Genomic DNA, 42,823 nt, shown 5'->3' on the forward strand with positions numbered 1-42,823 from the left:
GCGTCTTGGGTTGCTTGGTGGAATGCTGGTCGGTTGCATCAGGGTCTTGGTTATCGGACTCCGCAGGAGGTGGTTGATGGTGCTTTAGTGGTCTTATAATTGTCGGAACTAAAGCCAGTACATATCAGAACTCGCGTATACAGGTATGCGCCACCAGCGGCACCACCGCTGAGGTACAGGTAGCACTGGACACCAGTACACCAGAAATAAGAACCACCATGTCCGCCATCAACCTTTACACCACTCCAAACTGCCATCAATGCAGACTCACCCAGCGCAAGCTCAATGACCATGCCCTCCCCTACCGGCTTATCAGCTTAGAGAACGAACCGACCATAGCCGCACACCTCAAAGCCCGCGGCCTACTACAAGCCCCCATCGTCGAAATACCCGGCAATGAAGCATCCCTCAGGCAACCAGCTTCACAGGTGACACACAACACTGTTTGAGATAATGAACATATGCACAAAATACCTATGCCCAACAACGGCCGCGACATGGCCCGTCTCCTCAAAGCCAACGGATTCACAGTACGCCTAGGCAACAGAGGCCACTACAAAGCCACCCACCCTGATTACCCGGATAAGCCAGCTATCAGATTCTCATCCACCCCGTCTGAGGGACGCTGGGCGTCTAATACCTTGGCCTGGATCAAAAGAACTTATCAGCTGACCCTGACCAGAAAATAATCCGTACCAATGAAAACAGGCCCGCCACGCTAAAGAACCCTACTAATAACCACTAAATAATGGGGCTAGAGCACGAGTGTGCTCTAGCCCCATTCCTCTCCCCAGATAAGTACAGAACCCAGGGGCCAGCATAGACTCCCCCACTTCTTTCTCATTCATCAGATTATCGAGAAAGAAGCAAATTATGCTGACCACCCCTTGGGCTGACGCCCTGACCGATTTCGCACAATGGCTCCAAGCAGCCGGACGTACAGAGCGCACCATCGAAACACGATTACGATGGCTCAGTACCCTAGCACAGGCCGTTTCTTCTGCGCCTACAGAGGTAAGTAGCTCAGAAATCGCCTGCTGGCTAGCAAACCCACGATGGAAGCCCAATTCCCGCCGAAGCGCTCTGGCCTCCGCGCGCCGTTTCTTCCATTACCTCAAGGTCACAGGTCGCCGTCCTGATAACCCTACAGAGATTCTTCTGCCTATCCGTGTTCCCAGGGCAAAAGCTCGTCCTTTGCCAACGGAAGTGCTCAACGCAGCCCTAGATACAGCTCAGACTACAGAGCAGTCGATGATGGTTCTGCTAGGTGCTTTAGCTGGACTGCGACGCACTGAGATTGCCTCGCTACATACAGATAATTATTCTCCAGGATGGCTCACCGTAACGGGTAAGGGAGGCGATATGCGCCGTATCCCTGTACACCCACAGCTAGAGCCATTTTTACAGCTAAAGCGCGAGGGCTACTACTTTCCAGGCAGGTTCACTGGGCATCGTAGTCACGACAATGTTGCTAAAACGATTGGCCGGCTCTTAGGCAAGGGGTACAGCTGCCACAGCTTACGCCATTGGTTTGCGACAACTGCTTATGCTCAGTCTCAAGATATCAGGGCCGTCCAGGAACTATTGGGGCATGCCGATATTGCTACGACTCAACAGTACATCGGGATTGCCGAAACATCCCTCGAGTCTGTAGTACAGGGACTACCAGGATTGGAAGTGTAGCAACTTTTCTGCTTGCTAACCCACCGTTTTAGCAAGCAGGTTGCATATATCTAAGTGAAGGGGCCTGTTCAGTTTCTGTAAGCATCAAAATCCGTGAGGACTTTGTGACGGCTTGCATCACTGGGCAGGCTCCACTCACAAACTACCTCACTGACTTACCCACAGCCCCCACAACCACCAAGAACCACTGAAAACAAGCACAAAACCCAAAGGAGACCACCTACCATGGCCATCCCCACCGTATTCGTCATCAAACACAAGTGCGGCCACACCGAAGAACGCGACCTCTCAGACCGCCCAGCCGGTAAGCGTAAAGGATTTGCCTCCTGGCTCTCAGCCCAAATCTGCTCCCGCTGCTACCGCAAGGAAGGAGCTGAGGAATACAAGAAAATGCTCTACCAAGCAGCCCTTGAAAACCAACAACAGCTTGACCTACCTGCACTGGAAGGCACCGAGAAACAAGTCCCTTGGGCTACGACCGCGCGCAATGAGCTACTGATGAACGCTTTTGAGCAACTAGTTCGCGGAGCGGACGCCCAGATGGATGAAGACCAGTTCGAGGCAACCTACCTGGCTCCTGCCCGACTCATCACCTCAGCCCGCTGGTGGATTGACTACAAGGACACCGAGGTAGAAGACCTCCTTGAGTGCCTTACCACCGCAGTCGATGAGAGTGAAGACATCAACGAAAACCCTTTCTAAGGACAAAGCTAGGCACCATGCCCTCCACGTAGTGCCCCGGTGCGAGCAACAGACTCACACCGGGGCATCTGCCTTAGAAACAACCAACGAAGAAAGCAAAACCAGTGGAATCAAACCGCCAAACGCAGATCATCTTAGCCCCTAACCGGCTGAGCCTGCGTAGCGACCAGACCGACGTTACGGTGAGCACCTGGGGCCGCGTCAACACTGTCACTGCCCAGCAGGTCACCATTCACCAGAGCCCCTATATCCTCACCTGCCTTGACGCCAACTCATCTGAAATTCTCGGCACCTATCTCTACGAGCAAGGCGCAACCGAGCCCAAGGTCTTAACCGACCCCACTGAGGCACCCCCAACCGCCCGCCACAGCACCCTCTTCTTTCATGGCTGGCTCCTATCGGTATCCGAAGACCACGCCCCTACCTACTTCCGTTCCCTCAAAGACTTCACGACCCACGCCCAGCGTGTCGCCGACTCAACCGGCACAGCCTTTGAGGTGACCGTTAAAGACCAGTCCCCCGAAGACGACGCTCTTCTCACCTTTACCCCCGAGACAGAATCACAAGAGCTGGAAGAAGAAACATTCCAGAGCCGACTAGCTGCGGCCCCTGTGATGACCGAAGAGGTAGAGCCCAAGGTAGTTCAAGCCGCGCCTATCCAAGCTGATACTTCCGAGTCTGAGCCCGAAGAACCCGAGGAACCTGTAGCACCAACTGTTCAAAATGGAACAGTTGAAGAAGGCCTCTCTATTGAGCCAGACCTGCCTGCCAGCGCCCTCTCCCCTGCCGAAGCTCCTGCTCCCAAAGAACCCGCGACTGCCCCTGAGCAGACCCAAGAGCAGGCCGAAGAAGAGCGCCCCCAGATGATTCGATATTCCACTCTGGAAGAGATGTTCTCAGGCCAGCAAGAGACAGATGAAGATGAGGACGACGAGAAACCAACCCCACGCCGTAAACGGCTACTGCTCACGACCCTTGGGGTTTTAGCTGCCTGCTCTGTCCTTGGAGCCAGCGCATTCGCCGGCATCTCTCTCTACCAAGCCAACACCGAAGCCTCGACCCTGCCGACCGCAACCGCTATCAGCCAAACCGTAGTAGACCTGCCGGTGGGCTACACCCAACAACCTGCCTGGACGCTCCCCATCCCTGATGGTGCCCGTGTCCATTCATCACAGGCCGCAACTGCCATCATCGACGGCAAGACTATTACTCTTTACTCCAACACCACTGGCAAGGAAATAAGAAGCATCACCGGCGAGACAGAAATCGCAGTTATCGACGAAACCACCATCGACGGCAAACCCGGCATCGTATGGCTCAACGCCGATAAGACCAAGCTCACCGCTTGGAGCGCTGATGAATCTAACACAGAGGGCAAACTCATTACCGCCGACCTACCCTCAGGAGCAACCGTCACCCGCCCATCAGCTGAAATCATCATCAAAGACCCACAGGCCAACGTTTTCAGGTTCACCCAGGAGGGTCTAAAGCAATACCAGTCACCGCAGGGCCTTTCTCCATGGGCATTTACCGATAGGGGCCTTGTCTCTCTTGGGTATGACGTGCCATCAGAAGTTACTGACCCTGCTGGTCAGGCCGTTGCCGCCATTGACCTAGTTGCCCCTGAGGCCGGTTACTCTATGCTCCAGTGGGTCAGCATCGGCAACGATTATGCCGCCAGCATTTGGGCGCAAAACCTCAACTCAGTTACCGACCAAAGCCAGGTCAAACTCGTTATCCATTCATTGAGTTCAGGCCAGCCCGTAGAAGTTATTGACGGCCCGTTGCAATCTTTAGAACCCACCATCGATAGCACTGAGCGTTCCTGGGTTATCGGCCAGGGAAATGACCTAGCAACCTATGGGCCCTACATTTTTTCTCTTCGTACCGGAAAACTTCAGACAGTCCTGCCAAATGGCACCACAGGGCTCCCGGCCAAGGGAACATTTGGTCTAGCCTCAGCCCCCAATGGAGCAACCTACATCTTCCAAGGCATTGAGGCTGGCTACGCCCTCTCGAACAAAATCATTCTGGCCCAGTCCGGCTCAACTCTTATCACCCAAGCAGGAAACCGAATTGTGGCCTACCCCGCCACCCTTTCCTAACACACCCTTCTTTCTCGAAAGGAACCTCTTGTGAAAAAGTCACAGACCCTAGCTACTGCTCTGTTGGTAGCTCCAACCCTTGCTCTACCGTTGGCTACAGCGTCCGCTGAATCTCTACCTGCACCGGACACCACCGACCAGGCAATTTTCGCACCGGCCTCAGCTGCAACTCTTGCGGCCTCCGAACCGCTTGCCACTGCTGAACCAACTGCCACAACAGAGCCCATTACAGAACCGGCAGTAGAGCCCTCAGCCACAGCCACAGCTGAACCCACCGCTACCACTGCTCCTGCACCCTTTGAATCGGCAACCCCAATTCCTCATGAGACAGCCCTACCAACAGCAGAAGCCACCACAACACCGTCAGAGGCCCCATCACCTGAGCCCAGCGAAACCTCCACGGCGTCCCCTACTCCCTCACCTGAGGAAACTGTTACCCCCACAGAACCAGAACCTACTAGCACTCCTACCGACTCCCCCGTTGAGCCAGTAGAGCCTGAGAACCCGGCACCTACTGACCCAGTGGAGCCCGAGACACCTGTGGAGCCTGTAGACCCTGAGGTGCCCGTTGAACCTACCCCCACTCCCGAAGAGCCAGCGCCTGAAGAACCGGCCCCAGCATTTGCAGAAGAAGAGCAGACCCTCATTGTGGGCGACGTCCACGACTTTCAAGTTACAGGCGTTCCCACCGCGGATGCAGAGGTCAAATTTACCCTCACTGATTCAGCTAACGTGGTCATTGAACTGCGTGATGCAGATGGCGAGCTGAAGGCCTATATCATTCGCACTGCGGACGAGAACGGCGAAGTAATCCTGACTCTCGATACTCAGGGCCTAGCTCCGGGTGAGTACACTCTGACGGCAACCGTTGGTGATAAGGAGGTGACGACGAAGATTATCGTCTCGCCCTCAGAACCAGAGCCTACTGACCCGGTTGACCCCGTTGTGCCTGAGCAGCCTCTGGAGCCGGTAGACCCCGTAGTTCCAGTAGAGCCGGTGGAGCCTGTTGAACCTGTTCAGCCGGTAGACCCCGTTGTGCCTGAGCAACCAGTAGAGCCTGTTGAACCGGCAGATCCCGTAGTTCCTACCGAGCCGATTCAGCCTGAAGTTCCAGCTGAACCAGCTCCAGCTGACCCTGCCCTACCAGAAAGCCCAGCACCGACTGAGCCCGCAGAACCAACCAACCCGGCAAACCCTGCTATCGAGAACCTCCCTGTGACCGAAGAACACCAGCTCGAAGCAACAGATCTGGATACAGCAGAGCCCACCAACATCATCGAAGCCCTCCGCGAGCCTGCGGCAACCCGCATCCCTGACACCCTTTCAAGCGCAACGGCAACGCCCCAGCGAGAAACAGCCTCTCGCGAGTTCAGCGAAACCCTCGAAGCTCTCATTCCCGGCGCCCGTGAGAACAGCACCTTAGAATCACGCGAGTTTACCAGCAATCTTCAGGCCGGTGCCGCACCGGGCCGTCAAGCTAACGCACAAGACCTACAGAACGGCGATACGGCTTCGCCTGCGCCAGCACGCACCGAGCAAGGTTCCCAAGACTCCACGAGTTCACAGGCCGATGCTGATACTGAGCGAGCAGTATCGGGCACCTTTGACTGGTTCAAAGCCCTGTTTGCCGTACTGGGTGCTAGCTTTATCGGGCTTACAGCCTGGCTTGTCTTCGGCGGACGACGCAAAGATAAGAACAAGAAGGAGCTCTAAACCGCTCTATCATCTAGTGACGCAGATACGGTGGGAGTCTTACTTGATAAGTAAGACTCCCACCTTTAATTCGTAGCCCATCATCTCAGCACTCAAACGCTGTGTGAAATAGTTTCAGCGCTAAGCAGGAGATTATCTATGCTTCACCTTGCGAGTTTCCATGTTTCTGCTCCCGCGTAGTAACCCACACCACCCACAAAAACATTATACTTAAAGGTATCCACCATGCCTCGACAAGCTCCCAATAAGCCCTTCCTGTAACCCAACTACTAGCGCCGATGATGCTAGCCATAACAGCCATGTAGATTCCGACTGTAAGAATTACTTTTTTCATCTTAGCCCAGGACCCCAGCTAAGGCCGGGGAGCTTTTTGCAGCGGAGCAAGCTGTGCAGCAGTCAAACCCATTGCGCTTAATATAGCAATGACTTTCTGACGATGGTCCCAGATAAGCCTAGATACCTTAAGAGTTATAAATGCCCCGCCAGGAATACCGATACACGACATAATGACATCAGTAATCTGACTCATCACACGATGCTCGTCTGTACCGTCCCTAAAAATCCACCATGCGGAGCCAGCGCAACTAAGAATTGCGAAGGGACCTGGCAGGGGCACAGCACGACGTACGTGAACCGTTTGCTGCAACTCATGAACCGCAACAGATATCTCTCGGTCACTCATTTGATCTAGATGCTCAAACTGCCTTTGTAATTCCCGATAGGCTCTCTCTTCCTCAGGAGTAAGAGACTCCGAGGCGAAAACTTTTGTTTGAGGCATCATTGCCAACGCAAAGCCTGCGCAAAGAACCTTAGTTGCTGTACGTCGAGAAGTAGACATCGTTGTTCCATCTCCTTGAAAGGTGTTAATACCAAAAATCTATAGTGACTTAAGACACTTTAAAGCGTAGCGTCTGTTAAAAGTTGTCACAAGAGATTACGCCATTGTTTCCATAGACTCAGTACAAAGGTACTACCACTGGAGCATGCATTCCTTTCAGGGCAGCCAGGAGAGCATCCATAAAGTAGGCTCATGAAATCCACAAAGCCCCAAAAACAAATCCTCTGATCCCCAGAGATGCACAATATCATCAAAAACCCGCCCCCTAACACCTCCTGCTGCTGCCACAGCTCTTAGAGCTCTTCACCTCCAGATATTCCTACTACTGCGACATAGCTTCCCATGGCACGAAGCATTACGGGGGCTACCACCGCCCCCGCGCAAGCGCCGCGCTTGACCGACTGCCGCGCAAAACCCCCGCCCTCTTTGACGCGCAGAGCGCGACAGAGAGCGGGGTTTTTGCTTGCCCTAGGAGTTCGTGAGCTAGGAAGTGCCAGTGAGGTATGCAGGCCAGCTTGTTCAGATATGGCAGGTTATGTGCGGAATGGGTTCAGGGTTAGGGCTAATTGAGCTTCTGCGGTGTAGACATCCAGGCTCTCCAAGGAAGTGGCTTCATTCTTAGGCAGTGCTGATTCCCCAAAAGTTCCCACCCATATCTAGCCAGACACTCGACAAAACACCTCTAATTTATGTGCAACACAATTATTTATGTGACACAATAATACTATGAAGTTCATCTTCCTGCCCTCAGCAGCAAAGCACGGGTACACAGAAACTGACGCGCTCAATGCAATCAAGAACTACCATCGCCATAAACCACGGTTTGAGCAATCGAGAATCCCCAACTTACCCGACCCCGACCTCTACATCGGCCCTTCCCTCAAGGGTGATTTACTAGAAGTTATGGTCTACGAAGTTACACCAGATATTGTTATCTTCCACTGCATGAAACTCCGCGGCAAGACCTACACAAAAACCCTTCAATAGAAAGAAAAACCATGTCACAGCTTGATAACCTCAAAGATATCGACTTCAACAACCTCACCCTAGCCGATCACGAAAAAATTGGTGAAGCCCTCTCCCAGTGGGCAGAGTCTGATGAATTTTTTGAAGCTCTAGACAAAGCGACCATCCTACCTAGAACCCCTGAAGGTGTTGCCCGCGCTGAAAAAATCGTCGCAGCTGCCACCCGAGGACGCCCAGCCCTTGCTGAAACCGTCAACGGCCACTCCCCCAGCATCAACGCCCGAGTAACCCCCGACATCAAAGACCGCCTTACCCGCTATACCCAAGAACAGGGCGTGAGCACATCTGAGGTCATTCGAGAGGCCCTTGACAGATTCCTCCCTCAAGCAGCTTAGAAGGCCACAGCCACTGCAAGAGAGTTTAGTCAAAGGGCAAATAATTCCACCCCACACTTGAAACCCAATTCAAGTGTGGGGTGGAATTATAGCGTGACCAAGAAACACAGCCTCATCAAAAACATCAACCAAGCCGCGCGAGAAAGAGGTCTAGAGTTCACCCAACACAGAAGCGGAGGGAATCATGACATCTACACACTAGATGGACAACGCATATCGATCCCCCGGCACACCGAAATCAACGAACTCACAGCCAAGGGCATCTACAAACAGGCAGCGGAGTCATGAGGAAAGGACTGGTGGAAGTAATGAAGACCTACAAGACTACAGCTATCAAGAGCGGAAAATACTGGCACCTGGACATCGAGGGCTTTATCCAGGGCACCCAAGTTAGATCTCTTGCAGAAGCCGAAGAAATGGCCAAAGACTTCATCAGCGGTATGAATGATGAGGCCCTGGAAGAAATCACTATCGCCTTGAAAATCCAACTGCCTGAGGATATTGCAGAGGTCAGAGCAGAAGCAGAGCATCTATTCATGCAGGCCAAGCTCTCAAACTCTTTAGCTGCTGAGAAGTCCCGGCAGGCAGCTAAGATGCTCAAGCAGCAGGGGCTAACTCTTAAGGATATTGGTCAGGTTCTTGATATCTCATATCAGCGGGCGCCCCGGCTAGTTGCCTAAACAACTAGCCGGCCCCGGCACAACTCTTGCGGTGTCGGGGTTTCCTCAAAGTGACGTAAACAAGCTAGAGTCACGGCGTTGATCTTAGATGCGATGCAGAGCATCTTGTCTAAGATCAACGCCTTTCTTGTACCTACAGCTCTTCGGCTAGGGGATCCTATTGCGTCGCAAGCTCCTTATAGGATCTCCTAATCTCAGTTACCGTTTACCTATCGTGTGGGCCCTGCTGGCATTCGAGGCTAGGGGCTTGGACCTAGCCTCGAATGCCAGCAGGGACGGGACAGCTACCAGCCAGATAGCCATCCTGCCGGAGCAAGTGAAAGGAACACAAGTAATGAGGAGCCAGCAGGGATATGTTTACGACTGGGGTAATGCAGTAGTCGAAGAGGCAGAGTCACCTCATAAGCTGGAGTACCTGGAATGGGATAAGAGCCTGAAAAATTTTGTCACACGGGGCTATAGTCTTCAGCGCATCTATCTTCATCCCTCTAACCGCTGCGAGGTACATGAGGACGAACTGGAATACTGCGCGCTTAACCCCTACGATGCAAACTTCAACGGAGCAGAATGGCGGATAGATTCAGAAACTGGTGAGTGCATGAACGCCGGATGGATGTATGAGATGGGCGAGGCCTACATAGCGGATGAGACCAGAGCAGAGGCACTCTGTCAGCGGCTATGGGGTCAGAGCATAGAAGAAGCCTACAAGGATAGCGAAGAGAAGCACGAAGGGGAAGTATTCTTCTACACCGAATGGGACTAAATCAACGGTGGGCTGCCGAACTGATACCGGCAGTTCACTTCTCTACGCATAACCCAAACGGCATATGTATCTACTGCCCTGGAAACCAGAACCGGAATCCTCCACCTTCTGCGAAATCGGAAATGGCAAAACGGAAATCCGCAATCGGAAACGCAACGCCCTAGCAAGACATTCGAAACGAAAACACAATGCTTAGCGACGGCAGCTCATAGCCGGCAGTGGAAAACGGAAACAGAAATCCGCAACCGGCAAATCGCAACAGCTGCATTGCGAAGAAGCAAAGAAAAATGCCACTACCTTCCTAGCAGTAGCTACCGCAGCCAAAACATCAAAGCAGTCAGAGCCCACCAGAAGAAGCAACACAAGGCACCCAAGAGAAGATAGAAGCAAACCAGAAGAAAACAAGGAAGAGCAAGAAGAGAACCACAAGAGAGAAAAGAACAGCAGAACATGAGAGAAGAAAGTAAGAAGAATACACCTAATAAGAACAGAACAGCAACCATAAAGAACAGGAACAGCAAAAATCACAAAATACAAAGAAAAATGCAACACACGTGTGGCATTGAAATGCACTTAGGGGTTACATCGTAACCCCTACGACTTACCCGTTGAGGCCAGCATGACAAGTAAGGAGTATGAAACCTATCCAGCCGCTGTGCCCAGTCTGCCAAGGTCCTTTGCCGCCTACGAGTTCCTCGCGACGTATCTACTGTTCAGCTAAATGCCGCTCCAAAGCGAAGAGTAGGCGTCACCGTCATCAAGAGATCTTTGATGCTGAGGTGCTACGTTCCTCTGAGTTGAAAGCTCAGCTTCAAGAGCAGGAAAGACGCATTGCTCGTCTTGAAGCTCTGGTGAAACGGCAACGGCAACTCAACGCAAAGAATCGCAGCAGGGCATTAGAAGCGCAATCGGCAGTCGCAACGGCTCGCAATCGGCAACGGAAATCGGAAATAAGGGTAGCAGCTGCCTATAAGAAGCTCATTTCCGATTACACAGAACGTATCGAAGAGCTGGAAGCGCAGAATTTCGTTTTGCGCCACCAGGCAGAAGAAGCGCAACAGAAACATGCGGAAGCGCAAGTAGCTGCCGAGTACCTCTTGGGGCAGTCGCAGCACTTCAAAAAGGAATCGGAAGGCACCCGAAGGGTCATTGCCAAACTGCAGGCTGCTGCTTCCGCTCCGGCCTCACTCTTTGTGGACTATCAGTACTTTGCCCGCTGGTATTTCCGCAAGAAGCCAGGAAGAGAGTGGGATGGCCACGACAGGAACCGGCATATGCGATTCAAGGCTTTCATTTCATACCATGCACCTGCTCAAGAAGTCCCCAAGTCTAAGAAACCCAATACGGTCATGCACCGGAAGAAGGCTCGAATCCAAGCGCTCAAGAATCAAACGTCCAATCAGCAGTCACGCTAGAAGAAAGAAGAACAGTCATGACAGTCTCTATATCCCGGATGGATATCCGCTACTATCTCTCAACTATCGCCTCAGCAGATGATGCTTCCAGCCGTGGGCAGCTCACCGGGTACTACACTGGCTCGGGGGATCCCAGCGGACGCTGGTATGGAAAAGGTATTGCCGCCCTTGGTTTCGAGGATGAAGCACTTGTATCAGAGTATGCCGCAATCGCTATATACGAAGAGGCGAAGAACCCCAACAACGGAAAACGGCTTGGAAAAGCGCCCATCAAAGAAACCGAAGCACCCGAAGGAGCGAAAACCGCATCAGGACGCCCCACCTCCAAGAAACGGAAACCCGTTGCCGGTTTCGACTTGACCTTTTCCGCACCCAAGTCAGTTTCCGTTCTTTGGGCTGTTGCCGATAATTCCACCCAGGCCCGCATTCATGCCGCTCACCAAGAAGCTGTCCGCAAGACCCTTTCCTGGGCAGAGGAAAACATCATTCAGACACGCGCAGGCGACGGCGGTGTAGTTCGAGTGGCAGCGAATGGCATCATTGCGTCTTTGTTCGACCACTTCGACTCACGTGCCGGCGACCCGCAACTCCATACTCATGCTGTTATCGCTAATCGTCTCCAGCGCGCAAGTGACGGTGCCTGGGTTACTCTTGATTCCTACGGTCTGCATAAGGCAGTTGTGACTATCTCTGAAATGTATAACAATATTCTCTTTGATGAGCTGGCTCAACGGGTTCAGGCTGAGGCTGAGCAACGGGACCCCTTAATGCAGGTATTGCGAAATAAAGAAGTTCCTGAGCGTAACCGCCGCATGGAGCTTGCTGACGTACCTGATGAGCTCATCGCGGAGTTTTCACAACGCACTATGAGCATTGAAACTCTCAAAGACGGCATGGTTCTTCAATGGGAAAAGACTCATGGTAGGCAAGCTCCTGAAGAAGTGGTTCTAGAATTTAGGAGAGCGGCAACGCTACAATCTCGTGAAGATAAGCCGGCCCTCAAGCTCCCCCTCGCCCAACGAATGAGCCAATGGCGAATCCGCACCCTCAAAGCCGGTTATCACCCTGAAGAAATCATCAGCCGAGCAACAGGCCACAACATCACCTACTACAACAAGGCAACTTTTACAGATAAAGCCATTACTGAAATTGCCGGCGAAGTCCTAGAACGTACTATCGCTAAGCACCCCACCTTTACCCGGTACAATCTTCTAGCCTCTGCCCACCGACTCACAGCCGATATCCGATTTAGCTCCCTTGAAGAACGTGAGCACTTTGCCAACGAGCTTGTAGACCGAGCCCTCAACGCTGCCGTTGAGCTTACCCCTGACCGATATAATCTCCCCGGCCTTTCACAAGAAGGTCTTAGCCTACGAGGAACCAGTGTCTTTGACCGAGATGAGGAAAAAGAGTACACCACTGTTGAAGTCCTAGAGCGCGAAGCTGACCTCATGGCCGGTGTTACATCCGATACGACACGCACCTACGCTAAAAACGTTGAGAAAGCGATGCATGACTTGCAGATGCATACTAGCGATGCTGGCCACCATCTAGCGCCTGACCAATTAGCCGCGGCTCACGCTGTTATTACCAGTGACAAATCCATTAGCGCTATTATCGGCCCGGCAGGAACCGGCAAAACCTCAACACTAGCTGGTCTTCGCACTGCCTGGGAAGCTCAACAAGGTAAGGACTCTATTATTGGTTTGGCCCCATCAGCTGCTGCGGCAGCTGTGCTTGGCAAAGAACTGGGAATCAGCACCGAGAATACCGCGAAATGGATTTATGAATCAGTAGGCGAAGGCGCTATGCACCGAGCAGAACAGTATATGAAGCTCAAAAAGAAAATTACGCGCCTTGAACTTCGTCTTGCGCAGAACCCCAAGCATACCCCTACTCTCACCGCGCTAGACTCTGCCCGTACCAGGCTTACCACTCTTATTAGCGCCCAAACAAAATTCACCATTAAACCTGGCCAGCTGCTCATCGTTGATGAAGCCTCGATGTCTTCAACCGAAGACCTCTACAAGCTTCACCAGCAGGTCAAATCCGTTGGCGCGAAGATGCTACTGGTAGGCGACCCGCGACAGCTAGATGCCGTGGACGCCGGTGGTTTTCTCGGGTGGGTTGAGAATAAAGGCTACGCTCAGCACCTGACGAGTGTGTGGCGTTTCAAAGCGGACTGGGAGAAGGCAGCGTCATTGCGTCTACGTCTTGGCGACACTGATGTTCTCAAAGAGTACCTTGATAAGGGGCGAATTAGCGTTGCAGATAATGCTCTTGATTCGGCCTACGAGGCCTGGCGTGAGGATAAGCAAGAGGGAAAGAGCACTGTTCTCATTGCTGGTTCTAACGCAAGCGTCCTGGAGCTCAATCAGCGGGCCCAAGAAGATTTGATTGCTACCGGTCAGGTCGATTCAAACTTTCCAGTTTCTATTAGCACCGGTAAAGCTTATCTAGGTGATACTCTTCTTGCGCGTTTGAACGACCGCCAGCTTATTGACGATACAGGTGACTTCATTAAAAACGGAACTCGCCTGAAACTCACGCACGTTGGGCCGAGCATTATCACTACAACCCGTGAAGATACAGGGGCGACGCTTTCTATCCCCCGCTGGTATGCTCGCGAAGCTATCGAGCTAGGGTACGCCTGCACAATTCACCGTTCTCAAGGTCTTACCGTGGACACCTGCCACGTAGCAATCAGCACCGAATACAACCGTGAGCAGCTCTATGTAGCTATGACCCGCGGCAAGCAGAACAACCAAATTCATATCGAAGCCCCGGCCTCAGCACAGGAAGACGGCCCAGACCAGTGGGGCATAATGCGCCGTATCGAAGCTGATACTGTGCTGGGTGTGTTAGCTGGCATTATGGATAAATCCGATGTCGATAAGACAGCCCACGAAGTCCGCGACGCTGAACATGGCTGGGCCAACGATTTAGGCCGTTCCCTATCCGAGCTGGATTATCTGGCAGATCTTTCAGCAACACGCCGTGTGCACACTTGGCTACAGAAAACAGGCCGTTCACCTGAAGACTATGTTCAGACCCCTGAATACAAGGCCCTGGTGTTAGCAGCCAAAGAGGCAATGATTGACCTCACAGATATACCTGAAACTATCGATTCTCTCGAAGACACAATTGCTTATCTTCAGGAACACGCGGAGTCCATGCCCACTGAGCTCATCCCTCACCTACGATTCGCGTCAGAAGATGAGGCAACAGTAGAGGAAGCTATCAGGGCAAAAATCAGTCAACGAGTAGACAGTATCTTGTACCAGAATCAGGCAGAGCCCTGGGTAGCTCAGCTCAAAGAAAACTACCCGCTCATTCCTGATATTCACCATCAGGTAGTTCTCTTGCGGGCCCTATCCCACCAGGAAGACGCCCCTACCTACTTAGGTAAGACACCTAGCTCCAGTTCGAAGCGGCTCTATGCTTACTATGAGCGTCTTAGCTCTGTTATCAGCAATTTGAACCTTGAGCACCTCAAAGCAACGACCTGGAATGTTGAGACCGATAGCATCAAACTACCGGCTGAGATACAAGAATTTGTAGATCTGTGGGATGAGATGGAAGCTGATCCGGTCATGATTGAGGCAGAGCAATGGTTAGAGGCAATGGAGGCTGAAGAACCAGGGGCTGAATGGGAAATGTCGTAGCTCCTTTATCCACCGGTTGGTGTCCAACTGTTCATTTTGGAACAGTTGGATAGTTAGCCTATTTCGGGAACTGGACTCAGCTACCACCGAATAACGGCGTCATCATCAAAGTGCGCAGAATCCCTGCAAGACCAATCTATGGTGCACCTTACATTAGCTTCCCTGTTGCCGGGCGCCTATACCGCTTCATCACCCGTAATAATTGTGACCCACATCTACTTTCTGATAGTTTTCTAGACAGATAGGAGGTGATTCGATGAAAACCGCACAGTACCCTAAGCCCAAGCCCCCTACCGTTATGTAGAACGCAGGAGGCTTCCCAAGGAGACCTGCTCAAAGGTGGTATGGGTAAAACAGAGGCAAGAGCTTCATCCAACCCGCAACAGTTTCGTTGCAGACAGACCATACACATCATTCCTTTGAGCAGGTCTTCTCTCGGAGACAACTTATTAGCACCACACCCAACACACCTCTGCACCTCACATCCCTGGAAACCCCATTCAATCACACACACCCTGCATACGAGTTAATAAACTACAAGGAAGTTTGGCATATATGGATAAATTCTTTGGCCCCTTTTCTTGGATAGCAGATAGCAATAAAAATTTACAGCACGAGGGACATTATGGACCAACCATGTCTCATTTCATGAAAGACACTTCATGGAACCAAGAATGGGACATCAAAGCATTAAGCGAGAGTATTACAACAATCCCTGAATCAAAAATACTGGATATTGGGTGTGGAGACGGCAGAATAGCCTACAGACTTCAACAAAACGGAGCCCAAGGCACCTTCTACGGAATCGACCTATCCGAAGCCGCTTATAAAAATTATCAATCCAGAGCCAGCGAATTTAAGATATTTGAAGAATACATACAAGGCGATATTTTTTCCCACCCTTTTAGCACAGATTTTGATGTGGCCTATATAGGGTCTGTTTCCATTAATTGCTTTACCGACATCAACTCAGTTTTTGAACTGATACGCAAGGCAAAAGAAATCACTTGCCCCACAGGTGTCTTAGTTGTATCAGCTTTTACAAGCGAATCAGAAAAGAAAATCCGAAACATTTCAGGAACCATATCTGCGGAGAACTACATAGGGGAAACCGGGAAAGAGCAGCTCATGTGGAGAGGTTTTCATTATGACCCTCCCTTTATACGACATAACTCATACGTGGATGACGACCGTGCTGACGGTGTTGTTGCGACTTTGATGAGCTCAGTAGAGAGGCTGTGGATTGATAAAGATATAGTTGACATTGCAAAAATAGCAGGCTGGAATCTCCGCAGCACTATCCCATGCTACGTAGGGGACGGAGGAGCAGAAGGACTAGAAGTGTCAACCCTAACTTTTCATAAATGATAAAGGATAGGTGAAACATCAATGCTCTCCCCGACCAGTAAAATCTATCTAAAAATAGTTCTCGCCGCAGTATTTATCGAATCCCTAGCACACGCTTCAGTATATTTTCTACTCATCTTTAAACTATCTTCAACAGCAAACAGCTGGTCTCTAACCGCAATTGCGCTTACATCAGCACTCACAGGGGTCATTCTAGCCGCCCCGCTTGGCAATTTAGTAGACCGTATGAGTCTCAGGCCCCTCTGGCTGGGATCAATCATAGTCTCGATACTCAGTGTTTTTCTCCTGAGCATCAGCGAATCCCTCATTCTATGGATTCTACTTGTAGTAATATACTCCGCTGCTGGAGTTATCAGCGGATCAGTAGTATTCAAAGCCTTACCACGTATAGAAGGAATCACCCCAGAAAAAGCAAGCTCTTTCCTCGTGAGCACAGGCGCACTCGTAGGCATTCTCTCTCCCCTGCTCGCCTCACTTCTCTACGCACTAGCCCCTAACCATTCATTTATCCCACTCATAATTTTACTCGCAGCCTGCTTTCTTATTATTTTCAAAGCAGCCCCTCAAGGAGCCCCTCCAGAACTGGATAGTATTTCCTGGAAAGATGCGCTACTTGGCATCAAGGTAATCTCAAACAATCACCACATCATTTATTACCTTCCCATCATGCTTTTAGTGGTACTTTCCACCAGCGTGGAAGACCTCTCAGGAGTTGTCTACTTGCAGGATATTGGCGGAAACTTCATCTCCCCCCTTTTCCCCAGCTTCCCCGGAGACCCCGGAGCAATCGCATACTCAGCACTAGTCGCATCCTGGTCGGTAGGGACGCTAATGGGCGCTCATTTGACGGAACAAAAACTCTTTAAACTATCGCCTGCTGCGTCTCTTAAGATAGGTGGCTTCATCATCTCACTGGCTATTTTTGCAGAAGGCTTCTTTCCCAGCCCTGTACTCATCACACTATTTTTCTTCCTTGGTGGAGCAGGAAATGCAGTCCACAATGTTGGAATAAGGAATCTTGTCTATACTGAGGTCGCTGAACAGAACCAGGGGCAGGCTTGGGCTATGATTGGTGCAACGTTTACAGTGTTTTCAAGCATTGGGCAGTTCCTCGGTACACCTTATCTACTTGGTGAACCTCAACAGGTGATTATGTATAGCGGGCTTTTCCCTATGGTTATCATCGCTTTGTTCACTCTGGGTATGGTGTATCTACGGCGTAATAAAATCAACCGCTAGGCCCAAGAGATGATATGGCTACCCACTCATAAATTTGAGTAGGTAACCATATCTACTGTCGTCTTGTCTTTAGAACGACATTTCTGTCCCGTGGTCAATACTAAGTCCCTGACAAAGCTCAGGGCTATAGCCGGGACTCTTCATCCGAGCATCCGCCGCAGAACGAGCCTGGGCCACCTCAGCCCCATGATGATTCTCCAACAAGGGAGCAGAGTAACCCCGCGGGAAGTCCCAAGAGCGCGTCTTAGACACCGGCCCATCGAGCTGCTGATAATGTACACGGATAAGACCCGTATCAGGCATTTCAGCAACACCCAGAACTACACCACGACGGTTAGAGTTCCCATACAGAGAAATGACATTCCCAACCTCAAGGTTCTGCACCGGAACGCTGACCTGTGCCCCGCCGGGTATACCGTCCCGAGGCTCTTCACACAGCGGAGCTTTTAGCTTAACCAGGTCACGCGGCTGAAGAGGGAAGTCATCGCGCACACCACCGGGGCCTTGCACATCAGCGACCAGCATTCCCATGGCATTTTGCCGAACGTCTAAGACCTTGAGCGTCAAAGCCTTGTTAGAGCTATCGAAGACATTCAGCAGATCACCGGGCCGCACGCGAGTTGCCTCCACCTGCTCCCATAGTTTGCCGTAGAACGGTGCAGCAGGATAGGGGTCAGCGCTAATAGTGGTGGCCGCTGGCATGGTGGTAGTGAACATCTGGTTCGCTCCCCTAAAGGCCAGTTCCACATCACCGTCAGGCTTGATAGTGCTCTTATACACCGAGTACCAGTTACCAGTGCCATCAGTAATGCGGTCACCGGCCCGCACCTGCCCATAGGTCAAGGTAGTAGCTACCTGCCCAGACTCTGTAGGTACATCAGGCGCCGTCAAGTCCTCAACCCCAACGTACCCGATATTCTCATCCAATCGTGCTGGGCGACTCTGAGGTTCAGTATCAGGGGCGACGTCGGCTGCTGGCTCACTACCGGCAGGCTGTTCAAGCACCTGCTTTACCTCAACGACAGTGATTTCCTCACCAGCGGCATCTTCAACTTGAACCGTTGCCTCGTGCAGGGGCGTACCGGCATCAACGAATGTTACCTCACCGCTAACCTGAACAGGCTCCCCATCCAAAGATGTGCCAACCACCGTTACAGTCTGCCCGGTATCGACCTCTTCCACCGATACAGGTAAGAACTTGGCATTAATCCATTCCTGATGCTCACGGGTAGCAATATCGGCCCATTCATCGGTTGTAGCGCGCTTCAAGTACACAGCGTTGTACCATGATGCTTCAACCTCCAGAACGTCGCCCGTATCTGGTGCTTGAAGAGCCAAGTACACGAGCTCTTCATCTTCTGCCTCTAGAACATCAAGCACCAGGAAGTCATGCCCTGAAACTTGGTCATAGTTAGCGCAGTTCTTTACACCGGCGAAGGAAACCCTATCCCCCACAATCAAGGTAGCAGGGGAAACGCTACCGTAGTTCCGCAAGATACTATCGCGGTTCACATGCTCACCGACATAGGTATGCTCCAGAGCGTAGGCCGGATCTGAAAGTACCGGCAGTTCCCGAACAGGGTAAACAGTGTTCAAGGTGAACTGGTAGGTTGAGCCTCGTGAATCTGTAGCCTCAAAGACATGGCTATTCCAATCATCTGTTTTGCCCCTGGCCGCCAGATAAGCAACCAGGACATCTTCCTCAGCAAAGAACTCCCCAGCTTCTTGTGAGGTCAGCTCGATACCGTATTCAGCGGCAGGGGCGATGGCAGTAACGCTCGGGCGAATCACTACATAGTCACCGACCACCAGATCATTGAGGGGCCGTAGCTGCTCGCCGTTATCAACGAGCTCAGTATCGTGAACATCCTGCTCATAGCCGGCAGCTTTCAGAGCCGCGCGGGCAACGCCAACGGCTAGCGAGCTCTCAGCATCCAGGCCCTTGGTAACAATCTGCCCCTGGCTATCCACGGTGCTGATACCCTCGGTAGCTTCTTCAACATCGTGTCGAACCTGCTCCAGGTCTTCAGCAACAACTTTCACCTCAGCCTGGCCAGAGCCCTCAGCAACGACCGCCTGAATATCCTCGGCCACATCGGCTTCTTGCTCAGTTTCAGTGTCGGCTTCATACTGGTGAGTTACGAGCACCTGGAGGCTAGGCACCTCCACCACATCATCATTAGGAACGAAAACCTCAGAGGGCACAAGTACCTCCGCCTCGGAACCCTCAGCCTCCTCACCCGTGACAGCTTCTGCTTCTAGCGCAGGTTCAGGCTCCACATCAACGGGCTGGGCAATGAACTCAGGAACAGAGGATACAGCTTCAACAGGCTCTTCACCTGATACCTCAGACGCTGCTTCATCAGCACGAGTAAACTCACGCACAGTCCCAAAATCAGGAACCCGGAACCCACGCAGACCCTCAAAGCCAGCACCGCGAGCAGACCCAAGCCCATCAACTCCCAGCAGCATCCCGCGCCAGTCAATATCAGAGGGAGTCCCCTGAATGTACAAAGTAGGCTGGCCATTCCAGCTGTTCACAGTAAAGGTCTGACGCTGGCCGTCAATTTCCAGAACAGCCTCAGCTGTACTCGATGAGCTAGCAGAGCGTTTCCAGTTCCGCAGAATACCGAAATGGCGCATAGGCTTTTCTGAGTGCGAGTCAGAGACAACAGACACCCACGACCCATAGACCTCTTCGGGGATACTATCAAAGGTTAGTTGCCGCGTCTCAACCTCAGAAAGGATAGCCTTTTCCGCTGGAGTCAGTACCCCAAAGCGTCGCTCGGTGATAGCACCCACCTTGCTAGAGGACATACGATTCACGACCTGTGTTTCCGCCCAGATAGGGTCAGATACCTTCCGGTAGGACAGGGTGAGCTTAGAACCCCAACCAGAGACGCCAAGAATACGAACGGGCTCAGTGATACCGGCCTTCGGGGCTAGCTTTTGACCGTCAACAACATCGCCCTCCCGCAAATCACCAATCGTCGCACTACTTAAAACAGAGTCAAATGCCATCAGCATCTCAGAAGCATCAAGAATACGGCCAGGAGCAATATCATCCCAAGTCAATAGCCCTGCATCGTAGGCCTTCTCAGGGGTGAAACCTGGCTCTCGAACAGACTCAAGAGTTTGGGGGTCAACAAAGCCAGTACCAACCCACTGATCCCCAGCCCTGCCAATACCTTCCACATCCTTCAGTAGCATATCGCCACGAAGTAGCCTAGTAGAGCTCACCTTTTTCTGGTTAGCTAATTCAGCTTCAATTGCGGCCTTCTCAGCAGCCGCCGCAGCTTCTAAATCAATACCATCTCGGTGGATAAAGTCACCCGGTGCCCCACGAGTAACCATAGCCACGTGCTCCTGTCCAGCAGTGTCCAAGAACGTGACATCGTAGCCTGGCCACCCGGCAGGAGCAACTCCCTGAATGACGCCGTCAATCGGCAGGATAGTTTGCTGGCTCCCCTCACCCATAACCCTGGTGAACCATGTGACTTTAGAACCAGGTTCCAAGGACTTAACGTAGTCAAAAGTCTTCTCTTTATGCAGGGGAGAGGGAACCCAATCCGTTTCTGAACGCTCAAGAATCAACTTATCTCGCTCATCTAATGCCGAATAGAGGCGGGAGGCAAGCTCAAAATCAGTCGCTGGCCACAACACAGGCAGCTCAGTGCCCGCATCAAAATCCACCACTTCGTCTTCGTACACGAACACACCATAGTGGGGCTTTTGACCCGTGACAGGGTGCTGGGAATAGACCCGGTATAGGCCACGGTCAAGGCTCTGACCCGACCCAATTTCGATAACATCCCCATCACGCAGTGCATTCACGTCGCTGACCTGCCCGTAGAGTAGCTCAACTTCATCATCATTGAGCACAGCTTCAGAGTCATCTACTCGGGTATCAACCTCGCCCCGGTCAAAGTCCTCAGTCTCCAAGGAGTCGATACCCAAATCAGCAGATAGCTGTTCAAGCCTCATCAGCTTCTCATCCAGCTCATCTTGCTTGGCAAAGCCCACGCGAGCCTCAGACAGCCTAGAGCGCAGAGAAATCATCTCGTCCCCCAGCATCTGGTGGCGCTGTTGCAGGGCTTCAAGCTGTGCATCTAGCGTCGATGCCGCCCTCACCAAACGGGCCAGCTGACCTACACCTGACACCTGACCGGCAGCAATCTTGTTAGGTTCAACGCTATGACCAGACCCAGGGAGCACCTGCCCGGACACAGGGTCAACCAGCCTCAGGTTCAAGAAACCAGTAATTGCATCCAGCTGACCAACAAACGGAATATTGCCAATCTGCCCCAGCTGATAGAACGTATCAGGGGACTTCGCACCAGCAAGGTTCAACAAGGCAAGACCACGCAGGAGCTGCTCACCTGCTTCTTTAGTACGCCCATCAAAGACCTTATCTCCCAGGAAGAACTGAACCCCAAGAAAAGCCTGGTGAGCAATGGCAGCCTCATAGAGTTTCATCGTACTCTCAAGCCCGCTCATACGAGCTTCAGTCGTGCTAATTTCAAACTCCAAGTCCTTAGCACTGGAAGACTCGGCGTTCTTCTCCATCAACAGACGCTGAACCTCAACGGTAAGAGTCAGCTGTTCCATCAAGGCAGGGTTATCTGTAAGCCAGGCAATCATCATCTGCGGGTCACCATCACCGCTCAAAGACTCCATGGAATCGAGCCCTTCGCCAGCCTTCCACTGGTTCAGAGCCTTGAGCTTACGAGCGATAACCTGCCAGCTATACGCATCAAAAGTACCTTTGGTGCCGTAGGAGAGAATCTCAATCTCATCATTCTGATTACCCTGACGAATACCGCGCCCCTCACGCTGTTCAAGATCAGCAGGACGCCACGGAATATCAACATGGTGAATAGCGGTCAAACGCTGCTGAACGTTCATACCCGTACCCATCTTTTGGGTTGAGCCAATCAGAACAGAAACCTCACCACTACGGCAACGGCTAAAGAGCTCTGCACGCTCCGCATCATCACCGGCATCATGAATGTAGGCGACCTTCTCCACCGGCATACCGGCAGCAACGAGCTCTTCCTTCATCGCATCGTACATGTTGAACTCAGCACTTGTTCCAGGGGCCCCTTGGTCACAGAAAATGACCTGCAAGCCACCGGGCAGGACGGTAGGAGCACCATCAGCCCCAAGGTACTCAGTATCTTGGTACTGCCGGTGAATACGCATAACCTCGTTAGCAACCAGACGCGGACGCCCGCCATCCTCATCAGCCTCCAGACCAACCAAACGCGGATCAAGGGCGACACGACGAGCACGCCCCAGAACCTCAATCAGATAGTCCTCCGGCCCAGGGTTTTCAATCGTTTTGACGACATCATCCATGTAGCTTTTCACATGCTCAGAGGCATCACGATTGATGTTCTTCATGGTTCCGCCCACGATAGACGGGAGCTTCTGAGGAATCTGATCACGGGTAACCGTTGAGGTAAAAAGGGAGTTGAGCTGTTTAAGCTGCTCCAGGTTCTCGTACTCAGTAATTTTATTGACGATACGGAACCCCAGACCCGAAGGCTGAACCTCCATCGCAGGCTCAGCGCGAGTAAAGACACGAGCCCATGAGTCAATCGAAGAGATACCCAAATCTTCCAGCACATCCGGCCGCAGGTAATGCATCATCACCCACAGCTCCGACAAGCTATTAGCAATCGGGGTGCCGGTAGCAAAGGTAGCAACGGCAGGGGCACGGTTCAGCCCACCCGAGGCCTGAATTTTATCCTCACGAAGAGCACGCAAGATGAAATCCAGATCAGCCGCCCGCATAGAACCAGCACATGAAAGCTCCTGGTAGTCAGAGACACGCCCCAGGTTCTTGAAGTCATGAGCCTCATCAACAAACAGGTAATCGCAGCCCAGCTCTTCAAAGGTCACGCCCTCATCTTTACGGGCAAAGAGCTCTTCCATGCGAGTCTCTTTGCGCTTGATGAGCTTCTCAATGGCCTTGACCGTCATATCATCGCCTGAGGTCTGCTTCTGAGCAATCAGCGCTTCAATATCTTCCCGTAAAAACTGAGACTGACGACCTGCTGAAAGACCAACCCGGTTGAAAATGGACTGGGGCATAATCACTGCGTCCCAGTCTCCGGCAAGTGCTTTTGCTGCATACACCTTACGCTCAGTAGCAGAAATGCCGGTGGGAATCATCAGCACCTGGGACGTCGGGGCCCACTGAGAGAACTCACGGGTAATCTGCTCTACCAGGTGATTAGGCACCACGAACAGGGGCTTTTGGGCAATGCCACGGTTACGCAGCTCCAACGCACCCATAATCATGGAGCCGGTCTTACCAGCACCCACGACGTGGTCAAGCAAAACGCTTGGTTCATTGACGATACGAGCTACAGCCTCACGCTGATAAGGGTGAGGTGTAAAGTCCGGTGAGATGTCCTTCAGTGCAAGGTGCTGGCCGAGCACACTGTAATCAGGTGCTACATAGGAGTTGAAACGGCGGTTGAATTCACGCTCTACCTGGGCAACGCGAGCAGGAGAGGAACTAATCCACTTTTTGAAGGTGTACTCAATCTTGGCAGCTTTCAGGCGTGCTTCTTTGGTTTCTTTCTCATTGAGCACATACTTTTCTTTGCCAGTATGGAGGTCTTTGACCTTATCAGAGACTTTTGGTTGCCGGTTGTTCATGACCGCATCGAGCAAATCAGCAGGGCCACGGCGCTTAGTGCCATAGGTCAAACGCACAGAGGGCTTCATATCTGCGTTCCGGTGCGGAACTTCCCACCCAGTGCCATCAGGTGACTTGGTGATGGTCAGGGGCACCCCGAACGTCTCAAGAGCAAACTGCCGGTACTGCTCTTGGGTCATAAACGAGGCACCTACCTGGAGGTGAATCTTCTCAATACCGGCCCAGGGCGGAAGGACATCTTTCAGGGCCTCCACATTCTGCAGATACGAGCTATCCAGAGCGGCAGCTTCCTCAGCTACCTCCAGCTTCTCGCGCACATTACCTGAGAGATACCCCACCGCAGGAACATACTGCCCATCAGCAGGGTCTTTGAACACAAGGTCACCGAGCTGCTCGACAGCCTCATCTTCGCTAACACCCAGCAGCTCACCAATACGCTCTAGATCAACGCTACGGGTTTCGTCCAAAGAGATAGAAAGAGCCTCAGCAGGCGTTTCAGCACGGCTAGGAGCTGTTTTCGTCCGTAGGTGCTGACCTCAAAAAGACGGGACTTTTTGCCGACCTGCTCTTCATCGTCGAAGTCCTCCAAAGCAATGAGCTTACCGAAATCAGAGTCTGTCTTCAGAAAAGTCAGATGGTTTTGCACCTTGCGGAATGAATCAGGGGCGTTAGCTTCAGCCTCCCACTGAGCAAGGGTCTGTTCATCGGGCTCCAAAGCACGAATCTCAGCCTTCTTGGGCTTGAGCCCCTGAACCAGAGTAAAGCGGTTGATAAACCCGTACTTCTGAACGTAACGGTCATAGGAATCATTCAGAACCAACAGGTGCTCACGGCGCTCATCATCGCTCTCAGCATCAAGTACACGCCGAGTTTGCTCTTTCAAGGACAGCAAAGAACGCATCTCAGCTTCAGACACACCGTTATGGCCACCAGTCTTTACCGCTTCCCACTGGCCCAGCAAAGCGTCAAAACGCTCAACTTTTCCCGTGCCCTGATTGAAACGGACGGTGCCTTCAATAGCGGTATCCATCTGATCAAGAGTGACCACCCCACCAGGGGCAAAGCTCTCAAGTTTCGTTGAGGCAGTAGGCACCAGCTGAGGGTCAAACCCTAGCCCCGCCTCCCCTGCCTTTCGAAGCTGTTCGCCCAGCCCCTCACGTACCTTAGCAGCCAGAACCGCCATAGTATCGGGAGAAGTAACACCAAACTGGGGCTGACCATACTGGTTGGTTCGTAGTTCACGCTGACCGAGCACAAAATCAGGGTTTTGAGCGAAGAACCGGGAAGTGATGACCGTTTCCCCAGTTTCAGTAGTCTCTTCATACCCATTGACCCACTCCTGAGCCTGTTTCGCCCGGTCTGGAGCCTCATCATCAGCACGACGGCGGAAGACCAAAATATCGGTAACAACCTTGGTGCCTGCCACCTCAGCAAAAGCATGGTCAGGAAGACGAACAGCCGCCACCAAATCAGAATGTTCCGCGATAGCAGCACGCGCCTTAGATGTCTTAGCATCCATCGTGAACGCAGAAGTAATAAAGGCCCCATAACCACCAGGTGCTAGACGCTTCATGCTCTTATTGATGAAGTAGTTATGGATAGACAGGGCTTCACTGTTATCGACCCTATCGACAATACGGTAATCGCCAAAGGGCACGTTGCCCACAGCAGCGCTGAGAGTCTGCTCAGGTAGCCGGATATTTTCAAAGCCCTCTGCGTAAATAGTTGCGCTCGGGTACAGGTAGTGAGCAATTTGTGCAGAGATACCATCGAGCTCAGCACCAATCATTTGAGCAGAAGCCGGGGCCGCGCCAATAAAATTACCCGAACCGCACCCAGGCTCTACAACAGCCCCACCGTTGAAACCAGCACGCTCCAGTGACTGCCACATCGACTGCACAATCGCAGGGTCCGTAAAGTGAGCATTTAAAGAAGCCTCACGGGCCTGAGCGATTTCTTCATCGCTGAGCACCTGAGCTATTCGCTCACGCACATCAGCATAGGCCTCGTTCTTCTCATCAAAGACAGCAGCTGCTGCACCCCATGATGAGAACTTCGCCAACACTGCCTGCTCTTTGGCGGTAGCGTAACGGTTCTCAGCATTGAGCTTCTTGACCAGCTCAATAGCATCAAGGTTCGCTACCACGCGAGCTTTAGCCCCAGAAGGGACCAGAACCTCGCCACTTGGCTCAAAATCAACTGGCTCTCCAGCTACAGGAGTCTTAGCAACTCCTTGTCTTCCTCCTCCAGCTCCAGCTGACGAATCAGAAACAGCCCCTGCTCCAAGAACTCCTCCAGCTCCGTCCGCTCCTGCGAGCTCAGCTCCTCGAGCGTATAAGGGTTCTTCGGTGTCTGCTGAGGGTTGTCCTCCAGCTGCTCCAGCCAGTACCTCATCAGCAGGCTCTCCTCCCATTCGGGTAGATTCTTCAGCAGGGGAAGAGCCGGCAAATCCCCGTGCTCGCGCAGGAAGTAATCGTGCATCCGGATCAAGTCCCCCCACTCCCACTCTAGATTCGCCCAGCGCCCCGGAGCCGACTCCCACTTGCGCTCCTGCTCTATTTTGATCTGCTCCATCATCTCCTGCACGAACTGCGGGTCGCGCCACTCGTCGTTGAGGTCGAACATCATCTGTCCCTACACTTTCAAGGTCGAAAAGATTATCTTCGTGAAAACCGCTGTTTTCTACTGCCATTATAAGAAACCTAACCCTCACAGATATAAGACGGCTCACGCCCGGTACCGCCCATGGTGTACTTCCGAAAACTTCAAGAGGCAGCACCTCACCCGGATACCGGATAAGATGCCACCTCCCCCGCTAAACGCAGTTGTTACATGCCCATGCCGGGGCTACCCATGGAATCTGTATTGCCGAACTCAGGAGTCAGGGCCGGAATCTGCTGCTGATTCTGAGCCGGTGCAAAGTTACGCTCTGCCTCAGCAGCCATATCAAGGTCAGCGGCGAAGTCACGAGAGGGCTTGGGATTAGGTGTAACCTCAACCGAAGCAAACTTCATCGAAGCTGCCACATCGGTTGCCCAAATACGGTGGTTGATACCCAGGTTTCCGTTCTTGTCCTGGTAAGGGCTTGCCTGGTAGTTGCCCTGAACCGTGACCATATCGCCCTTATGCAGTGAGGCCGAGACGTTCGAGGGCAGATTCCCCAGGGAACGGTCACGTGAGTCCAGGCCCACGTTGTAGTAAACGGGGTCTGCCTCGACCCACTGCTGGGTGTCGTTATCGAAAGTACGGCGGTTCTCAGCTACAGCCAGAACCACCAGGTATGAGCCGTCCTCGCGTTCAATGACGCGGGGGTCTGCCACCAGGTTGCCGGTGACAGCGAAGTTATCAATCTTGGGGCGAGATGCCATGATATTCCTCCATGAAAAGTGATTTCGGTGGTGCAGGTATCGACGCGGTGGCGACCATACTGCTTCAACCCAGGCCCACCCTTTGCAGGTGTCCCCTTGGCTTCTACACAGACTTGGCCCTTGGAGACTAAAGGGTAGGTGACTTACGCATTAGCCCAAGACATAGAGAACATGGACAAGCTCACCATCTACTGAAAAAGAAGTACAATGGACTCTGATAGCTAGGGATGAGGCTTACAGTCCAATAAGTCCCAGAGCACCAACCGTAGAAGCCTGCGTATACACGCAGGCTTCTGTCGTTAAAATAAAATCACCAGCAGGCTACTAGCTTATTAACTCAGACGTTAGATAACACCACCCCACCCACCAAAAATACCCAGTTGACTAGGGAATAAATAAGACTACATAAGACATATATACAGCTCAGCCCTAGTTATATGTAGACTAAACGCATGATACGCACACGCAACCCCTTCAAAGCATCACTCGGCGCAACCCCACCGGCTCTCGTCGGAAGAGCTGATGCCATTGAAGCCATCGACTTCGCCCTAGATAACGGCCCAGGAACCCACGAACGCATCACCGTAGTAACCGGCCCGCGTGGTATCGGAAAAACGGCCTTCCTCAACGCAGCAGAAGACCTAGCCAAAAGCAAAAGCTGGTGGATATTTTCAGAAACAGCAACCCAAGGCTTCGTCAACAGACTAAGAGACCAGGTTTACAGGTCGCTAGAAACACTCATCACACAGCACAAAACGCACCTCGCCGCACTCACACTAGGAGGCTTTGGAATTGAGCTAGGACGTACAGAAGCTCACCAACCGCAGCTCACGTTACGCAACGCCCTCACTGCTTTACTCCAAGCTCAAGCTGAACTCGACAGAGCCCTGAATCAAGAACCAGTAGGGGTTCTCATCAGCATCGATGAACTCCATCACCTGAATAAGCAAGAAGTAATAGACTTCAGCGCCACAGTCCAACACCTGGTACGAGAAGAACACGAAATTGCAGTGCTCATGGCAGGTATTCCCTCAGCTATCAAACCTCTCCTGGCAGCTGAAAAAGGAGCCAACCCCATTACTTTTCTCCGTAGAGCCAACCGCATAGAACTCGGAAAAGTACAAGACCACGACGTCCGGCTAGGGCTAGAACAACCAGTCACTGAATCAGGTATGAAATGGGAGACTGAAGCTCTTCAGCAAGCAGTTGCCGCATGTAACGGCTACCCTTTCCAAATTCAGCTCGTTGGACAATGGAGCTTCCATGCTGCTACCCGTCAAAATTCCATACTCATTACACAGGCAGACGCCCAGGAGGGAATAGGAAAAGCACTGAGAAAACTAGGCCAGTTAGTCCATGAACCTGCCCTCGCAGACCTCTCAGACGTAGACCGAACATTTTTAGCAGCCATGGCCCAGGACGATGGACCTTCTAACATCAACGACATTGCACAACGGATGAAAGTATCTCCCCAATATGCAGGGAACTATCGTCGTAGATTACTGAACGCTGAGATGATCGAAGTTCCTTCTAACGCCCACGTTGATTTCGCGCTCCCTTATCTTTAAGCGCCGTCAAACCGTCATAAAGCGTCACCATCTACGCGCCCTACAAGCTGCCTAGACATCATCACTTAGTATGATTTTGAAACACTTTATGAAGACATGCCCGCCGTAAGCCTATGGATCCAGTACCAGAAGGCTGCTAACCTCGCAGAAAGAACCATCAAGGCACGCGCAGAACTTATGCGCACCCTAGAACAATGGACGGAAAAACCAGCCCTCGAAGTCACCCAGCTAGACCTCGTGAGATTCATGGCCCGTGACGTCAGTCCTGCAACCCGCAGCACCTACGCCACCATCTTCCGCGTCTTCTACAAATTCGCCACAGACCAAGGCTTTATCGAAAAGTCACCCATGGACGGCGCACCCGTACCTAAGCGTCCCAAATATGCACCCCGGCCAGTCGAAAACGTCCAGCTGCACCGCGTCCTAGCAACAGCTAGCAGGCGTACTACAAGGGCCATGATTCTTCTTGCTGCACTAGCTGGCTTGCGAGTCCACGAGATAGCAAAAATACGAGGGGACGACTTCGATTTAGACCGGGCCACGGTCACAGTCGTGGGCAAGGGCAATAAGCGCTCTGTGATTCCGCTGCACCCCGTTCTTATCGAGCTAGCCCGTGAGATGCCGGATATTGGCTACTGGTTTACGCACTGGGAACGCCCGGACGAACCCATCAACGCGAAAAGCTGCGGCCAGGCAATTAACCGAGCCATGCAGCGGGCCGGGGTGGACGCCACAGCCCACCAGCTGCGCCACTGGTACGGAACAGCACTACTGGAAAATGGCGCTGACCTTAGAACCGTCCAGGAACTTATGAGGCATGAGTCCCTAGCGACTACCCAAATTTACACGCGGGTGACGTCGGAACGGCGCCGTGACGCTATCCATGCTTTGCAGCTCCCGGTTTAAACCTTTAACTGAGCCTTAAATCTAAACTGCCCTCAACCTTTAATTAAAGGTTGAGGGCAGTTGAATAAATGAATAGGGGGCGGGGTGGGGGAGCTACCCCCACCCCTTGTTTCCTAGTCGTCTTCTTCCCAGCTACGGACTGTATCCACAATATCTACGATATGCTTCACAATCGCTACAACGGTAGCTAGAATGAGAACTAGGGTTAGCACGTCTTGCGGTGACATGCCAACACCTCCTATTCATTTATAATGCGTACCCGGTGGCCACCGGGTACGCATTTTATATTAACAGGTTTCAGGCCATGTTAAAAGCCTTTCCTACCCTGTAAAAACCCTAAAAATCGGGTCAAGAACAGCCAGAACCAGCGCCCCGATAGCGGTACGCTGCAACCACTTCTGAGCATCCTGTAAGTCCTGAACATTGCGTTCAAGAGCGGCCAATTCTGCTCGGTGGATGCTATCGCGCCGCATTTCGGCAAGGTCTTTCTCGATACGCTGCATACCCCTGTAGACCTCCGCTAGGGTAACTTCAGTTTCCATTGGCTTCACCTCCTACAGGCGATAGGGGAATGGTGGGGAAGTTGCCATGGCCGGGGGCAAGATAGCCACCAAGTATGCCCCCGGCGATACCTAGCAGGCCAGAGAGCGCCTGCACACCAGTCTCATCCAGCCAGCGGGTGAGCGCAAAAAATTGCACTAGCAAGATGGCTGCATAGGTGCCAGCAGCTACGCCGGTGGCAGAGCCTACCGTCACCGGCCCTACGGTGCGGGTGCTCATAGCTGCCCCTCGATAGCATTAGCTGATTCGCGAATCTCTGCTAACTCAGCCCGGATAGCGGCAACCCGGTCTACAGTGGCAGGCGCGGGAGCGTGAGCCTCTCCGCTAGTGCCCTGAAGCAAGTTCACGCGGTTCACGATTTCATCGCGCATATTGGCGTATCGACCAGGGCAAGCGGTAGCTGACCATTCCCGATGAACCCAAATCTCCTGCGGGCCGTACATGTCTTCTAGCCATTCAATCAGGGCCACCACCTCGGTAATATCACCCTCGCTCATTTCAGGGCGGCACTCGATACCGATTGAGGTTGCGTTGCCCTCGGCGCTGCCTGAGTGCCAAGCCGCGTGCTTAGGCTCCACCAGACAGGCCACGCGGCCAGCTTCAACGACGAAATGCGCGGAGCTGGTGCCGCCCTTACGACACAGGTAGTCAGCTACACCGTTGAAACTTTGCCCGTCACTGCCCCAGTGGTGAATTGTGATTCGGCTAGTGGTGCGGGGACGTCCGAAGACAGCTGGGACGGACGCCGCCGGGGTGAAGTTAGGGGAGTTCCAGGTAGTTTCATCGATAATAGTTCCGGTCTTGAGAGTAGTCATAGTTAACTTCCTTTCTAATTGATAGGGATAGGGCTCTTGCCACGAGTAGGTTGACTACCATCGGGGCAGTAATAGGAAAAATAAGCGCTAACACCGGCACTCCAAGCGGCAGAAGCCGGATTAGAAACGTGCAAGGTTCCGGTTTTACAGTTGAGGATAAAGCCAGCATCTACCGGCTCACTGTCCCGGGCACCAGCAATAGACCGCGAGACCTCATAGGAGCGTGAGGGGCGGTAACCCGTACCAAGAATCGCCAGAGGAACGGCGGTGTCGAAGCTTGCGCCAGCTTTAAGAGCAATATTGAGGCGAACATGAACCACCTCACCGACCCGGCGGATATGAAAAAAGCTAGAGGCAGTAAGTACAGATTCTTGCCCCAGAGGATGAACAGACCAGGCGTAATCCTGACTATGTTTCTCGGCATAATACATCTTCGAAGCTATCTGAGAAAACTGCTGGGCTTGTTGGCCTATCTGCTCGTAGGCTCCCTCTACCATCTGTATAAGTTCAGCAAATCGAGAGCCCAGCAGCCGAATCATCCTCGCCCCATCCTCAAGAGGCTCACCGTCGGTCGGCAGAGTCAGACCGTAGGTATCTCTTATCAGTGCTAAATCATCGGGAGAGACATCAGGCTCGCCTTGATCATTTTTATACATAGAAATTCCCTTTCTTGCTTAGTTGGGTGCCCCATAGGCAATGACCGGTTCCATCAGATGAAAACGCATAGTCCACCGATTATGTGCCAAAGTTTCAGTGAACCCCAGAATGTACTTCTTTCCCACGAATTGCCGGGAGATAGAAGAATCAAGAACCATAAAATCACCCTCGTTATACGCAAGAAGCTGATTCAATAACCTTTCTTCTGCTGCATCAAAAGAGAGAAGGTCGAATTCAATCGAAGCAGCAGCCCAGAAGGTGCCTGTCTTGGTAGCCATATGCATGCGGGTAGGGTAGACCCACTGGCCTGAATGGTAGACAATATCCTCTGAGATATCGATGTCTTCTCGAATATCAGGGCGCGGATTATTCCGGTGATAGATATTTTCTGTATGTGTCTTTACCCCCGTACCTGTCCTGTAGGTAACACTTACTCCTGATTCAATAAAGGCTTGAGGCTGTTCTACCTGCACCCCGTCTGTTACGTGGTCAGCGGTAATTTTGATGTGTCTATCCCACATGGGGTTATTTGCGTGTGACTGGTGAGCATAACCGGGTGAAAAGACAATCTCACCGCTACGATGGTGATCTACTGAGACAGCATTACGCGCCAGAGCAGCCCACACATCAGAGGGGTTGATAAAGGTCAAGCCCGTAGGGATATAGAAGCGGTCTTGGGCGTTGAAATTAGCGCTGAGTTTAATGCTGTTGCCTGCTGGCACGGCTAGGCGTAGGCGGTTAAGGCCGTCGGCTATGGTCTTGGTGGGGTCAAGCAGGGCAGGAAATTTTGATTTAGCTAGCCATACTGAGATGGAAGTGCACATAAGCCGGGTGACCGGTTGGCCATGCGCGTTATGAGTGATGATTTGGGCTCCTACGATGCCACGGAACCGGATAGCATCCCCAAGAGCGGCGTAAGTGATGGTTGTCTTGATTTCAACAGTTTCATTCGAGGCGATACGGTGCTCCCCGGCTAAATCAATGGTGGCCGTGGGAACGGTAAAACCTGCATTTCCGGTGGTTTTCCCATAGCTGGTGGAATAAGAGATAATTTCATCATCTTCATAGACACTTGCTCCTACAGTGATAGTAACCATCGAAGAATCCAGGAGCCGGAACTTTCTGATAGCTGCTTGCCCCAGGCTACTGCGCTGATTCTCGGGAATGTTCCATACTGAGCTAGGCATGAGGCTAGGCTACTTTCGTGAGCTGGTTAAGACGGTCAAGCAAGGACTGAACTTCACGGGCAACAGCCAGAGGGTCGGTCACCAGGTTATTGAAGTTGTTTTCCACAGTGTAGTTGTTGTTGATAATGGTCTGAGAAGACTCAGGACGTGCAAAGATAGCTTCAAGCGGATTCGATGCAGCATGAACGGTAAAGGGCAGGGTAGGATGTCCGGTCTCATAAAAAATAGGGGAAGAGACGAGAGCACCATGTGAACCTAGGAAACGAGAAGCCCAGGCAGGCATACGGACACCAGAGAACATATCTCGAAAGTTCCGGGCTACACCGTTTACCCAGTCACCGATAGAGCGGAAAACTGAGATAACGTTATTCCCGAATGTGCCGAACCATCGCGACCAGGCATTGACCGTATCAAGGAAGAACTGCGATAGCTGATTCCAAGCGGTAGCGACCCAAGCAATAGCCTTATCTACGCCTTGTCTGAACCAGTCAACGTTGTTATAAGCCCACACAAAAGCAGCTACCAGGGCACCTACAGCGGTAATAATAAGGCCGATAGGGTTCGCCCGTAGAGCAAGGTTCAAAAGCCGCTGGGCAGCTGTCCAAGCGATTGTCGCCACACGGACAGCAACAGCAGCTGCACGAGCAATAAGCCAGCGCGCACTGGCTGCTGCTGCCGCTACACCAGAACGAGCCAGAGCAGCGGTTTTAGCAGCTAGAGCTATTGTTACTTCCCGGATTCTAGCTAGGAACATAGCAGCACGAGCGCCAGCCGAACCGGCTGCCCCAGCATGAGCTACCTGGGCAGCGGTAGCTAGTGACAGGCCAGCGCGGTAGGCTTGCACAGCAGCGGTAGCGCCACGAAAAAAGTTCACTATACCTACAGTGGTAGTGATTGCTGTTAGTGCGGCTTTCATACCAAAGACTGTGACCACTGCGCTCCCTAGAACTGCTGCCCAGGTGGTGACGGTAGAAGAGTTCTCAGAGACCCACCTGGCCATATCAGCTAGAGCACGGGAACCCTCAACAATATAGGGCAGTAGCGCCTCACCCAGCTGAGCTTTAGCGTTTTCGAACTCGGCGCTAGCTCTTTGCTGGGCACCGGCTGCCGTGTCAGCTTCCCTTGCGAAGTTCCCTTGATAAGTGGCAGCTTGAGCCATAATCTCATTGACAATAGCCTGTTTTTTGGCCTGCTCGAATGCTGCACCTTCAAGCTCTGCTGTGCCTTCAGCTGCCATGCGGGCACTGACCGCGTTCATGGACATAAAGACACCAAAGCGTTCTAGCGGGTCAAATTCCCCACGTAGGGCAGCACCCATAGCCGACGCGGCTTCTGCTGCATCTCCGCCAAAGACCGAGGACAAATCAGCACCAGCATTGATAAGGTCATTAGTCTTTGTGGCCATTTCATCGGCAGAATACCCAGCAGTCTGCAAAGAACCACCGATTGAAGCAGCCAGAGCCTCATAGGAGCTAGCAGACATACCCACATCTTGAGCTGACGAAACAGCCCACTGATGCACTTTGTCAGCAGCAGTAGAAAAAACAGTGTTGACCGCCCCGAAGTTCTGTTCGGCTTCAGCTGCGGCGTCAGCTGCCTGTTTACCGAATGCCACGAGGGCGCCACCAGCGACAGCGGCAGGAACGGTCATTTTATCTACTGTCCCCTGGAGCTTGCCTATGGCTTGTTCAAACTTGCCTACTTCACCTGAGGCACGTTTAGCGTCAGCGATGATTTTGACGCTCATAATAGCTGACTTGCCAGCCATAGGCTCACTCCTTACGTGGATTGGTATGTTTTCTTTCTACCCAGTAGAAGTACTCTCTCAAGATAGGGGTGGGCAGGTCGATAAGCTCACTAAAGGGAATGCCAGTAGCTACGGAGAGAGAAACTACGCTACTGACTGCTAGGCTAAAGACTCACTAGGCTCCTGCTGGTCAGGTTCATTAAAATCAACATTGATAAGGCTGGTACGGATCCAGCTGTCAAAGTCCTGCGTGCTAATATGCCCGGTACGCTTAAGCGCTGCCCAGGAGAGAATGTAAGCCCAGGTCTGCGGGGAGTCCTGCATAGAGGGAATAGTCTTCTTGTTCGAACGCAACATATCAAAGACATAGTGGTCTGCTGCGGTTGACTGGACGGTGATTTCAGTTTCTTGACCCTTCTCATCTAGGTAGAGAATGGTCAGTTCGGGGGTAGTGTAACGGGTAGCCAACTTAGCCTATCCTTTCAATAATTTCTTTGAGTTCTTTGTAGTAGATATTGAGCCAGGACGGCTCGGTATCGTGTGCTGCTTTAATGACCCAAGGATTCGGGGCGCGGTGACCGCGAACTGTTGTGTTTCCAGCCGGGGTGCCGTAGTGCAGAACCCCGGCATAAGGCATGGAGGTATTTCCTACGCGGATAACACCCATGCGGGTTGTCCCGCCGGGTCTAATGGTGTTTTTGATATGCCCCTTTTTGGCGTCGCCTATCGGGGAGGTAGAACGGGCTCTTTCTGCTACTACGCGGGCGGCTTTACGGTTGGAAGCAGATAAATCTTTCAGGTCTACTTCGGCTCTGCGAAGTGCCCGGCGTAGTAGGGTGCCGTTTTCTATCAGGACGACCGGTTTCATGGTGTCTCTTAGGCCAGCTTAGATTTAGTGGGTACGCCCACCAGGGGGAACTCGAAGTCAACCTTGAGGTTCTCTTCTGCGACGTCGCCACCGATTTCCGCTGATTCTACGGTCAGAACGCCGGTGTATTTATTCTTGTTGGCCGTAGAGGGTACAAACTCAAATTCTAGGTCTTTACCTCGGTTTTCAAAGAGGAAGTCGCTGGTGGATTCCTTAGCACCGGCATCGAAGAGGAACTCGCCTTCGAGTGTCCAGGTCTCTTTGCGGGAACCGCCTTTCTGCTTACCAGAAAGCACCGTGATACCATCTGAGGTTGCAGTCTTGGGTACGAGCTTGACGCTGGTGACCTGATGAGACATGACGTGTGCGGTGGTGGCTTTACCGATAACGAGGGTGCCGGTGCCGACCTCGACGACCTGAATATCGTCCTTTGCCATAGGGTTACTCCTTGTCTGGGATGTTAAAGGTTGCTGTTGCGCTAAGAGCTGGTAACGGGTCACCTGATAGGTTAGGGATGCCCAGGGCTTCAGCTTTAAAATGTTTGATGCCGAAGTTCTGCCGTAGTTTTTCGACCATGGCCGAAAGGGCATCCAGTGAATCATCTTTAAAGCCGGTATCAGCAGCTATAAGGGCTAGCTCGACTTGGTAGGTGTAGCTGTGACCGTCAAGGCGGTCAAAGGTGATTTCATCCGGGTAGACCAGTAGCACCGGTAGCTTATGAGCTTCCCGGATATGACGGCAAGCAGGAAGCCCGGCCTCTTTGAGCTGGTCAATGATGGCAGCTAGGGCAGTTGATAGGTTCATCATGGCCTCTAAGCCACCAGAGGTTTTCTAAAGGCTTCAATGTGTAGAAGCCGGGCTATGTCGGAGTCGTAGCGTGAGATATAGGTGTTACCGATTTCAGCGAAAGACTCGATACCGTTGGGGGAGGCACGGCGCTTATATAGTCTGGCTCCTAGCATGGTTGCTCCTAAGAGTGTGGTTGCTGCCCAGTTACCTTCTGTATCGCGGTCGATAGAGGGTAGGGAATTGACGTAAGAGGTGACGGAGGATGCGATGACTTCCATTTCCTCATCTGTGGCAGACGCGCCTAACCACTTAGAGATACTTTGGCCGGTGATACTATGACCGGTCAGAGTATCTTTAATGTCCTTTTGGGTCAGGTGGCGCATGTCTTCCCAGGTAATAAGCGCCATGGGTTTAGACCGCCCCGGTTGTGGTGGCCTTCATGATGACGCGGGGGTCATGGATAAGAGCCCCGGCGTAGCCGAAGACACCGACGTCCACGCCGCCACGGGGCAAGTCGAGTACCTGGGCGCGGATGGGGGAGGAACCTTCTTCGTAGTAGGAGGCAGCGCGGGAGTCGTAGGCCAAGATGTCGTTAGCTGCTAGTTTGGGGTTCATCATAAAGGAGATGTTGGAAGCCACTCCGCGAGCGTTTGAGAGGTCAACTTCTCCCTGACGCTGAAGCCACCAAGGAACCTGATTATCTTTGAGATTGAGGAAGCCTTCATAAGCGGACTGCCCCATCTGGATAGTGCTGATACGGGCATTGAGCTTACCGAACTCAATAGGGAGTTTCTGGAGCGCCGGGAGAACCTTAGTAATATCGGCCTTGACAGTAGCAGCAGCTAGCACCTGTTCGGTGAACCATTCCTCGGTCTTGCGGCGGTAATCATCGGTGGCCAGCTGGAAGATAGATTCGATGAAACCGGTATCTCCTAGGTCAATGTACTTTCGGGCAACATCCCAACCGGCAGCAAAGTCCTGGGTGACGCCCTCAGCCGGTTCAGTAGCAAGAGCATTGGAGGGAATGTCTTTCTTATCGCTACCATACTTACCCACTACAGGGGTTTTGCCTGCTACCCAGCGCCAGCCGTAAGCCTTGAGGCCGGTTAGCTTCTTCGGTGCACCGAAAGAGTCAATGGTAGGCCGTGCGGCTTCTGAGGCACTCCAGAGCTGACCAACGTAGGTGCGCTTGAGGAAGCCTTCACCCTTATCATGGGCAGGGATAACGTCGGTGAGGGCTGCGGTAATCATAGCTGCGGGGTCACCGGCTAGGACGCCTTGGATAATGCGGTCAGCAGCGGCGGTAATGCTCATGGGGGAAGAAGCAGCAGGCTGGGGTGCACTGCCGTTGATGGCAGCGGTAACCTTTGCCGGGGCAGGGGACTTCTCCGCTCCTGTCGCTTCATCAGCGGCGGCTGTGGTGTTTACTTTTTCCTGGGCAGCAGTGGGTTCAGTGGGCATAGTATTATCTTTCTTTTGGGCAGTTACAGAAGTGACACGGGTATTAGGAAAGGCTGGTGTTGACACTAGCGAAACCTCATAGAGAGAAGCCTGGATAACCCGGGCGACGGTGCCCGAATCAAAGTTCGGGTCAAATCTTTCAACAGTCGCCCCAACCGAGAGACCGTCAAAGAGGCCAGCCTTGACGGCCGCTAGTGCTTTATCGCCTTCTTCGGTCTCAGGTATTTCAAAGGTGGCAACAACAGATGTATGTGAAACGGCTAGGTCGGTCATGAAACCTACAGGCTGCTGCATATCGTGAGACATCAGGAGCTTAATTTTTTTATGCTCGGCAGGAACAACCAGGGAGCCAGGGGCAAAACGAAGTACCCCACCGCTGGTTTGGCCGTCTTCATCAAAGACCATGATAGTTCCGGTAATAGTGCGCTTTTTGAGACTAGCGGCTGCCTTGATACCGGTTGTTACATCGGCGTGTATATCGACCTTATCCATCGGTGTTTTCTTTCTTCTCTAGCGGGGTGCCCTCTTCGAGAGCACGACAGTCTTCTGCTGTATAGAGGCCAGCTTCTATAGCGACCTTGTAGGCTTCCATGCGCTCTTTAAAAGGCGGCTGGATAATTTCACGGGTATCAAACTTGCACCACACCCCATGTGCAAGCACATCGTCCATAGACAACCGGGCGGTGATAGCGTCCATATAGGGACGTAGACCGAAGTCAATAAGCTCACGGGCTCGCGTGTGGGAGTTCGAGTAGCTTAGAGAGGTTCCAGTAACGTTAGCGTCTACTGCCCAAGCTGGGACTCCCAGGGCTCGGGCAACGGCTACTGCTGCCTGGTTCTGTGCGTCAATGAGCAGGTTTTCAGCTGCGATACCGTGGGTTCTTACCTCTAGGGCAGCGTTGGTGAAAGCTACACCGCCACCAGCAGATGTTCTAGCATTGCGCCATTCTTGAATGAGTGCTTGACGTTCTTCTGTGGTGAGGTCATCGCCGTCGAGCTGGTGCAGTTCGATGGAGGGAACCGGGTTCTCGGCTGCGTTTTCGGCTGCCCGCTCGGTAGCTAGGCTTTTGCGAAGTAGCCGAGAGCCAAACGAGAGGAACCCTTCATGGTGGGCGTCAATGCGAATGTAGTCTTGTGGGTTTACCTTTTTCCCAAAAGCTTCGGTCAGTAGCCCCTCGTCGGTAACGCTCGCTTTCCACTCCGGCACCCATTGGAAATATCGTGGGGTGCCGCTAGCGTATCGGTCAGTAACGAGCCAGAAAGCCCTACCGTAGAAAATAAGGGCGTCAACTGTCCAGACCATCGTCTGATAGGAGGGGCGGTAGCGTTCAATCTGGGTAGCCCAAGCTGGGGCATCTGCATACGGGGAATTACCTGCCAGAATAGCAAGGGGGAAGCGGGCAATAGTGCCTGCCATGATGTTACGGGCTTTAGCTACCGGAGCTAGAGACATGGCAGCAGCCCGGTCAATAGGGGCATTTTCTCGTGCTATACGTAGGTGCTCGGCGTGGATGCCAGCAAGTACAGAAGAGTCGGAGAAAGGGGAGGCGATAGCGGGAGCTTGCACCGGTAAAGGGGCAAAAGGTACACCGTGGGTTGCAGCGGCGACAGCCCCTTTGCGTGGTTTGAACAGTTCCATGATTGCCATGTCTCCACCATGCCCGGCACCTACGCTAGCCCAAAGCGGTTACCCCTCGGCGGCGCTTTCCCACAGCGTCTACCGCAGCTCTTAACTCAGGGTGGCAGGAACGTTCATGCACGTATAAATTTTCCCAGACCTTTTCTTTGGTCGTTGAAAGTATGCGGTAGTCACAGCTAGGTTGTAGGCAGATGCCGACAACACTGAACCGAGTGGAGTCAATCAGATAATGTCTAGTGCTCATAGGTAAAAAGTTGTGGCTTGGAAATTTTTTTCTTTGTCTCTAAAAGTCTTACGGCCACCGCGGCAGCGGTGAGCTCACAGATAGGTTCAGGGGACCTAGACCGGCTAAAAGCCCAGCCCTCTCCCAGAGGGCGAATCTCAGCAGCGGCGGCAGCTTCTCGCAAGGTAGGAGAACCATCATGTACTAGAGTGCCGTCCATAATGCGGTTCTTGAAACTAATACAAGCTGTTGCAAAGTCACGGGTCTTGAGCTCGGTCAAGGAAGCTGCCGGGTGCTTCACGAGTAGGGCGTCCACAATAGCCTTAGTTTCACCGATGGAGTCTGCCCCAACAGCTCGTGGCTTGGCGGGCTTGATGTCTTGCTCGTACATCTGAAGAAGCCACTGGGCACCAGGGGCAGAAGCTATCACCTTGATACAGATTTTCCCCTCTGCCCCATACCAAGCAGCCACCATAGCCGCCCGGCTACCATCGAAAGCCACGTCAAAAGCAACAGTGACCTCAGATAAGGACACCGGGGTAAGGTCAGCAGCTAAAGCATCCCAGGTCTCTAAGGGTACAAAGCTGTTCTCAGCTGTGGTCTTGCGATTCATATAAGCACGTTCAAACTCACCGCGAGAAACAACCTCTGAGGCTTCAGCTATATCTTCTTTGGTAATCCGGTGCCCTAGGGCGGGGTGGAAATCCCAGTTATCAGGGTCAAAAGCGTTCAGGCCAGGTGCTAGAGCAAATTCTAGGTAGCCAATTTCGCTGACTGGGTCAGCAGTTGCAGCACGGCCAACCTCTACCCAGTGATTAATAAAATCGCTTTTAGCGTTTCCCATGGTTGAGAGCAAAAGCAATTGTCTATCTTCTAGCGTTACCTGGGCAGGTTTGACCGCGCCGGTTAGCTCTGAGCCTTGCACTGCGTCAAAAGCAAAAATTTCGTCAAGGTAAACATCATGTGGTGTTGAACCATGTAATGATTTACCTGTTGGAGGGAACGGTGATAAACGGGAGCCGTTAGAAAAAGTAATTCGTTGGGAACCGATAGAAGCACGTTTAGTAATTTTAGAAGCTAAGGGTGAGTTTTCGATAGCTTCAACCATTTCGTTCCACCTCTCTGCGGCGTCTTTACCGGTCTGAGCAGTGTAGTACATGCGCCTACCCGGTATGGTCAGGGCTTTAGTGACAGCATCAATGCGGGTGCCAACGGTTTTGCCAGATTGGCGCGGGACGGTTTCGAAGTAAGTGCGGAAGCGGTAGCGTTTACCGCCGGGGCGGCGCTCTGATTTGAGTCTTAGTGACCACTCCTGCCAAGGCATCATGGGCGTACCCAAAAGTTGTGCTACGAACCGACCAACCTCAAGAGAATGTGCCGCCCCGGGGGTTGGCATGGAAGAATAGAGGGGCTTGGCATCCCCTAGCGCTTCCCATAGTTTCCGGTCATCCGGGGCTAGAGCCTCAATAGCAGCGGGGTCAATCATAGGGCAATACCAAACTTTTCAGCCATTGCTCGGAAATCGCTATTACCCCCTGAAACATCAGGGAGCATAGCTAGGGTTTCGCGGAGTTCTTTAGAGGCCATGGCTACAGCTGAGGCGGAGCCTTTAGCCACGGCGACGCCGCAGACCTGGGCTAGGTCAAGGGTGAGCTGGGCGATAAGATAGGTTTCTTCGGTCAGCAGGTCTTCGTCTTTGATTTTTTGGATATGTGCTTCTGCCGCTAGGCGCAGTGAAGATTTAGCGTAGCTGGGTTCTTTGTCGAAATTAAACAGTGTTTCTTGTATATTCATTTCTTTTTCTTTCGTTTCAGCTAATTTGGGTAAAAATTTTTTTGGGTGGGGAAAAATGGAAATGCACCGCGGGGCTTCCTGGCTATTGATTATTTAAAAAATTCAATATTATTTTCTTCAACCTTTCTTTTCGTCGGCATGACGCGATTTCCCCGGGCCGAGTTACAGCTAAAGTGTGCTGGGCGAAGATTAGCGATATCATCGCTTCCACCGAGCGAACGAGGCAGAACATGGTCAACAGAGAGTCGATGTAAACGCTTCTCGAAGGAGCAGCAGCCTGGTGTATAGCGGTGGTCGATGATAGGAGCTTGGCAGAGCCAGCAGGTGAGGTTCTCTGCGTAGATTGCCCTGATGGTATCTAGCAGGTGCATAGCCCGCCTACCCCCGTATTGAGCCACCGGCACCCCCTTTATTGTGAGGGTAGGGGGTCTTGTGGTGGGGTATGCCCCCTAAAGCGTAGCGGGCCGGGGCGTCTACACGGTCGAGCTGGAACTTTAGCGATGCAGCCAGGAGTCGGGCGTGCTTGAGCTGCCTAATGTAGTCCTGCCGGGTGCAGGATACGGTCATGCGGTCAAGGAGTCGGTAGGCTGCTAGGGTTTCTTTGAGCAGGCGGCGGGCTTCTTCGTGGTCAGCGATGCTATGCATAATAATGTCCTACATTTCCAGGGGGGCGGGGTGGGAGCTGTTTTTTGGCTTTTTCTTTTGCCAGGGCTTGACGGCGTTGTGCAAGCAGCTCTCTAACTACCATTCGCCCGCTTCCTGCATTATCTTCTTGTATAGTCTCCAGAGAATCTTGCAGTTGCCCTTGGGAGTGAGCGGGGCAACGATAGATGGTTTGGCCGGGTATGCGGCGCTCTGCCACGACTTCACAGCCCGGTGCAATACATTGGAGCCATTTCCAATAGGCACCTGTGTGTTCTGGGCAGTAGCGGGTGTGGGGTTTGCCGGTTGGTTTGGTGCAGACGAGACATTTTCGTTGGCTGATAATTTGGGATGCAACCAGAGCGGTGGGTACGTATTCGGCAGGTTTATCTTTGG

Annotated in this window: 39 protein-coding genes; 16 read left to right on the forward strand and 23 right to left on the reverse strand. The window is 52.5% G+C overall.

The window, feature by feature from the left end; all coding sequences use genetic code 11:
- Positions 1-218: 218 nt before the first annotated feature.
- The 5 genes from E4U03_RS13775 (at position 219) to E4U03_RS12855 (ending at position 6,203) form a co-directional block, all read left to right on the forward strand.
- On the forward strand, positions 219-449 hold the full coding sequence (locus E4U03_RS13775; RefSeq protein ID WP_135012966.1) for a glutaredoxin domain-containing protein: 231 nt from the start codon (positions 219-221) through the stop codon (positions 447-449).
- 424 nt (positions 450-873) lie between these two features.
- Positions 874-1,683 carry a tyrosine-type recombinase/integrase gene (locus E4U03_RS07670; protein WP_135012967.1) on the forward strand — a complete coding sequence of 270 codons (810 nt, stop codon included), beginning with the start codon at positions 874-876 and terminating at the stop codon, positions 1,681-1,683.
- Positions 1,684-1,908: 225 nt separating this feature from the next.
- Positions 1,909-2,385 (forward strand): hypothetical protein, encoded by a 477-nt coding sequence (locus E4U03_RS07675; protein WP_135012968.1) that lies wholly within the window; start codon positions 1,909-1,911, stop codon positions 2,383-2,385.
- A gap of 104 nt (positions 2,386-2,489) precedes the next feature.
- Positions 2,490-4,490 (forward strand): hypothetical protein, encoded by a 2,001-nt coding sequence (locus E4U03_RS07680; protein WP_135012969.1) that lies wholly within the window; start codon positions 2,490-2,492, stop codon positions 4,488-4,490.
- Positions 4,491-4,520: 30 nt separating this feature from the next.
- A complete protein-coding gene (locus tag E4U03_RS12855; RefSeq protein ID WP_167752361.1) occupies positions 4,521-6,203 on the forward strand; it encodes a hypothetical protein in 1,683 nt (560 codons plus the stop codon).
- A 352-nt stretch (positions 6,204-6,555) separates the two neighbouring features.
- Here the strand turns inward: E4U03_RS12855 and E4U03_RS07690 are convergent, their stop codons facing one another.
- Positions 6,556-7,041, reverse strand: a complete 486-nt coding sequence (locus E4U03_RS07690; RefSeq protein ID WP_135012971.1) for a hypothetical protein — start codon at positions 7,039-7,041, stop codon at positions 6,556-6,558.
- Between the two features lie 726 nt (positions 7,042-7,767).
- Between E4U03_RS07690 and E4U03_RS07695 the strand changes: the two genes are divergently transcribed.
- The 9 genes from E4U03_RS07695 (at position 7,768) to E4U03_RS07735 (ending at position 17,532) form a co-directional block, all read left to right on the forward strand.
- On the forward strand, positions 7,768-8,028 hold the full coding sequence (locus E4U03_RS07695) for a hypothetical protein (protein ID WP_135012972.1): 261 nt from the start codon (positions 7,768-7,770) through the stop codon (positions 8,026-8,028).
- Between the two features lie 11 nt (positions 8,029-8,039).
- Positions 8,040-8,402 carry a ribbon-helix-helix protein, CopG family gene (locus tag E4U03_RS07700; RefSeq protein ID WP_135012973.1) on the forward strand — a complete coding sequence of 121 codons (363 nt, stop codon included), beginning with the start codon at positions 8,040-8,042 and terminating at the stop codon, positions 8,400-8,402.
- Positions 8,403-8,495: 93 nt separating this feature from the next.
- Positions 8,496-8,690, forward strand: a complete 195-nt coding sequence (locus tag E4U03_RS13780) for a type II toxin-antitoxin system HicA family toxin (RefSeq protein ID WP_416220622.1) — start codon at positions 8,496-8,498, stop codon at positions 8,688-8,690.
- 20 nt (positions 8,691-8,710) lie between these two features.
- The gene (locus E4U03_RS07710; RefSeq protein ID WP_135012974.1) at positions 8,711-9,082 is read left to right on the forward strand and encodes a hypothetical protein; all 372 of its coding nucleotides are present in this window, start codon (positions 8,711-8,713) and stop codon (positions 9,080-9,082) included.
- 160 nt (positions 9,083-9,242) lie between these two features.
- A complete protein-coding gene (locus E4U03_RS07715) occupies positions 9,243-9,845 on the forward strand; it encodes a hypothetical protein (protein ID WP_135012975.1) in 603 nt (200 codons plus the stop codon).
- Between the two features lie 635 nt (positions 9,846-10,480).
- A complete protein-coding gene (locus E4U03_RS07720) occupies positions 10,481-11,260 on the forward strand; it encodes a hypothetical protein (RefSeq protein WP_135012976.1) in 780 nt (259 codons plus the stop codon).
- A gap of 17 nt (positions 11,261-11,277) precedes the next feature.
- On the forward strand, positions 11,278-14,925 hold the full coding sequence (gene mobF, locus E4U03_RS07725) for a MobF family relaxase (protein ID WP_135012977.1): 3,648 nt from the start codon (positions 11,278-11,280) through the stop codon (positions 14,923-14,925).
- A 555-nt stretch (positions 14,926-15,480) separates the two neighbouring features.
- Positions 15,481-16,293: a class I SAM-dependent methyltransferase gene (locus E4U03_RS07730; protein WP_135012978.1), complete on the forward strand. Its 813-nt coding sequence runs from the start codon at positions 15,481-15,483 to the stop codon at positions 16,291-16,293.
- 21 nt (positions 16,294-16,314) lie between these two features.
- The gene (locus E4U03_RS07735; protein WP_135012979.1) at positions 16,315-17,532 is read left to right on the forward strand and encodes an MFS transporter; all 1,218 of its coding nucleotides are present in this window, start codon (positions 16,315-16,317) and stop codon (positions 17,530-17,532) included.
- Positions 17,533-17,601: 69 nt separating this feature from the next.
- On the opposite strand, the gene E4U03_RS07740 is transcribed toward E4U03_RS07735, so the two are convergent.
- The 4 genes from E4U03_RS07740 to E4U03_RS07755 form a co-directional block, all read right to left on the reverse strand.
- Positions 17,602-24,669 carry a DEAD/DEAH box helicase family protein gene (locus E4U03_RS07740; protein WP_135012980.1) on the reverse strand — a complete coding sequence of 2,356 codons (7,068 nt, stop codon included), beginning with the start codon at positions 24,667-24,669 and terminating at the stop codon, positions 17,602-17,604.
- Positions 24,642-26,348 (reverse strand): hypothetical protein, encoded by a 1,707-nt coding sequence (locus E4U03_RS07745; RefSeq protein ID WP_135012981.1) that lies wholly within the window; start codon positions 26,346-26,348, stop codon positions 24,642-24,644. Before E4U03_RS07745 ends, E4U03_RS07740 begins: the two co-directional genes overlap by 28 nt.
- A 65-nt stretch (positions 26,349-26,413) precedes the next feature.
- Positions 26,414-26,830 (reverse strand): hypothetical protein, encoded by a 417-nt coding sequence (locus E4U03_RS07750; RefSeq protein WP_135012982.1) that lies wholly within the window; start codon positions 26,828-26,830, stop codon positions 26,414-26,416.
- Between the two features lie 200 nt (positions 26,831-27,030).
- Positions 27,031-27,570 (reverse strand): single-stranded DNA-binding protein, encoded by a 540-nt coding sequence (locus tag E4U03_RS07755; protein ID WP_135012983.1) that lies wholly within the window; start codon positions 27,568-27,570, stop codon positions 27,031-27,033.
- A 452-nt stretch (positions 27,571-28,022) separates the two neighbouring features.
- On the opposite strand from E4U03_RS07755, the gene E4U03_RS07760 reads away from it, so the two are divergent.
- Both E4U03_RS07760 and E4U03_RS07765 read left to right on the forward strand, forming a co-directional pair.
- Positions 28,023-29,138: an ATP-binding protein gene (locus E4U03_RS07760; RefSeq protein WP_135012984.1), complete on the forward strand. Its 1,116-nt coding sequence runs from the start codon at positions 28,023-28,025 to the stop codon at positions 29,136-29,138.
- Positions 29,139-29,234: 96 nt separating this feature from the next.
- Complete coding sequence (locus tag E4U03_RS07765) at positions 29,235-30,044, forward strand: tyrosine-type recombinase/integrase (protein ID WP_135012985.1); 810 nt, start codon at positions 29,235-29,237, stop codon at positions 30,042-30,044.
- 320 nt (positions 30,045-30,364) lie between these two features.
- Here the strand turns inward: E4U03_RS07765 and E4U03_RS07770 are convergent, their stop codons facing one another.
- The 18 genes from E4U03_RS07770 to E4U03_RS13160 all read right to left on the reverse strand — a co-directional run.
- Positions 30,365-30,586 (reverse strand): hypothetical protein, encoded by a 222-nt coding sequence (locus E4U03_RS07770; RefSeq protein ID WP_135012986.1) that lies wholly within the window; start codon positions 30,584-30,586, stop codon positions 30,365-30,367.
- Entirely contained in the window at positions 30,576-30,824 is a 249-nt protein-coding gene (locus tag E4U03_RS07775; RefSeq protein WP_135012987.1) for a hypothetical protein, read from the reverse strand. The genes E4U03_RS07770 and E4U03_RS07775 overlap by 11 nt, the downstream gene beginning before the upstream one ends.
- Positions 30,821-31,420 (reverse strand): peptidoglycan recognition protein family protein, encoded by a 600-nt coding sequence (locus E4U03_RS07780; protein WP_135012988.1) that lies wholly within the window; start codon positions 31,418-31,420, stop codon positions 30,821-30,823. The genes E4U03_RS07775 and E4U03_RS07780 overlap by 4 nt, the downstream gene beginning before the upstream one ends.
- A gap of 14 nt (positions 31,421-31,434) precedes the next feature.
- Positions 31,435-32,076 carry a hypothetical protein gene (locus tag E4U03_RS07785; protein WP_135012989.1) on the reverse strand — a complete coding sequence of 214 codons (642 nt, stop codon included), beginning with the start codon at positions 32,074-32,076 and terminating at the stop codon, positions 31,435-31,437.
- Positions 32,077-32,094: 18 nt separating this feature from the next.
- Complete coding sequence (locus tag E4U03_RS07790) at positions 32,095-33,264, reverse strand: hypothetical protein (protein WP_135012990.1); 1,170 nt, start codon at positions 33,262-33,264, stop codon at positions 32,095-32,097.
- 4 nt (positions 33,265-33,268) lie between these two features.
- Complete coding sequence (locus tag E4U03_RS07795; protein WP_135012991.1) at positions 33,269-35,032, reverse strand: hypothetical protein; 1,764 nt, start codon at positions 35,030-35,032, stop codon at positions 33,269-33,271.
- A 138-nt stretch (positions 35,033-35,170) separates the two neighbouring features.
- A complete protein-coding gene (locus E4U03_RS07800; RefSeq protein ID WP_135012992.1) occupies positions 35,171-35,479 on the reverse strand; it encodes a hypothetical protein in 309 nt (102 codons plus the stop codon).
- 1 nt (position 35,480) lies between these two features.
- On the reverse strand, positions 35,481-35,879 hold the full coding sequence (locus E4U03_RS07805) for a hypothetical protein (protein WP_135012993.1): 399 nt from the start codon (positions 35,877-35,879) through the stop codon (positions 35,481-35,483).
- Between the two features lie 8 nt (positions 35,880-35,887).
- On the reverse strand, positions 35,888-36,316 hold the full coding sequence (locus E4U03_RS07810) for a hypothetical protein (protein ID WP_135012994.1): 429 nt from the start codon (positions 36,314-36,316) through the stop codon (positions 35,888-35,890).
- A gap of 4 nt (positions 36,317-36,320) precedes the next feature.
- The gene (locus tag E4U03_RS07815; RefSeq protein WP_135012995.1) at positions 36,321-36,686 is read right to left on the reverse strand and encodes a hypothetical protein; all 366 of its coding nucleotides are present in this window, start codon (positions 36,684-36,686) and stop codon (positions 36,321-36,323) included.
- A 5-nt stretch (positions 36,687-36,691) separates the two neighbouring features.
- A complete protein-coding gene (locus E4U03_RS07820) occupies positions 36,692-37,075 on the reverse strand; it encodes a hypothetical protein (protein ID WP_135012996.1) in 384 nt (127 codons plus the stop codon).
- A 4-nt stretch (positions 37,076-37,079) separates the two neighbouring features.
- Positions 37,080-38,621, reverse strand: a complete 1,542-nt coding sequence (locus tag E4U03_RS07825) for an HK97 family phage prohead protease (RefSeq protein WP_135012997.1) — start codon at positions 38,619-38,621, stop codon at positions 37,080-37,082.
- A complete protein-coding gene (locus tag E4U03_RS07830) occupies positions 38,614-39,777 on the reverse strand; it encodes a phage portal protein (RefSeq protein WP_135012998.1) in 1,164 nt (387 codons plus the stop codon). Before E4U03_RS07830 ends, E4U03_RS07825 begins: the two co-directional genes overlap by 8 nt.
- 224 nt (positions 39,778-40,001) lie before the next feature.
- A complete protein-coding gene (locus E4U03_RS07835) occupies positions 40,002-41,477 on the reverse strand; it encodes a terminase large subunit (protein WP_135012999.1) in 1,476 nt (491 codons plus the stop codon).
- Entirely contained in the window at positions 41,474-41,785 is a 312-nt protein-coding gene (locus tag E4U03_RS07840) for a hypothetical protein (RefSeq protein ID WP_135013000.1), read from the reverse strand. Before E4U03_RS07840 ends, E4U03_RS07835 begins: the two co-directional genes overlap by 4 nt.
- A gap of 89 nt (positions 41,786-41,874) precedes the next feature.
- Entirely contained in the window at positions 41,875-42,156 is a 282-nt protein-coding gene (locus tag E4U03_RS13785) for an HNH endonuclease (protein WP_135013001.1), read from the reverse strand.
- Between the two features lie 7 nt (positions 42,157-42,163).
- Positions 42,164-42,430 carry a hypothetical protein gene (locus tag E4U03_RS07850; protein ID WP_135013002.1) on the reverse strand — a complete coding sequence of 89 codons (267 nt, stop codon included), beginning with the start codon at positions 42,428-42,430 and terminating at the stop codon, positions 42,164-42,166.
- Positions 42,423-42,823: hypothetical protein (locus tag E4U03_RS13160; protein ID WP_209304142.1), on the reverse strand; the 401-nt coding region annotated here is incomplete at its 5' end. The genes E4U03_RS07850 and E4U03_RS13160, both read right to left, overlap by 8 nt.

The organism is Rothia nasimurium, from assembly GCF_004569295.1.
GTDB lineage: Bacteria > Actinomycetota > Actinomycetes > Actinomycetales > Micrococcaceae > Rothia > Rothia nasimurium_B.

What these genes read in the sequence shown, in the direction of transcription:
- E4U03_RS13775 (WP_135012966.1), top strand. Translation starts at nt 219, where the DNA reads ATGTCCGCCATCAACCTTTACACCACTCCAAACTGCCATCAATGCAGA.
- E4U03_RS07670 (WP_135012967.1), top strand. Translation starts at nt 874, where the DNA reads ATGCTGACCACCCCTTGGGCTGACGCCCTGACCGATTTCGCACAATGG.
- E4U03_RS07675 (WP_135012968.1), top strand. Translation starts at nt 1,909, where the DNA reads ATGGCCATCCCCACCGTATTCGTCATCAAACACAAGTGCGGCCACACC.
- E4U03_RS07690 (WP_135012971.1), bottom strand. Translation starts at nt 7,041, where the DNA reads ATGTCTACTTCTCGACGTACAGCAACTAAGGTTCTTTGCGCAGGCTTT.
- E4U03_RS07695 (WP_135012972.1), top strand. Translation starts at nt 7,768, where the DNA reads ATGAAGTTCATCTTCCTGCCCTCAGCAGCAAAGCACGGGTACACAGAA.
- E4U03_RS07700 (WP_135012973.1), top strand. Translation starts at nt 8,040, where the DNA reads ATGTCACAGCTTGATAACCTCAAAGATATCGACTTCAACAACCTCACC.
- E4U03_RS07710 (WP_135012974.1), top strand. Translation starts at nt 8,711, where the DNA reads ATGAAGACCTACAAGACTACAGCTATCAAGAGCGGAAAATACTGGCAC.
- E4U03_RS07720 (WP_135012976.1), top strand. Translation starts at nt 10,481, where the DNA reads ATGAAACCTATCCAGCCGCTGTGCCCAGTCTGCCAAGGTCCTTTGCCG.
- mobF (WP_135012977.1), top strand. Translation starts at nt 11,278, where the DNA reads ATGACAGTCTCTATATCCCGGATGGATATCCGCTACTATCTCTCAACT.
- E4U03_RS07730 (WP_135012978.1), top strand. Translation starts at nt 15,481, where the DNA reads ATGGATAAATTCTTTGGCCCCTTTTCTTGGATAGCAGATAGCAATAAA.
- E4U03_RS07735 (WP_135012979.1), top strand. Translation starts at nt 16,315, where the DNA reads ATGCTCTCCCCGACCAGTAAAATCTATCTAAAAATAGTTCTCGCCGCA.
- E4U03_RS07750 (WP_135012982.1), bottom strand. Translation starts at nt 26,830, where the DNA reads ATGATGTTCGACCTCAACGACGAGTGGCGCGACCCGCAGTTCGTGCAG.
- E4U03_RS07755 (WP_135012983.1), bottom strand. Translation starts at nt 27,570, where the DNA reads ATGGCATCTCGCCCCAAGATTGATAACTTCGCTGTCACCGGCAACCTG.
- E4U03_RS07760 (WP_135012984.1), top strand. Translation starts at nt 28,023, where the DNA reads ATGATACGCACACGCAACCCCTTCAAAGCATCACTCGGCGCAACCCCA.
- E4U03_RS07765 (WP_135012985.1), top strand. Translation starts at nt 29,235, where the DNA reads ATGCCCGCCGTAAGCCTATGGATCCAGTACCAGAAGGCTGCTAACCTC.
- E4U03_RS07770 (WP_135012986.1), bottom strand. Translation starts at nt 30,586, where the DNA reads ATGGAAACTGAAGTTACCCTAGCGGAGGTCTACAGGGGTATGCAGCGT.
- E4U03_RS07775 (WP_135012987.1), bottom strand. Translation starts at nt 30,824, where the DNA reads ATGAGCACCCGCACCGTAGGGCCGGTGACGGTAGGCTCTGCCACCGGC.
- E4U03_RS07780 (WP_135012988.1), bottom strand. Translation starts at nt 31,420, where the DNA reads ATGACTACTCTCAAGACCGGAACTATTATCGATGAAACTACCTGGAAC.
- E4U03_RS07785 (WP_135012989.1), bottom strand. Translation starts at nt 32,076, where the DNA reads ATGTATAAAAATGATCAAGGCGAGCCTGATGTCTCTCCCGATGATTTA.
- E4U03_RS07790 (WP_135012990.1), bottom strand. Translation starts at nt 33,264, where the DNA reads ATGCCTAGCTCAGTATGGAACATTCCCGAGAATCAGCGCAGTAGCCTG.
- E4U03_RS07795 (WP_135012991.1), bottom strand. Translation starts at nt 35,032, where the DNA reads ATGGCTGGCAAGTCAGCTATTATGAGCGTCAAAATCATCGCTGACGCT.
- E4U03_RS07805 (WP_135012993.1), bottom strand. Translation starts at nt 35,879, where the DNA reads ATGAAACCGGTCGTCCTGATAGAAAACGGCACCCTACTACGCCGGGCA.
- E4U03_RS07810 (WP_135012994.1), bottom strand. Translation starts at nt 36,316, where the DNA reads ATGGCAAAGGACGATATTCAGGTCGTCGAGGTCGGCACCGGCACCCTC.
- E4U03_RS07815 (WP_135012995.1), bottom strand. Translation starts at nt 36,686, where the DNA reads ATGATGAACCTATCAACTGCCCTAGCTGCCATCATTGACCAGCTCAAA.
- E4U03_RS07820 (WP_135012996.1), bottom strand. Translation starts at nt 37,075, where the DNA reads ATGGCGCTTATTACCTGGGAAGACATGCGCCACCTGACCCAAAAGGAC.
- E4U03_RS07825 (WP_135012997.1), bottom strand. Translation starts at nt 38,621, where the DNA reads ATGGATAAGGTCGATATACACGCCGATGTAACAACCGGTATCAAGGCA.
- E4U03_RS07830 (WP_135012998.1), bottom strand. Translation starts at nt 39,777, where the DNA reads ATGGCAATCATGGAACTGTTCAAACCACGCAAAGGGGCTGTCGCCGCT.
- E4U03_RS07835 (WP_135012999.1), bottom strand. Translation starts at nt 41,477, where the DNA reads ATGATTGACCCCGCTGCTATTGAGGCTCTAGCCCCGGATGACCGGAAA.
- E4U03_RS07840 (WP_135013000.1), bottom strand. Translation starts at nt 41,785, where the DNA reads ATGAATATACAAGAAACACTGTTTAATTTCGACAAAGAACCCAGCTAC.
- E4U03_RS13785 (WP_135013001.1), bottom strand. Translation starts at nt 42,156, where the DNA reads ATGCACCTGCTAGATACCATCAGGGCAATCTACGCAGAGAACCTCACC.
- E4U03_RS07850 (WP_135013002.1), bottom strand. Translation starts at nt 42,430, where the DNA reads ATGCATAGCATCGCTGACCACGAAGAAGCCCGCCGCCTGCTCAAAGAA.